A 43695-nucleotide genomic window follows, 5' to 3' on the forward strand; every position below is an offset into this window, starting at 1 on the left:
GGGGGGGGGATCGGTGCAGAGAGCTTGGTGCGGCGGTGAAGCCCCACCCACCAGCTTCGCTGGTCCCCCCTCCCCATGAAGGGGAGGGAAGAACGGTTGTTGCCGGCGGCGTCGGGGTCAGAGATTCAGCAGCGCCGGATCGCCGCCCTGGGCCGTGATGTTGACGCTCAGCGCCCGCTCGACCGCGTAGCGCAGCAGGGCGTGGGGGCCGCCGGCCTTGGGGCCGGTGCCCGACAGGCCCTCGCCGCCGAACGGCTGGACGCCGACCACGGCGCCGGTCATCGAGCGGTTGACGTAACAGTTGCCGGCCGGGACCAGGCGCTGGACGTCGGCCGCGAAGCTCTCGATCCGCGAATGAACGCCCAGGGTCAGGCCGTAGCGGCGGGCCGCCAGGGCGCCGGCCACCAGTTCCAGGTCCTCGGGCCGGTAGCGCACCACGTGCAGCACGGGGCCGAACACCTCGCGCTCCAGGAAGTCGGCGGCCGGGATCTCGGCCAGCACCGGGGCGAAGAACGTGCCAGCCTCCGGGGCCTGCAGGACGTGCAGGATCTTGGCCTCCTGGCCCAGGCGGACCAGGTGCTTGTCCAGCGCGTCCTTGGCGTCGGCGTCGATCACCGGGCCGACGTCGGTGACGGCCAGGGCCGGGTCGCCGATCACCAGGGCGTCCATCGCGCCCTTCAGGCCGTCGATCACGCCGTCGGCGGTGTCTTCCGGCAGGAACAGCAGGCGCAGGGCCGAGCAGCGCTGGCCGGCCGAGCCGAAGGCCGACAGGATGACGTCGTCGATCACCTGTTCGCGCTGGGCGGTGGTGTCGACGAACATGCCGTTCAGGCCGCCGGTCTCGGCGATGAACGGGACGATCGGGCCCTGCCTTTGGGCCAGCGTCTGGTTGATCCGCCAGGCGGTGTCGGTGCCGCCGGTGAAGGCCACGCCGTCCAGGCCCTCGTGGGCGGTCAGGGCCGCGCCGACCGTCTCGCCGCGCCCCGGCAGCAGGGCCAGCAGGCGGTGGTCCAGGCCGGCGGCGTGGTACAGCTTCACGGCCTCCATGGCGATCAGCGGGGTCTGCTCGGCCGGCTTGGCCAGCACGGCGTTGCCGGACGCCAGGGCGGCGGCGATCTGGCCGGTGAAGATGGCCAGCGGGAAGTTCCACGGGCTGATGCAGACGAACACCCCGCGCCCGGCCAGGCGCAGGCTGTTGGTCTCGCCGACCGGCCCGGTCAGGACCTCGCCGGCCAGGTCGAACTGTTCCTCGGCCAGCTTGGCGTAGTAGCGGCAGAAGTCGACGGCCTCGCGCACTTCGGCCACCGCGTCGGGCAGGGTCTTGCCGGCCTCGCGCGACAGGACGGCGCACAGGCGCTCGAGATTGGCTTCCAGGGCGTCGCCCATGGCGCGCAAGACGCCGGCGCGCACGGGGCCGCCGGCCTGGTCCCAGGCCGGCTGGGCGGCGCGGGCCAGCTTGAAGGCCTGGTCGATCTGCGGCGGCTGGGCCTCGGAGACCACGCCCACCACGCGCTGCGGATCGGCGGGGCTGACGACGGGCAGGGGCGGCGCGCCGGCCGTCAGCTTGCCGCCGACCAGCGGACCGGCCGACAGGGTCAGCTTGTCCAGTTCGGCGACATGGGCGGCCAGGCGGTCGCGCGCGGCCTTGACCGAGAGATCGACGCCGGCGCTGTTGCGGCGGCGCGGGCCGTAGATGCCGGTCGGGACCGGGATCTTGGCGTGGCGGTCGGGGTGGGCCTCGACCGCGGTGATCGGATCGACCACCACCTTCTCGACCGGCACCCGCTCGTCGAGCAGGGCGTGGACGAACGATGTGTTGGCGCCGTTCTCCAGCAGGCGGCGGACCAGGTAGGGCAGCAGGTCCTCGTGGCCGCCCACCGGGGCGTAGGCCCGCAGGGTGACGCCGTCATAGAGGTCGTCGGCGGCCTTGTAGAGCGCCTCGCCCATGCCGTGCAGGCGCTGGTGCTCGATCTTGACGCCGGCGTTCTTGGCCATGCGCACCACGGCGGCCAGGGTGTGGGCGTTGTGGGTGGCGAACTGGGCGTAGAGGTGCGGCGCGGCGGCCACCAGGGCCTTGGCGCAGACCAGGTACGACAGGTCGGTGGCGGGCTTGGTCGTGTAGACCGGATAGTCGGGCCGGCCGGCCACCTGGGCGCGCTTCACTTCGCTGTCCCAATAGGCGCCCTTGACCAGGCGGACCATCAGGCGGCGGCCGGTTTCCTTCGACAGGGCCGTCAGCCGGGCGATCACCTCGGGGCAGCGCTTCTGGTAGGCCTGGACGGCCAGGCCCAGGCCGGTCCATTCGCCGAGGCCGGGCTCGCGGCACAGCCGGTCCAGCAGCTTCAGCGACAGCGCAAGTCTGTCCGCCTCTTCGGCGTCGATGGTGAAGTTGATGTCGTACTTGGCCGCGATCAGGGCCAGGCGCAGGATGCGCGGATAGAGCTCGTCCCAGACGCGGGCTTCCTGCGTCGCCTCATAGCGCGGCGTCAGGGCCGACAGCTTGACCGACACGCCGTGGCCGGCTTCTGGGCCGGCCTTGCCCGACAGCTTGCCGACCGTTTCGATGGCGTCGGCATAGGCCTTCTCGTAGCGGGCGGCGTCGGCGGCGGTGCGGGCGCCTTCGCCCAGCATGTCGAAGCTGCAGATGTCGCCGTCGCCGGCGGCGCGCTTGATGGCCGCCTCGATCGTCCGTCCAAGGACGAACTGCTCGCCCATGATGCGGATGGCCTGGCCGACGGCGGCGCGGATCACCGGCTCGCCCAGGCGGCCGGCGATCTTCTTGATGAAGCCGGGCAGGTCCTTCTGCGCCTGGTCGTCGGGCTCGACGATCTTGCCGGTCAGCATCAGGCCCCAGGTCGAGGCGTTGACGAACAGGCTGTCGGAGCCGCCCAGGTGGCTGGCCCAGTCGGCCGAGCCGATCTTCTCGGCGATCAGCTTGTCGCGGGTGTCGTCGTCGGGGGTGCGCAGCAGGGCCTCGGCCAGGCACATCAGGGCTAGGCCCTCGCGGGTGCCCAGGCTGAACTCCTGCAGGAAGCTTTCGACCACGCCCTGCTTGCGGACGCTGCGGCGGGCGCCGCGCACCAGGGCTTCGGCCTCGGCGCGCACGGCGGCGCGGTCTTCCGAACTCAGGGGCTGGGCGGCCAGCAGGTCGGCGATCACCGCCGCCTCGTCGCGATACTTGCCGTCGTCCAGGGAGTCCCAATCGGTCATGGTCGCCTCGCTATTGGTATATCGTCGCTATATCGCCGCCTTGTTCGAAGGTGCTTCGTTTGTTTGGGGATCGGGCAGTACGATCTTCGGCAAAATCGCCGACGGACGCTGTTCGCTCCACGGGGCGCTCCTGGGCGCGCGACAGGACGTCGCGACGCGTGGCCGGGATGCAGAATGGGCGGGAAGGAGAGCGGTGGGAAGGGACACGATACGGGGGGAGGTCGCGTGTCCCTTCCGCTCTCGCGCGACGCTCTACGGGGGAGAAGCGCGTCGCGATGCCGCCGCTTGCGCGGGGCGGGTCCAGGCTGCCCGGGGAACGCCGAGGGGGGAGGTGGCGGGCCGGGCTGGCTAGGACGATCGAAGGTATAGCGCTGCCATGGGCGAATGTGCTTTGTTTGTGACAGTTATTTTCCGAAGTATCTTCGGCAAAACTGGGTAAAAGCCATGTCCACTTTGGATGACACTGATCGCCGACTTTTGCGGGTGCTGCAGGCCGACGGCCGCATCACCAACGCCGAGCTGGCCAAGCGCTGCAACCTGTCGCCGGCCGCCACCTTCGACCGCGTGCGACGGCTGCGCGAGCGGGGGTTCATCACCGGCTACGCGGCCCTGCTCGACCCGGCCAAGGTCGACCGCGCCCTGCTGATCTTCGTCGAGGTGGTGCTGGACCGCACCACCGGCGAGGTGTTCGAGGACTTCGCCGCCGCGGTGCGCCGCGCGCCCGAGATCCTGGAGTGCCACATGGTGGCCGGCGGCTTCGACTACCTGATCAAGGCCCGGGTGCGCGACATGGAGGCCTATCGCGGCTTCCTCGGCGATATCCTGGTGAAGATGCCGGGCGTGCGCGAGACGCGGACCTACGCGGTGCTGGAAGAGGTGAAGAGCACGGTGCAGCTGCCGCTGTGAGGCGGTTGGGGCTGTAGGTGGCCCACTCCCATTCGTCATCCCCCGACTTGTTCGGGGGACCCAAGCAGAGTCCGACGCTCTGTCCAGCGCTGCTTGGGTCCCCCGCATAAAGCGGGGGATGACGGAGCTTTTGAGTTGAGGGAGCGCTCGCAGCGCCTGGATCAGCCAACTGCCCAGACCCCCTAACGCCTCAGCCGCCCTTCTCCCGCTTCCGATATCCCGCCACCTTGGCCTTGTTCCCGCAGGCGCTCATCGAGCACCAGCGGCGGTCGCCCTTGCGCGAGGTGTCGACGAACAGCACTGCGCAGGGCGGGCCCTCGCACTGGCGGATGCGGTCCGAAAAATCGCCGCCCAGCAGCGACACGCCCTCGCGGGCCAGTTCCGCCAGCAGGCCGCGGACGTCGCCGGACAGCCGGGCGCGGCCTTCGGCGTCCAGCTGCAGCGGGGCGGCGGGCAGGGCGGCGTAGCCGTTGATCAGTTCGCGGTCGGCGTCGGGCAGGGCCACGCCCTGCGCCCGCGACAGGGCCAGGCGATAGAGCGCCTCGCGCAGCGACCGGGCCTGGACCAGGTTGCCCTCGGTCGAGCCCGGCGCGGCCTCGGCCAGCTGCGCCGCCACCAGCCAGCGGTCGAGGTCGGCGGGCGTGGCCAGCAGGTCGCGCGGCGCGGCGCCCAGCCGGCCGACGACCGTCGCCGCCAGGTCCAGGGCCGGACTGCCGCCGCGAAACTTGAAGCCGTCGCGGATCTCCGCCTTCGCCGTCATGCCTCACTCCGAACCGGATTGACAGGTTACGGTGTTTCGCGAAGGATCGGCAAGCTAACCTGATAAATAGGTTACATACTGGAGAGCGACATGAAGTTGATCCACGGGCGCCGCCTGGGCGCGGGCCTGGCGCTGGCGACAGCCCTGCTGGCCACGGCCGCGACGGCGGCCGAGCCCTCGCTGGCCGGGACCTGGACCCTGACGGCGGCCGACCGCCTCGCGCCGGACGGCTCGCGCTCGCGCGACTATGGTCAGCATCCGAAGGGACGGCTGATCATCGACGCCCAGGGCCGCTACAGCCTGCAGATCTTCAACGACGAGCGCCTGCGCGTCGCCTCGGGCGACAAGGCGACGTCCACGCCGGAGGAGTTCGCCAGCGCGGTGATGGGCTCGTCCACCCACTACGGAACCGTCGCCGTCGACCCGGCGGCCCATGTGCTGGTCTTCCGGATCGAGGGCGCGTCGTATCCCAACTGGGAGGGGACCGAGCAGCGTCGGAAGTACGCCCTGACCGATGACGGGCTCAGCTACCAGGTGCCCGTGCCGCGGCCGGATGGTTCGGTCCCGATCTCGGAGTGGCGGCGGGTGAGGTAGGGCGGCGTTCTTTACGCCCACCTACGTCCGTCATCCCCCGCTTTATGCGGGGGACCCAAGCTGAACATCAGAACAAGAACTGGCCAACGCGGCTTGGGTCCCCCGAACAAGTCGGGGGATGACGAACGTTGGGGGCTTGGTGAAGGTTGGGCAAGGTTGGAAGGGGCGCATGGGGGGATGCGCCCCTTCCGGCTTGGCGGCGTCGGGGGGGGATGACGCCGCTAGCGGCCCCCGCTAGGGACGGGGGATCTTCATCGCCGCCCTAGCTGGCCGGCGCGGCGGGGGCGCCGCCGCCGAGGGCCTTGTAGAGGGTGGCCAGGTTGGTGGCCCGCACCAGGCGGGTGCCGATCAGGCCCTTTTGCGAGGCGTAGAGCGTGCGCTGGGAGTCCAGCAGGTTCAGCGAGCTGTCGATGCCGGCGCCGTAGCGAGCCCGCGACAGGCGGACCGTGTCGTTGGCGGCGGCGACGAGGCGCTCCTGCGAGGCGACGCGGTCCTGGATGGTGGCCTGCACGGCCAGGGCGTCGGCCACCTCGCGGAAGGCGGTCTGCACGGTCTTCTCGTAGGTGGCCACGGCGATATCGCGGCTGGCCTTGGCGCTGTCGAGATTGGCGACATTGGCCCCGCCGGCGAAGATCGGCAGGCTGATGCGCGGCGCGAAGCTCCAGGTGCCATTGCCGCTGTCGAACAGGTTGCTCAACTCGCCGCTGGCCACGCCCGTCGCCGCCGTCAGGCTGATGCTCGGGAAGAACGCCGCGCGGGCCGCGCCGATATTGGCGTTGGCCCCGGCCAGGCCGTGCTCGGCGGCCAGCACGTCGGGACGACGGGTCAGGACGTCCGAGGGCAGGCCGGCCGGCAGGTCGGCCAGGATCTGGGCGGTGACCAGGCCGCCGGCCGGCAGCAGGTCGGCGGGGACGTTGGTCCCGACCACCAGCCGCAGGGCGTTCTTGTCCTGCTCGACCTGGGCGATGTAGGTGGCCACGTCGGAGCGGGCGGTCTCGACCAGGGTCTCGCCGTCGCGCACTTCCAGCTGCGAGACCGCGCCGGCCTCGAAGCGGCGGCGGATCAGCACCATCGACTCCTCGCGGGTCTCCAGGGTCTCCCGCGACAGGGCCAGCAGGTCCTGGTCGGCGGCCAGGTTCAGCCAGGCGTTGGCGGTTTCGGCGATCAGGCTGATCTGCACCGCGCGGCTGGTCTCGCGAGTGGACAGGTAGCTCTGCAAGGCGGCGTCCTTGAGGCTGCGCACGCGGCCGAAGATGTCCAGCTCATAGGCCGTGACGCCGACGCCGGCGGTGTAGGACTCGACGTCGCGGGAAACGCCCGGCTGGGTCTGGGCCGAGGAGTTCCGGCCCTTGGTCCCCGTCGCCGTGGCGTCGACGCCCGGCACGAGCGCCGCGCGCTGGACGCGGTACTGGGCGCGGGCCTTCTCGATGTTCAGCACCGCCACCCGCAGGTCGCGGTTGTTGTTCAGCGACAGGTCGATCACGCCTTGCAGGCGCGGGTCCTCGAACACCTCGCGCCAGCCCAGGTCGGCGGCGGAGACCGCCGACCCGGTATTGGTGGAAGCAATCGGCCAGGCGTTGTCCACCGCCAGGGCGGGACGCACGGTCTTCGGGGCCAGGGTGCAGGCGCTGAGCGCCGTGGCCGCCAGCAGGGTGAGGGTCAGGTTACGTAGCAGCATCTCAGTGGCCCTCGGCCGGGATAGCGGGCGCCTCGTCCTGGTGACGCGGCTTGGGTTTGAAGATCCGTTCGACCACCACGAAGAACAGCGGGACGAAGAAGATCGCCAGCACGGTGGCCGAGATCATGCCGCCGATCACGCCGGTGCCGATGGCGTGCTGGCTGCCGGAGCCGGCCCCGTTGGAGATCGCCAAGGGCAGCACGCCGAAGACGAAGGCCAGCGAGGTCATGATGATCGGCCGCAGACGGATGCGGACGGCCTCCAGGGTGGCTTCGACCAGGTTTCCGGTCCGCTCGTAGATGTCCTTGGCGAACTCCACGATCAGGATGGCGTTCTTGGACGCCAGGCCCATGGTCGTCAGCATGCCCACCTGGAAGTAGATGTCGTTGCTGAGGCCGCGCAGGGTAGTGGCCAGCAGGGCGCCGACGATGCCCAGCGGGATGACCATGATCACCGACAGCGGGATCGCCCAGCTCTCGTACAGGGCCGCCAGCAGCAGGAACACCACCAGGATCGAGATGGCGTACAGGGCCGGGGCCTGGTTGCCCGATTCCAGTTCCTGGGCCGACAGGCCGGTCCATTCGAAGCCGATGCCGGCCGGCAGCTTGGCGGCGATGGCCTCCATCGACTTGATGGCGTCGCCCGAGCTCTTGCCCGGGGCCGGAGCCCCCTGGATGTTCATCGACGACAGGCCGTTATAGCGCTCGAGACGCGGCGAGCCGTAGATCCAGTGGGTGGTGGCGAACGAACTGAACGGCGCCATCGTCCCGTTGCTGGTGCGGACGTACCAGTTGTCCAGGTCCTCGGGACGCATGCGGTAGGGCGCGTCGGCCTGGACATAGACCTTCTTGATCCGGCCGCGGTCGATGAAGTCGTTGACGTAGGAGCCGCCCCACGCGGCGCTGAGCGCGGCGTTGATGTCGGCCGTGGTCAGGCCCATCGCCCCGGCCTTGGCCTGGTCGATGTCGATCTTCAGCTGCGGGGTGTCGTCCTGGCCGTTGGGGCGCACGCCGACCAGGTTCGGGTCCTGGGCGGCCATGCCCAGCACCTGGTTGCGGGCGTTGGTCAGGGTTTCGTGGCCGACGCCGCCGATGTCCTGCAGCTGGAAGTCGAAGCCCGAGGAGGTCCCCAGTTCCGGCACCGCCGGCGGCACCACGGCGAAGACCATGGCGTCGCGGATCTGCATGAAGGCGCCCATGGCCCGGCCGGCGACGGCCGCGGCCTTCAGGTTGGCGGCCTTGCGCTCGTCGAAGTCCTTGAGGCGGACGAAGGCCAGGCCGGCGTTCTGGCCGGCGCCGCTGAAGCTGAAGCCCGAGACGGTGAACACCGACTTCACGGCTTCCTTCTCGCCCTCCAGGAAGTGGGTGCGCACCTGGTCGAGCACGCCCAGGGTGCGCTCCTCGGTGGCGCCCGGCGGCAGCTGGACGAGGGTGATCATGATCCCCTGGTCCTCTTCCGGCAGGAAGGCGGTGGGCAGGCGGATGAACAGGAAGCCCATCACCAGGATGACCACGCCATAGGCCAGCATCCAGCGGCCGGTCTTGCCCAGGATGCCGCGCACGGTGCCCTGGTAGCGCAGGCTGACGTCGCTGAAGTTGCGGTTGAACCAGTTGAAGAAGCGGTTGCCGAGGTTCACCACGGCGCCCAGCGGGCCCTGGTGATCCGTCCTGAGGACATGGCCCTGGCCATGGGTGACCGGCTTGAGCAGGGTGGCGCACAGGGCCGGGGTCAGGATCAGGGCGACCAGCACCGACAGGGCCATGGCCGAGACGATGGTGATCGAGAACTGCCGGTAGATCACGCCCTGCGACCCGCCGAAGAAGGCCATGGGCACGAACACCGCGGCCAGCACCAGCGCGATGCCGATCAGGGCGCCGGTGATCTCGTTCATCGACTTGCGGGTGGCCTCGATGGGCGACAGCCCCTCTTCGCTCATCACCCGTTCGACGTTCTCGACCACGACGATGGCGTCGTCGACCAGCAGGCCGATGGCCAGCACCAGGCCGAACATGGTCAGGGTGTTGATCGAGTAGCCGAAGGCCGCCAGCACCCCGAAGGTGCCCAGCAGGACGACCGGCACGGCGATGGTCGGGATCAGGGTGGCGCGCCAGTTCTGCAGGAACAGGAACATCACGATGAAGACCAGGACCACGGCCTCGATCAGGGTCTTGACCACTTCCTCGATCGACAGCTTCACGAACGGCGTGGAGTCGTAGGGGATGACGTACTTGTAGTTGGCCGGGAAGGTCTTCTCGAGCTCGGCCATCCGCGCCTTGACGGCGGCGGCGGTGTCCAGCGCGTTGGCGCCGGGGGCCAGCTTGATGGCCAGGCCGGCGGCCGGCTGGCCGTTGAACTTGGCGACCGAGCCGTAGCTTTCCGCGCCCAGCTCGACGCGGGCGACGTCGCGCAGGTGGACGATGGCCCCGCCGGGGCTGTTGCGGACGATGATGGCCTCGAACTCGGCCGGGGTGGTCAGGCGCGACTGGGCGGTGATCGTGGCGTTCAGGGCGGTGCCCGGCAGGTTGGGCGCGCCGCCCAGCTGGCCGGCCGAGACCTGGGCGTTCTGGGCCTTGATGGCCGCGATCACGTCGTTGGGGGTCAGGCTGTAGCTGGTCAGCTTGGTCGGATCCAGCCAGATGCGCATGGCGTACTGGGCGCCGAACAGCTGGACGTCGCCCACGCCGTCGACGCGGCTCAGCGGGTCCTGCAGGTTGCTGGCGATGTAGTCGGCCAGGTCGGTGCCGGTGGTGGCGTGGTCCTCGGAATAGAGGCCGACCACCATCATGAAGTTACGGGCCGACTTGGCGACCGTCAGGCCTTGCTGCTGCACTTCCTGCGGCAGCAGGGCCGTGGCGGTCTGCAGCTTGTTCTGGACCTGCACCTGGGCGATGTCGATGTTGGTGCCGGCCTTGAAAGTCAGGGTGGTGGTGGCCGCCCCGCTGCTGTCGCTGGTCGACGACATGTATTCCAGGCCGTCCAGGCCCTTCATCTTCTGTTCGATGACCTGGGTGACGCTGTCCTCGACGGTCTTGGCCGAGGCGCCGGGATAGAAGGCGCTGACCGAGACCTGGGGCAGGGCGATGTCGGGATACTGGGCGATCGGCAGCGTGCGGATGGCCAGGGCCCCCGCCAGCATGATCACGATGGCTATGACCCACGCGAAGATGGGCCGGTCGATGAAGAAACGGGAAAGCATGGCGGACCGGCCTTAGCGTTGAGCGGTAGCGGTGATGACGGCGGCCTTGACGGGCGCGCCGGGACGGACCTTCTGCAGGCCTTCGACGATGACCTGGTCGCCGGGCTTCAGGCCCGAGGTCACCAGCCACTTGTCGCCGATCGTCTGGCTGGTGGTGATGACCCGCGGTTCAGCCGCCCCCTTGGCGCCCACCACCATGACCGTCGCCGCGCCCTTGGGGTCGCGGCTGACGGCCGGTTGCGGGATCAGCATGCCGCCGTTGGCGACGCCCTTGCCCAGCACGGCGCGGACGTACATGCCCGGCAGCAGCACGCCGTTCGGGTTGTCGAAGGTGGCGCGCAGGCCGACCGAGCCGGTGGTCGGGTCGACCGTGACGTCCGAGAACTCCAGGCGGCCGGGGACAGGGTAGGTCGAGCCGTCTTCCAGCTTCAGGGTCACCTGGGCCGAGCCCGAGCGGCCCAGCTGGCCGGTGGCCAGGTCGCGCTGCAGCTTCAGCATCTCGGTCGAGGACTGGGTCAGGTCGACATAGATCTTCGAGAGGTCCTGCACCGTGGCCAGGGCGGTGGCCTGGCTGGCGGTGACCAGGGCGCCGGGGGTCACCGAGCTCTTGCCGATGCGGCCCGAGATCGGGGCCAGCACGCGGGTGTAGCCCAGGTTGATGCGGGCGCTGTCGACGGCGGCCTTCTGGGCGGCGACGTTGGCGTTGGCGGTCAGGGCGGCGGCCTGGGCGTCGTCGTTGTCCTGCTTGCTGACGGCGTTGATCTCGACCAGGCCCTTGTAGCGCTCGGCCTTCAGCCGGGCGGCGGTGGCGGTGGCCTGGGCCTGGGCGAGGCCGGCGGCGGCGCTGTTATAGGCGGCCTGATAGGTGGCCGGATCGATCTGGTACAGCGCCTGGCCGGCGCGCACGTAGGCGCCTTCCTGGAACAGGCGGGCCTTGACGATGCCGCCGACCTGCGGGCGCACTTCGGAGACCAGGTGGGCCGAGGTGCGGCCGGGCAGTTCCGAGGTCAGGGTGACCGACTCGGTCTTGGCGACGATCACCCCGACCGGGGTGGGGCCGCCTTGGCCCATGCCGCCGGCCGCGCCCTGGCCTTGGCCGCAGGCCGCCAGGGTGAGCGCGATGGCCGCCAGGGCGGTTGCCGAAAGGACGGCGCGAGAACGGTCGAAGGACATGCATAACCCCAAGAGCGACAGGGCGTCGCAGGCCCTAAGCCTTGACGACGCCCTGGTGGTAACCAACATGAGAATGAACGTTCATTCTCAATCGGGCTGGACATAGGCGCCGAGGTGTCGCAAGTCAACCTCGGGGGTTCCGTCCAGCTTGACGTGACGGAAATTTAATTGGGACGCGTAGCTTTAGATGGTGGATGAGGCTCACACGGCGAACCGGCCGACGCCGGAGTCGCGGCGACAGCAGATTCTGGACGCGGCGTGCGACTGCGTGCGCCAGGCGGGTTTCCATGGGGCCAGCATGGCCGAGATCGCCAAGGCCGCCGGCCTGAGCGTCGGCCAGATCTACCGGTATTTCGAGAACAAGGAGGCGATGATCGCCGCCATCGTCGCCCAGGATCTGGCCGAGATGCGCGAGAAGTTCGCCGAGATGGAGAGCCGGCCGGGCACCTTGCTCGACGCCATCACCGAGCAGTTGCCCGAGGCCGTCGACAAGTGCTTCGATCCCGGCCGCGCCGCCCTGGTGATGGAGGTGCTGGCCGAGGCCGCCCGCAATCCCAAGGTCGCCACCATCGTCCGCGCCGCCGACGAGCAGGAGCGGGCCTTCGCCACCACCATGATGGCCCGCAGCCGCAAGCCCGAATGGAGCGACGCCGAGTTCGAGGCCCGCTGCGAGGTGGTGGGGATGCTGTTCGACGGCATGATGATGCGGGCGGTCAACCACCCCGACACGGACCGCGAGGCGCTGGCGCGCGTCCTGGACGGCGCGATCCGGCAATTGCTGGGCTAGGGCCAGGTCCGTTTCGCGCAATTGCTGTTTCCAAGACGCAGGCCGGGAGCGGGACTGACTCGTAAACCGCCAAGGGGGTGGATCGTTCCGCTAGGGCAACGCGCGCGGGGCGATCGGTCCTATTCGAACCACGCGGAGCGCGAGGTTCAAGAAAAATCGCTCGCCGATGTCGGAACCGGCCGCGCTCCCACGTCCTCTGCATCGAAACCAGGCCGCGGCTCGACCTCTGGCGCGCGGTTGGTCAATATCGGCCCAACAACCATGCAGGGATGACGCCATGATCCGTTCGAACTCTCGCCCGCGTTCCGCCTACGCCGCTGCGCTGATGCTGGCCGGGGCCCTGTCGGCGCTCGCCGCCTGCTCGCCGCCGGCCGCCAAGAAGACCGAGGCTCCGGCCGCGCCCGTCGCCGCCGCGCCCGCCGCGCCCGCGACGCCGCAGGTTCCGGCCGGCGACTACAAGCTGGACAAGGCCCACGCCAGCCTGGTGTTCAAGGTCAACCACCTGGGCTTCTCGCACTACACCGCCCGGTTCGCCGACTTCGACGCCAGCCTGAAGTTCGACCCGGCCAACCCCGCCGCCTCGAGCATCGAGGCCACCATCGACCCGCGCTCGCTGGAACTGCCCGCCCCGCCGGCCGGCTTCAAGACCGAGCTGACCGGACCGCAATGGCTGGACGCGGCCAAGTATCCGGCCATCACCTTCCGCTCGACCAAGGTCGAGGTTACCGGCGCCAACACCGCCAGGATCACCGGCGACTTCACCCTGCACGGGGTGACCAGGCCGGTGACGCTGGAGGCTGCGTTCAACGGCGGCTATGCCGGCCATCCGATGGATCCGCACGCCCGCATCGGCTTCTCGGCCCACGGGGTGTTCAAGCGCTCGGAGTTCGGCATCGGCTTCGGCGTGCCGGCCGCCGGCTCGACCATGGGCGTCAGCGACGAGGTCGACGTGGCGATCGAAACCGAGTTCAGCGGCCCGCCGCTGGCGACGGCCCCGGCGGCTCCGGAGAAGCCGGAATAGGACGCAAAGAAAAACGCCCGGGAAGCCAAGCTCCCCGGGCGTTCGTTTTTCTGGCGACTGTCGGGGACAGGCGCATGCGCCTGTCCCCAGCCTTGCAACCGTATCAGCCCACCATGTCTTCCAGTTCCTGCCCGCGGGTCTCGCGGACCATCTTCTGGACGAAGAAGAACGAGATCAGCGCGGCGGCGCCGTAGAAGCCGTAGGTGATCGGCAGACCCAGGCCCGCGGCCATGGCCGGGAAGCTGACCGAGATGCCGAAGTTGGCGATCCACTGGGCGAAGCCGGCGACGGCCAGGCCCGAGCCGCGGATCTGGTTGGGGAACATCTCGCCCAGCATCACCCACATCACCGGGCCCCAGCTGAGGTTGAAGAACACCACATAGGCGTTGGCCGCGATCAGGGCCACCAGCCCGACCTGGTCGGACAGGTGCAGCGAGCCGCCCGTCAGGCTGCCGGTCGAGAAGCAGACGGCGACGATCCCCAGGGTCACGGCCATGCCGGCCGAGCCGATCAGCAGCAGCGGCTTGCGGCCGATGCGGTCGATCAGGGCGATGGCGGCCAGGCAGGCCAGGATCGACAGCGACCCCGACAGGATGTTGATCTTCAGCGCGTCGTCTTCCGAGAAGCCGACCGACTGCCACAGCACCGCGCCGTAGTAGAAGACGATGTTGATGCCGACCAGCTGCTGGAACACCGCCAGGCCGATGCCGGTCCAGACGATCGGCCGGATCTTGTTGGTGGCCTTGTCGATCAGGTCGCTCATCTTCGGCTTGTGGTGGTCGGCGGCCAGCGAGTCGCGGATTTCCTCGACCTTGCGGGGGGCGACGGCGGCCCCGAACAGGCGGGCCAGAACGGCCTCGGCCTGGTCTTCCTTGCCCTTGGCCACCAGGTAGCGCGGGCTTTCCGGGATGCCGAGCAGGGCCAGCAGGAAGATGCCGGCCGGGATGGTCTGCATCCAGAACATCCAGCGCCAGGCCGGATAGCCCATCCAGAACGGGGCGGTCGAGCTGCCGGCGGTGTGGGCCAGGACGTAGTTGGCCACGAACGCCCCGGTCAGGCCGGTGATGATCATGATCTGCTGCACCGACGACAGCCGGCCGCGGATGTTGGCCGGCGTGACCTCGGAGATATAGACCGGGCACAGCACGCTGGCCGCGCCGACGCCCAGGCCGCCGATCAGGCGGAAGATGATGAACTCGACCGACGACGACGACATGCCGCTGCCGATCGCGCTGACGATGAACAGGGCGGCGGCGATCATCATCACCGTGCGGCGGCCGATGACGTCGGCCAGGCGGGCCGCGCCGAACGCGCCGAACGCGCAGCCGATCAGGATGGCCCCGACATTGAGGCCGGTGCCCAGCTTGCTGAGCTTGAAGGCGCTTTCCAGGCCTTCCTGCGTGCCGTTGATGACGCCGCTGTCGTAGCCGAACATGAAGCCGCCGATGGTGGCGACGGCGACGATCGCGGCGATGAAGGCCATGTTGACCTTCGCCCCGTCGGCGCTCATGCCGGGGCTCGGGCCGGCGCTGGAGACTGATGCCACTGGTGTCTTCCCCGATGGGCCCGAAGGCCGGTTTCATCCCTAGGCGGTCCTTGTCGGACCTCTGGTTGGCGGCGACCTTAGTGTTACCGGTATCAGCACGCAAGTAGTGGCTTGGCGCGCTGCCGATCGGCCGACGCGCGGCGATAGTGTCATGTCGCGCCGCGCCCGCAACCGGCTCCGGCGACAAACATTGCCGAAAAGACATTTGCTCCCGGTGTCCGGCCGCGCTTTACGCTCGCCGGCCGGAACCGCACCGTCGGGGGGCGGTCGCCGGCCTGTGTTCCGGGGACCGTCCTTGCGTCTGAAAGTTTCTCTGCTCGCCGCCGCCGCGGTGCTCCTGCCGTCGACCTTGGCGCTCGCCGAGGCGCCTGTCGCCAAGCCGGCGCCCAAGCCGGGCGAGTCCGCCACCGCCGTCGAATCGGTGACGGTGACCAGCGACGCCAACGCCCTGCGCACCTCGATCGACCGCCGCAGCTACAGCGTCGGCAACGACCTGATGGCCAAGACCGGCTCGATCAGCGACGCTCTGCGCAACATCCCCTCGGTCGAGGTCGACGTGCAGGGCAATGTCAGCCTGCGCGGCGATCCCAACGTCACCATCCTGATCGACGGCAAGCCGTCGGGCATGTTCGCCGGCGAGGGCCGGGGCGACGCCCTGCAGCAGATGCCGGCCGACCAGATCGACCGGGTCGAGGTGATGACCAATCCCTCGGCCGCCTATCGCCCCGACGGCTCGGCCGGGATCATCAACCTGATCACCAAGAAGACCCACAAGCCGGGCGCGACCGGCTCGGTGAAGCTGAACGTCGGGCCGGACGGCCGCTACAACACCGGCGTCACCGGCAACCTCGTCAAGGGCAAGGCCACGGTCTCGGGCGAGGCGAGCTACCGCTTCGACCGCCAGGCGATGCGCCTGCTGGACGAGCGCGCGAGCGTCTCGCCCAGCATCGGCGGCAGTCAGGTCCGCCAGGACTCGCGGTTCGAGAACGAGGGCGGCGCGGTGAACCTGCGCGGCGGGATCGACTACGACCTGACCAAGACCGACCGCATCAGCGGCGAGGTCCGCTATCGCGGCATGGACTACGACATCGGCGGCGACGAGCTTTACGAGGAGTTTGGCTTCCCCCCGGGAATCCAGGGCCCCAGCCACCGGCGCGCCTCGACCGCGAAGATGGACCGCGACAACGGCGCCGTCAGCGCCGACTGGCGCCACCAGTTCAAGGGCGCCGAACACGAACTGACCGCCCACCTGGAATACGAGGTCACCGACTTCAAGCGCGGCGTCGACGCCCTGGTCGTCTCGGAGCCCGGCGGCGGCCGGCGCGACGAGCATTCGTTCTTCGGCGCCGACCAGGATCGCACGAACCTCAAGGTCGACTACAGCCGTCCTCTCGGGGAGGCCAAGCTCAAGACCGGCCTGGATCTGGAGCGCTCCAGCACCGACTACGACACGCGCTCGGGCCTGCTGTCCGATACGGCCAGCTCGGCGGGGCTGTTCGTCTACGACCAGGACGTCTATGCCGGCTACGTCACCTACGAGCGCCCGTTCGGCGACTTCACCGCCCAGGCCGGCTTGCGCCTGGAGCAGGTGAACATCACCACCAACCCCGTCTGGACCCGCTACAACGCCGGCGGCGGCCTTGTCCTCACGCAGACGGGAACGCCGCACCGGAACGACTATTTCCGGGCCTATCCGACCCTGCATCTGGGCTACGCCCTGAGCGACACCCAGACCCTGACGGCCAACTACAGCCGTCGGGTGCAGCGCCCGCAGGTCCAGGACCTCAATCCGAACCTGGTCTATATCGACCAGTACAACCTGCGGGCCGGCAATCCCGACCTGAAGCCGCAGGTGACCGACGCCTACGAGCTGGGTTGGCAGTACCGCAAGGGCCCGACCTCGTACCTGGCCACCGCCTATTTCCGCGACAGCGCCGACGTCGTCACCGACGTGGTCGAGGACTGGGGCGGCGGCGTCCTGCTGACCACGCGCGAGAACCTGGGCAAGAGCCGCAACGGCGGGCTGGAGCTGGTGACCAACGGCAAGCTGACGCCCAAGCTGTCCTACAACCTCAGCGCCAACGCCTTCTGGAACCAGATCGACGCGGGCAACCTGGGCTTCGTCGGCAAGCGCTCGGGGACCACCCTGTCAGGCCGCGCCAACCTCAGCTGGCAGGCCACGCCGAAGGACTTCTTCCAGCTCAACGGCTTCACCTCGGGCAAGCGGCTGACGCCGCAGGGCCACCGCGAGCCGATCTCGCTGGTCAATCTCGGCTACCGCCGCAAGGTCACCGACCGGCTGAACGTCGTGGTCACCGTCAACGACGTGGCCGACTCGTTCCGCGACGTGGCCGTCATCGACACCCCGCTCCTGCGCGAGCGCGCCAAGCGGACGGCCAAGGTGCGGGCCGCGTTCTTCGGCTTCACCTACGCGCTCGGCGGCGGCAAGCCCCGGCCGGAACAGTTCGACTTCGGGGGCGGAAACGTAGGGGGGTAGGCGCTTCCGCATCCTTCTCCCCTTGCGGGAGAAGGTGTCAGCCGTAGGCTGACGGATGAGGGGTCTCTCAAAAGCCAACGCCGCGACCGGCCCTTCGGCTGGTCGCGGCGTTGCTGTCCTTCGACCCCTCACCCGACCTCCTGCGGAGGCCACCCTCTCCCGCAAGGGGAGAGGGAAGAGCGCTAGTGGTTATGCCGCGGCAGCTTGGCCGCCAGGTCCTGATACTTGACCGCGAACTCCAGCACCCCGCCGGTTTCCAGCTGGCCGGTGTGGGCGCGATAGATCTCCTGCCAGGGGGTCATGGTCTCCGGCACGGGGGGCAGGCCTTCCAGCTTGCGCGCGGCGATCGTCGCCTCGTCCACCAGCGCGTCGCAGCGGCCGGTGTTGAGGTCGATGCGGATCACGTCGCCGGTGCGCAGCCACGACAGCCCGCCGCCGACCGCGCTCTCGGGCGAGGCGTTGAGGATCGAGGGGCTGTCGGCGGTGCCCGACTGGCGGCCGTCGCCCAGGGTCGGCAGGCTCATGATCCCCTTCTTCAGCAGGGCGTCCGGCGGCTGCATGTTGACCACCTCGGCCGAGCCGGGCCAGCCGATCGGGCCGGCCCCGCGGATCACCAGGATGGTGCGTTCGTCGATGCCCAGCGACGGGTCGTTGATGCGGGCGTGGTAGTCGCCGGAGCCGTCGAACACCACGGCCCGGGCCTCGAACGCGCCTTCCTGGCCGGGCTCCGACAGGTAGCGGTCGCGGAACTCCTGGCTGATGACGCTGGTCTTCATGATCGCGAAGTCGAACAGGTTGCCCTTCAGCACCAGGAACCCGGCCCGCTCGCTCATCGGCGCCGCATAGGGGAACACCACCTCGCGGTCGCGGGTCTCGCGGCCTTCCAGGTTCTCCGCCATGGTCTTGCCGGTGACGGTCATGGCGTCGCCGTGCAGGCGTCCGGCCTGCAGCAGCTCCCACAGCACGGCCGGCGCGCCGCCGGCCCGGTGGAAGCGCTCGCCCAGATACTTGCCGGCCGGCTGCATGTTGAGGATCAGCGGGATGTCGTAGGCCGCGCGCCAGTCGTCGGCGGTGACGTCCAGGCCGGCGTGGCGGGCCATGGCGACGATGTGCGGCTGGGCGTTGGTCGAGCCGCCGGCCGCCGCCACCAGGGCGATGGCGTTCTCGAAGGCCTGCTTGGTCAGGATGTCCTTGGGCTTGATGTCCTCATAGGCCAGGTCGACGATCCGCTGGCCGGTGCGATAGGCCATCTGGCCGCGCTCGCGATAGGGGGCGGGGATCGCCGCGCAGCCGGTCAGCGACAGGCCCAGGGCCTCGGCCACGGCGTTCATGGTCGAGGCGGTGCCCATGGTGTTGCAGTGGCCGGCCGAGGGCGCGCTGTCGGAGGCGCGCTGGATGAACTCCTCCTCGGTGATCTCGCCCGCCGCCAGCTTGCGCCGCGAGCGCCAGATCACCGTGCCCGAGCCGACCAGCTCGCCGTCGTGCCAGCCGTCCAGCATCGGCCCGCCCGACAGCACGATGGCCGGGATGTTGACGGTGGTGGCGGCCATGATCCCGGCCGGGGTGGTCTTGTCGCAGCCGGTGGTCAGCACCACGGCGTCGATCGGATAGCCGTGCAGGGTCTCGACCAGGCCCAGATACGACAGGTTGCGGTCCAGGGCCGCGGTCGGGCGCCGGCAGTTCTCGAAGATCGGGTGGACCGGGAACTCCATCGGGATGCCGCCGGCGTCGCGGATGCCGTCGCGGATCCGGGTCACCAGGTCCAGGTGGATGCGGTTGCACGGCGAGATGTCGCTGCCGGTCTGGGCGATGCCGATGATCGGCTTGCCGCTGCGCAGTTCCTCCGGGGTGATCCCGTAGTTCATGAACCGCTCCAGATAGAGGGCGGTCATGTCGATGTGGTCGGGATTGTCGAACCAGTCGCGCGAGCGGAACCGGCGGGGCGTTCTGTTAGGGGAGGTCAAGACGCACCTCATATTGGGGCTGGCCGGCGACGGCGACGGGCAGGGCGAAGACGCCGCCGCACAGCGGATAGGCGGCCAGCTGCTCGTCGCCGAGGCCCTTGCGGGCCGTGGTGAAATAGAGGGTCTTCAGGTCGGGGCCGCCGAAGCACGGCTTGGTGACATTGATGGCCGGCAGGGTGACGCGGTCGACCAGTTCGCCGGCCGGCGAGATGCGGATCGCGCCATGGCCGCCCCACAGGGCCGCCCAGACATAGCCCTCGGCGTCGACCACCGAGCCATCGGGCCAGGCGTCGTCGATCTCGAGGCGGAAGAATTGGCGCTTGTTGGAGAGCTCGCCGTCCGCGCCCAGGTCATAGGCCCAGATCACCTTTTCCAGGGTGTCGGTGTGGTAGAAGGTCTTGCCGTCCGGGCTGACGCACGGGCCGTTGGTGATGCAGACGCCCTGGTCCTGCTGGACCGGCTGGCCGTCGGCGCCCAGGCGGTAGAGCGCGCCCGTCGGGGTTTCCTCGCCGTCGTGCATGGTGCCGAACCACAGGCGGCCCTCGGCGTCGACCGTGGCGTCGTTGGGGCGGTTGTTCAGGTCCGCCGGCTCGATCTCGCCCAGATAGGCGAAACCCGTCTCGGGATGGAAGTGGTGCAGGCCGCTCTTGAGGCCGGCCACGAAGCCGCCGCCGGCGCGGGGGGCCAGGAACGTCACCTGGTCGGGCGCGTCGAAGCTCTTCGTCTCGCCGCTCTCGGGGTGGAAGCGGTGGACCTTGTGGCTCTTGATGTCCACGAACCACAGGGCCTGTTCGGCGGCTATCCAGATCGGGCCCTCGCCGAGGGTGGCCTTCAGGTCCCAGACGCAGATGGGTTCGGGCATTCGCGATATCCTTCACTATCCATCGCGGTATACCCCCTCCGGCCCTCTGGGCCACCTCCCCCAGAGGGGGAGGATCTACGCCGTGCGAGCTGCTCCCCCTCTGGGGGAGCTGTCGCGGAGCGACTGAGGGGGCTCTTCGCCGCGGCTCAGCGCCAGCCGGCGTCGATCCAGTATTCGTGCCCCGTGCACAGGGCCGCGTCGTCCGAGGCCAGGAACAGCACCAGCGAGGCGACGTGGTCGGGGACCAGCCGGCCCTTCAGGGCCTGGGCCGCCACGATCTCGGCCTCGCCCTCGGGCGTGTACCACTTCTCCTGGCGCTTGGTCTTGACGTTGCCGGGCACCACGCAGGTGACGCGGATGTCGTCGGGGCCCAGCTCGCGGGCCAGGGCCCGGGTCATGCCCTCGATGCCGGCCTTGGCGGTCTCGTACAGCACCAGGTCGGGCAGGCCCAGGTGCCAGGAGATCGAGCCGAAATTGATGACCGCCCCGCCGCCGCGCGCCTTCATGCCCGGGGCCACGGCCTGGGTGGCGAACAGCATGTGGCGCAGGTTCACCGCCATGCGCTGGTCCCAATAGGCCGGGGTGATCTCGGCCAGGCCATGGCGGTCGTCGTTGCCGGCGTTGTTGACCAGCACGTCGATCGGTCCGATCCGCGCGAAGGTCTCGGCCATCGCCTCCAGATCGGTCAGGTCGCAGCGCATGTAGGTGGGCGCGATGGGCGAGTCCGACAGCTTGGCGGCCAGGGCCTCGGAATCCGCGTCGACCACGTCGAGGAAGATCACCTCGGCGCCCTGGCGCGCGAAGGCCGCGACGATGCCGGCCCCGATGCCGGAGCCACCGCCGGTGACGACGACGCGCTTGCCCTGGAGGCTGGGATAGATGGCTGAGGACATACGCTTCACTTCGGGAGAGGTAACGTCGGGAGGGGGCAGGTCAAGACGGGTCACAGCAGACCGCGGCCGGCCAGGTTGCGGATCAGGGCCGAGACGCCGAACGTCCAGGGCGGGGCCACGTCGCAGGTGGTGACCTCGTTCTCCAGCACGCCCAGCTTCGGCGTGGCCACGCGCACCCGGTCGCCGACCTTGTGGGTGAAGCCCTGGCCGGCCGTGTCGCGGTCCTGGATCGGGGCGAACATCGTGCCCAGGAACAGCACGAAGCCGTCCGGGTACTGGTGCTGCTTGCCGAACGCCTGCCCCGCGAGGACGGCGGGATCTCGGCTGATCAGGCTCATGTTGCTGTGGCCGTCGAGCACGAAATTGTCGCGGCCGGTGATCTTCAGGGTGACCTCGGCCGAGCGGACGTCGTCCAGGCCGAAGCCGTCGTCGAACAGCCGGAAGAACGGGCCGATGGCGCAGGAGGCGTTGTTGTCCTTGGCCTTGCTGAGCAGCAGGGCCGAGCGGCCCTCGAAGTCGCGCAGGTTGACGTCGTTGCCCAGCGAGGCGCCGCGGATCCGGCCCGACCCGTCGCACAGCAGCACGACCTCCGGCTCGGGGTTGTTCCAGTGGCTGTCGCTGCGCACGCCGACCTGGTCGCCCCAGCCCATCGACGACAGGGTGGGGCCCTTGGTGAAGATCTCGGCGTCGGGGCCGATGGCCACTTCCAGATATTGCGACCACAGGCCGCCCTTGATCAGGGTTTCCTTCAGGCGCGCCGCGCCCTCGGAGCCGGGGTTCACGCCGCGCAGGTCGCCGCCCATGCTGTCGGCCAGCTGGGCGCGGATCTTCAGGGCCTCGGCGGCGTCGCCGCGCGCTCGCTCCTCGATCACCCGCTCCAGGGTCGAGACGGCGAAGGTGACGCCGGCCGCCTTCAGCACCTGCAGGTCGACGGGGGCCAGCAGCTTGGCGGCCGCGCCGTCGGGGTTTTCCCACACCGGGCGCACGTCCAGCGCCTCCAGCGGGCCCAGGTCGGCGCCGGCCGGAATGGCCGCGCCCGGGGCGAAGGCGTTCATTAGGTCCGACGTGGTCGGCGCGATCCGGCTGACGTCCTCGATCCGGCCGCCGCGCACCAGCACCGGCGTCGGGCCGTCGCCGAAATCGACCCGGCCCAGCAGGGTCGCGTCACGCCAGTCGTCGGGAAGGAAATCGCTGAGGGCCACCGGTCGTCTCTCTCCCAGGCTGGCGCGGTCTTGTTCGCCGCCCGCGCCTGTCGAATGTTGATGCTCTTGTTAGCGCTAACACAACAGTCGGCGCAAGCCCCGTGCTGGCGGCGGCCAAATCCTCGCCGGCCGCCCTGGCGAACCGGCGGGCCAGGGGCCACCTGCTGAGTCCAGCCTTAGCAGGCCAATCCTTGTCAGGGATGACATCATGAGCGAGCGCCCGATCAAGATCCCCGGACCCGACCACCCCATCACCATCGCGACGAACCCCAAGCGGGTGGTGGTCACGCTCGGCGGCCAGGTGGTGGCCGACACCCGCCAGGCCCTGACCCTGCGCGAGGCCAGCTATCCGGCCGTGCAGTACATCCCGCGCCAGGACGTCGACATGGCGTTGCTGCAACGCACCGACCACGCCAGCTACTGCCCCTACAAGGGCGAGGCCAGCTATTACAGCCTGCCGTCCGGCGGCGAACGCTCGGTCAACGCGGTGTGGACCTACGAGGCGGCCTATCCGTCGGTGGCGGCGATCCAGGACCACGTGGCGTTCTATCCGGACCGGGTGGACGGGATCGAGGAGCGGGATTAGGGGGGCGCTTCCTTCGTCATTTCAACACCCACCTATAACCACCGTCATCCCGGGCCTTGTGCCCGGACCCCTCGTTCAGCCCGCACGTGAAGTGCTTTGGCGCGCCGGCGCGCCACCCATCCGCACCTGCGGCGGAAAAAGGGGTCCCGGGCACAAGGCCCGGGATGACGGCGCTAAGTGGGAAAATTGGGAGGAGCAGCGGAAGCGGCTAACCTCTCACCCCTCCGGAACCGGCCCCGTCGAATCCCGGACGATCAGCGTATGCGGGTGCATCAGCTGGCGCGGTTCGCCGGTCTTGGCGCGCTTGCGGCGGATCTCTTCCAGCACCAGGTCGACGGCGGCGCGGGCCATGGCGGCGATCGGCTGGTGGACGGTGGTCAGGGCCGGCCAGATGTTGGCGGCGATCGAGGTGTCGTCGAAGCCGACGATCGACAGGTCGCCCGGCACGTCCAGGCCCAGGCGGTGGGCGACGCCGGCCGTGGCGGCGGCCATGTCGTCGTTGCAGGCGAAGATGGCGGTGGGGCGATCGTCGGCGGCCAGCAGCCGCTCGGCCGCCTCCAGGCCCGAGCGGTAGGTGAAATAGCCCTGCTCGATGGCCACCGTCTCCGGCGCCACGCCGGCCGCCTTCAGCGCGGTCAGGAAGCCGTCCAGTCGCTGCTGGCTGACCGTCTGGTTGGGGTGGCCCTTGATGAAGCCGAAGCGCGTGTGGCCCAGGGCCAGCAGGTGCTCGGTCAGCTCGCGGGCGGCGGCCTCGTTGTCGATGCGGATGGTGGCCATGTCGGCGCTGACCATGCCCGGCGCCACGGCCACGGCGGCGGCCCCGGCGGCGCGGACCTCGGCCAGGACCTGCGGCGACTCGCACAGCGGCGGCGGCAGGATCAGGCCGTCGACCCCGGTCTTCAGCAGCCGGGTCAGGGTGGCGCCGGCCAGTTCCGGCTCGGCGCACTTTTCGATCACCACCTGGGCGCCGGTGCGGCTGCTCTCGTCCAGCGCCCCGACCAGGAACTCCGACAGATAGCCGGTCGAGGGGTTGTCGTAGAGCAGGCCGATGCGGGCCGGGGCCGACCCGGCCAGGCTGCGGGCGGCCGGGTTGGGGGCGTAGTTGAGGTCGCGGATCGCCGCGTCGACCAGGGCCTTGGTCTCGGACTTGACCGTCGTCTCGCGGTTGATCACCCGCGACACCGTCATCGGCGACACGCCCGCCAGGGCGGCGACGTCGCGGATGGTGGCGCTTTGGGTGGTGCGCCGCCGTTGGCGCTCGTTCCGTTCACTCATCGATGGCCGTCCCTATATCGCGGCGGACACTAGACCGGTTCGGGCGCAACTTGAAAGGTGGCTGCAAGTGTTTGGCGAGGCGAGCCAACTGACAGCGCGATCAATAGGCTAGGCCCAGGCGCGCCTTTCGAGTTTTGTCCGCGGGCGGCCGGTTTGAAAATGCTCTAGGCTGGGGCCATGACCCCATTCGGCGCGATCATCCTGACCGGCGGCGCCTCGCGCCGCATGGGGGCCGACAAGGCCTCGCTCGACTGGGACGGCCAGCGGGCCGTCGACCGGGTCGCGGCCCTGGCGACGGCGGTCGGCGCGACGCGGGTGCTGACCGCGGGCCGCGCCTTCGGGCTGGAGCATGTCGAGGACCCCGCGCCCGGCGCCGGCCCGGTGGCCGGGGTGCTGGGCGGGGCGCGGGCCCTGGCGGCGCATGGCCTGGCCCGGGCCCTGGTCCTGGCGGTCGACGCCCCGACCGTAACCGCCGACGACCTGGCGCCGCTGCTGGCCGCGCCGGGGCCGGGGGCGGTCTACGAGGGCTTGCCGGTTCCGATGGTGGTCGCGTTGGCGGCGCTGCCCGCCGACGCCGAGCCCGGCTGGCCGCTGCGGCGACTGGTCGAACGGGCCGGGCTGGCGGCGCTGCCGTGCGACGAGGCGGTGCGGCTGCGGCTGCGCGGCGCCAACACGCCGGAGGAGCGGGCGCGGCTCTCTCAAGGCTAGCGGTTGGGGACCGGTTGGGGACACACACTCACTCCACGGTTTGAGAAAGTCTGGCGAGGTCTTCGCGGTGAGTGTGTGTCCCCGGCCTCATCCCCGGCGTCGCGCGCGACCCTCAGTACACGTCCCGCCGATACCGCCCCTCGTCGGCCAGCCGTTCCACCGCCTCGGCGCCCAGCACCGACACCAGCGCCGCGTGCACGTCGCCCGACATGCCCTCCAGCGAGCCGCAGACATAGATCGCCGCGCCGTCGGCGACCCAGGCGCGCAGGGTGTCGGCGGCCTGGATCAGGCGGTGCTGGACATAGACCTTGCGGGCCTGGTCGCGGGAGAAGGCCAGGTCCAGGCGCTCCAGTACGCCGCTGGCCCGCCAGGCTTCGATCTCGCCCTGGTGGAAGTAGTCGTGGGCCTGGGCGCGCTCGCCGAACACCAGCCAGTTGCGGTGGTGGCCGAGGGCGGCGCGGGCCTTGAGATGCGCCCGCAGGCCGGCCAGGCCGGTGCCGTTGCCGACCAGGATCAGCGGCCGGTCGTCGGCCGGGCCGTGGAAGCCGCGGTTGGTCCGCACCCGCGCGGCGATCTCGCCGTCCGGCGTGGCGTGGGCGGTCAGCCAGCCCGAGCCGAGGCCTGGCCGGCCGTCGGCCCGCCGCATCGCCCGCACCAGCAGCTCGACCCCGCCATCGGCCGGCAGCGAGGCGATCGAATATTCGCGGTGCGGCAGGGGCGGCAGGGCGTCGACCAGGGCCTGGGCCGAGGCGGCGGGCGCGCCGTCCGGGGGCAGGCGTCGCCAGGACAGCACCTCGGCCAGGGTCGCGGCTTCGTCGGCGACCACCGGGGCGGCGGGGTTCAGGCCCTGGCGCGCCAGCAGCAACGCGACCTCGGCCGGATCGTTGCGCGGCCCGACCTCCAGGATGTCGCCGGCCGCCCAGGCCGCCGCGCCGTCCAGCGGCTCCAGCCGGATGTGGAACGCCGCGTCGCCGGGGCTGCCGGGGTTCAGCCGCCGCCGCTCGGCCAGCCGCCAGCGGCCGTAGCGCGGGCGGGTCCAGTCGGGGGCGTCGGTGACGCCGGCCAGCAGGCCGACCTGACCCTGCCAGTGGCGCAGGGCGGCGTCGTCGCCGTCGTCGACCTCGACCCGGTCGAACAGCGGCGCGGCCCCGTGGTGGGTCAGCCAGGCGTCGAGCGTCCGGCCGAAGGCGCAGAACCGGGCATATTCGCTGTCGCCCAGGGCCAGGACGCCGAAGCTCAGGCCGTCCAGATGCGGGGTCGCGCCCATCACGTCTCGGATGAAGCGGCGGGCGGTGTCGGGGGCGTCGCCCTCGCCGGTGGTGCTGACCACGAACAGCGCCCGGCCGGCCCTCGCGAGGTCGGCGGCGGTGACCTCGGCCAGGCTCTTCAGCGTGACCCGCGCGCCGCCGTCGCCCAGCAGCCTGGCGGTGGCCGTGGCCAGCTCCTCGGCGAAGCCGGTCTGGCTGGCGTGGGCCACCAGGATCGGCGCGCCGGTCCCGGCCGCCAGGGCCTGGGCCGCGCGGAGGACGACGCGGCGGCGGCCAGCCTCGCGCAGGACGATGACCAGGCAGAACAGCAGATAGACGCCGACCACCAGGCCGGCGACCGCCAGGCGGCGGGTTTCGGGCGCCAAGATCTCGAACAGGCTCATGCGTCGAGCATCGCCGCCAGGGCCGGCGACAGCCGCTCCTCCAGGCCGCGCGGACCCGCCGCGAGGATCAGGGCGGCCAGGCCGCGCCGGGCGGCGAAGGCCAGGGCGGCGTCGGGGGCCATCACCGTCAGGGCGGTGGCGTAGGCGTCGGCCCGCATGCAGCTCTCGTGCAGCACGGTGACGCTGACCGCGCCGCTGGCGCTGGGGGCGGCGGTGGCCGGGTCCAGGGTGTGGGCGTAGCGGCGGCCGTCGTGCTCGAAGAACCGGCGGTAGTCGCCCGAGGTGGCGACGGCCAGGCCGTGCAGGGCGACCACGGTGCGCAGGCCCTCGTTGGCCACCGGCGGCCGCTCCAGCTCGACCCACCAGGGCTGGCCGTCGGGCTTGGCGCCGGTCCCGCGCAGCTCGCCGCCGACCTCGACGAGGTAGGCGCGCGCCCCGGCCCGGTCGAGCGCGGCGACCACCTGGTCGACCGCGAAGCCCTTGGCGATCCCGTTGAGGTCCAGGCGCAGGCCGCCGGGCTGGAACAGGGCGTCGCCGTCGAGCACCAGGCGGCGCCAGCCGGCGGCCTCGCGAACCCGGGCGACGTCGGCGGCCTGGGGCGGCGCGCCGGAGAACGGGCGGGGGCCAAAGCCCCACAGGTCGACCAGGGCGCCCAGGGTCGGGTCGAAGGCCCCGCCGGTCTGGTCGGCGATCTCGACGGCGCAGCGCAGCACCTGGGCGAAGGCCGGGGGCAGGGCGGTCCAGGTGCCGGCGGCGGACCGGTTGTAGCGGCTGAGGTCGGAGAGGGGCTCCCAGGGGCTCATCTCGCGCACCACGCCGTCCAGCGCACGCTGGGCCATGGCCGTCAGGGCGTCGGCGCTGGCGGTGGGCGGGGCGACCAGCTTGACCGACCAGGTCGTGCCCATGGTCTGGCCGGCGAGCGCCAGCACCGCGCCGCCGATCGGGCGGGCGGGGGGCTGGGCCAGTTGGGGGACGAGGACGCGGGTCATTCAGAGGTTCCAGCTCCCTCCACCGTCGTCATCCCCCGACTTGTTCGGGGGACCCAAGCGGCGTTTCCAGGGTGGGCTGGGCCGGCTCGGCTTGGGTCCCCCGCATGAAGCGGGGGATGACGACCGTGGGGTGCGTTGGCGTTAGCCGTCTAAGGCCGCAGCGCTTCGAGCGTGGCGGTGTAGCTGGCGCTCATGCCGTTCCCGGCCAGCGCGACGGGGGCCGCCGGTGGCGCGCCAGGAGCGCCCATGCCGGGCATGCCGCCCATGCCGCCGCCGCCCGGGCCCCGGCCGGTCTCGCCCGAGCGCACCGTGGCGTTCAGCCAGTACATGCCCGCTTCCGGGAAGGTGACCTTGAACGTCCCGTCGGGCCCGGTCTTGACCTTGAAGTCACCGGGCGTGGCGCGGTAGCGCGAATTGCCGGGAGCCAGGGTCACCTCCAGGTCGGCGGCCGGCTGGCCGTCGAGCAGGAACCTGAAGGTCGCGGCCTCGCCGGCCACCAGGTCGTTGGGGTGGGTCACCGGGACCAGCTCCAGGCCCTTGCCGGTCGGCTTCAGCACCGTGTCGGTCGGGGCGTCGCGGGTGACGAAGGTCTCGTTGCGGTTGGAACCCTTGATGGTCTTCAGGTCGGCGGCGCCGGCCGGGACCTGCTTGGCGAAGTCGTCGGCCGACCCGCGGAAGCGCTTGACCTGGCCGTCCTGTGTCCAGCTGGCCGTGACGCTGCTGGTGACCGAGGCGATCTTCCAGGTGCCGGGCTTGGACAGCTGGACGTCGAAGGTCGAGCGGTACTTGCCGGTCAGGGCGTTCTGCGTCCGGTCGACCGAACCGTCCGGCGCGTAGACCACCACGCCGTCCAGCCGCATCGGGTTGTGGTCGGCGTAGAACAGCTCGTTGGAAATGGCCGCGTCGACCGTCACCCAGACGTCGCCCGACAGCACGGTGAACGACGGCACCATCCAGGCGCGGTGGGCGTTGGCGGCGAGCGGCAGGGCCAGGGCCAGGGTCCCGGCGAGGCCGGCGGCGGCGACGGCGAGAAGGCGCTTGCGGAAGGTCATGGCGTTTCTCTCTATTTGACGGCGACGGTGACGGCGCCCAGTTCGGCCGTCCCCTTGGCGGTGGCGGGCTTGCCGGGCTTACCCCAGATGAAGGGGACGCGGACGGCCTCGTGGCCGCCGACCTCGCGGGCCGCCTCGGCCACCAGGGTGTACTGGCCGGGCGCGAGCTTGGAGAGCGGGCCCTTGGCGCCGCTGAACACCAGCTTCTGCGGACCGGGGGCGCGGGTCGCGCCGCTGATCCCGTCGGCGGGGAAGCTCATCGAACGGCCGGCCTTGCGCCACCACTGGCGCATGTCCTTCAGCCACTTGGTGCCTTTGTCCTCCTTGGAGTCGGCGTCGTACCAGACGGCCAGGGTGGCGGCGGCCGAGGCGTCGGGGGCCTCCACCCAGATGGCCACATAGGGCTTGTGGTACTCGGCCACGGTCAGGCGCGGCACCTCGACGGTGACGGCGAGGTCGGCGGCCATGGTCGGCGTGGCGACGGCGGCGCCGGCAAAGGTCAGCAGGGTCAGGGAACGCTTCATGGCGGGGCGCCTCACAGGTGGACGAACAGGATGACGAGCAGCAGCGGGATCACCAGCCCGCCGGCCACCAGCGGCCAGGTCAGCGGCCGGGCGCGGGCGTGGAACTGCAGCAGGATCAGGCCGGTGACCGCGAAGATCGCGCAGGCCCCGGCGAAGATGTCGATGAACCAGCCCCAGGCCTTGCCGGCGTTGCGGCCCTTGTGCAGGTCGTTGAGCAAGGAAACCGCGCCGCGCGTGGTCTTCTCGTGCTCGACGGCCCCGGTCTCGCGGTCGATGCTGATCCAGGCGTCGCCGCCGGGGCGGGCCAGGGCGACATAGACCTCGGCGTCGGACCACTCGCCCTCGCGGCGGGCGATGTCGGCGTCGACGGCCCGGTCCAGCCAGGTCTCGACCCGGATCGGCAGCGGATGCTTGCCCTCGGCCGGGCCCTTGGCCAGCAGGGCCAGCAGGTCGGCGGGCAGGGCCGCCTTGCGGCTGACCACCTGGGGCTTGGCCTCGATCTGGCCGGCGTGGTTGAGGGTGAAGCCGGTGACCGCGAACAGCAGCATGCCGACCAGGCTCAGCGCGGCGCTGATCCAGTGCCACTGGTGCAGCTGCTTGAGCCAGAACGAACGGCGATGCGGGTCGGGAGCGGTCTTCACGGAATCCGGGGCGGCGCGAGGCAAGGGCGCAGCTTCATGCCCACACTTGAGAACGACTTGCAAGAGCAAGCCTCGCGACGCCAGGCGCATCGCCCGCCCGGGCCCGCCTCTGGGCGATTAAGGGATTGGCAGGGCATGGCCTGCGACGATAGCGCACGGCGACGAGCCTCGCCCGAGAAGGCTAAATCCGTTCACCACTTGTTAAGCATGTCGGGGGCGCGCCGTTGCGGAAAATACTGGTCGCGGAGGATGATATCCTCCTGGCGCATATCCATGAAATCACCCTGCGCGAGGCCGGTTTCGACGTGCTGGTCTGCCGGGACGGCCAGCAGGCGCTGGACGCCCTGGACGCCTTCGATCCTGACCTGCTGATCACCGACTTCACGATGCCGCGGATGAACGGCGGCGACCTGATCCGGGCCGTGCGCGGTCGCCGGGGCCGGCGGACGGCCGTGCTGCTGGCCTCGGGCCGCGACGAACACCTGCTGCGCGACGACGAGCGCGGCGACGCCCGCCTCGAAAAGCCGATCTCGCCGGCCCGCCTGCTGGGCGCGGTGCGGGCGCTGGAAGCACGGCGCCCGGTGCGGCCGGCGGCCTAGGGCGGAAGTCGGGGACACGCACTCACGGCAAGCACTGTACGCGTGCGGCTGAGGCTCTGGAGTGAGAGCATGTCCCCGGCCGCTGGCGTTAGTGGATTCCATCGACGCCGGAACTGAAGCACGATGAGTTGTTTCAAGCCGCAGCAGGTCGACGACCATGGTCCAAAGACACACGAGCCGGCGATCCTCGCACCTCTGGATCGACACGGTTTGGCAGTCGGTTTGCCTCAGTGACGGGCTGTATTCGGCGACGCCCGACGGCTCGTGGGACTTGATCCGCAGCATCGCGCCGGACGGCGGATCCATGGTGTTTCTGAGTGGCCAGGCCACCGAGCCCGTCGAGGTGCCGTACAAGGACGGGGAGAGCTCGGTCGTCATCTCCTTCTCCGCCCATGTCTATCTCGCGTGGGACAGGGAGCCGCGGGTCGGCCCCGAGATCCGAATCCTGCCGGTGCGGGACGAGATGTTCGTGCTGGACGGCGTGGACCTGCCGTTGCCGACCTTCGAGAACGTCGAACCGCTGGTCGACGCCATGATCGCGGCCGGCCTGCTGCTCTCCAACGACTTGGTCGCCAGGGCCTTCAGCGAGACCCCGAAGGCCGCCTCCTCGCGCTCGGTGCAGCAGCATTTCAAGCAGACCACGGGAATCACCCAGAAGAGTTTTCAGATGATCCGCCGCGCGCAGGAAGCCGTGCGACGGCTGAAGGCCGGCGAAGTTCCGGCCGGGGTGGCGGTCGATCTGGGCTATACGGACCAGCCGCACATGATCAAATCCATCAAGAAGATCATGGGCGCTCTGCCCTCGAATCTCGACGCGGTTCACAAGATCTGACCGCCGAGCGAGGTCGCGCTCGGCGGTCGTGATGTGAACCTTCGTCCTACCTGGTCAGCAAGGCGGCGAAGGCCTTGATGTCCTGGGTGTAGAAATCGGGGTCTTCCCAGGCCGCGAAGTGGCCCGCCTTTTCCATGTCGTGGAACTGCACGACATTGCCGGCGGTCTGCCGGTTCGCCCATTCGCGGGGCAGGCGCACTCCGCCGGGGATCGGCGCCTCGGTCGCCACCGCGACCGGAACCTTGGTGTTCCGACCCTTGATCGTCGGCGCGCTCATGGCGTTCTGATTGTAGAGGCGGAAGGACGACGCGACCGTCTCCGTCAGCCAGTAGATCATGATGTTGGTCAGAAGGTCGTCGCGGCCGAACCGTGCGTCCGCCTCGTCGCCGACCCCCATGCCGGCCATGAAGCTCATGATCCAGGCGGCCAGCCCGACCGGCGAGTCGTTCATGGCGAAGGCCAGGCTTTGCGGCTTCGTCGCCTGCACCAGGTTGAAGGCGCCGTGGGCGAAGAACCATTGCTGGATGGCGCCGGCATAGGCCTGCTCGGGGCCGCTGAGGACGGTGAAGTCGGTGGTCTGGTCGGGATAGCCGACGTCGGTGAGGTGGACGCCCAGCAGCTTGTCGGGATGGCGCTGCGTCAGCGACATGGCGATGACTCCACCCAGATCGCCGCCCGCCACGATGAAGCGCTCGTGCCCCAGCACCTTGCCCATCAGCTCGACGAAGATGTCGGCGGTCTGGTCCGCCGGCAGCGCCGTCCGACCCGAAAAGCCCGTGCCGGGGATGGACGGCACGACGACGTGGAAGTCCTCGGCCAGCGCGTCGATGACCTTGTGATAGCGATAGAAGCTGTCCGGCCAGCCATGCAGCAGAAGCAGCGCGGGGGCGTCCTTCTTCTTCGAGGGCTTGTGGACGAAGTGCAGGTCGACCTGGTCGATCCTGACCTTGTAGTTGGGCATTGCGTTCAGCCGCGCCTCGGCCTTGCGCCAGTCGTACTGGTTCAGCCAGTAGTCGGTCAGCGACTTCATGTAGCCGAGATTGGTTCCGAACGTCCAAGCCGCGTCGGCGGGCTCGTCGGGCCAGCGCGTGTGCTGAAGGCGCGATTTCAGATCGGCCAGTTGCGTGTCCGAAAAGGCGATCTTGAAGGGCGTCGGCTGTTCCATGGTGTGGCTTTCCTTCGATCGTGCGGGTTGGGTGACAAGGCCGCTCAGGAGGCTCGCCGCGAGGATGTTCTTGCCAAATTCGCGCCGGTTCATGGCCCTGCTTCCTTGTCTTGATTGACTGGGATCAGGCTATCGGCGCGCCCCCGGCGCGAATTGTAAGAAAGCGCAAATCGCTCCCGGCGGCGGCGACCCGGAGGAGCAAGCCGAGCGGCCAGTTTCGCGCCGACCCGGCGCTATCGATAGAGGACGCGGCCCGCGCTGAAAGCCGATGGACCGGCAAGCTGCGCGAAATGCGATCAACCCATCCCTCTCCGCGACGGATGACCTCGACAAGCACGGCTTTAGAGGAGAAGTTCCCCTCCTTTTCGTCGCGGGAGCATGCCCGCACGTCGCATTGGGGTCGTTTCTTGAAAACGCTGTTCTTTACCGCCTCCGTCGTCGCCCTGTCCTTCAACCTCGGCGGCGCGTTCGCGCAAGACCGCGTCCCCGTGCAGGCCCCGCCGACCCCGGCCATCGAAGCCGCCAAGGACGTCCCCTATCCGGGCCTGCTGAAGCTGTCGGTCGACGCCACCGACCTGGACCGCAAGATCTTCCAGGTGCGCGAGACGATCCCGGTGGCCAAGCCCGGCCCGATGACCATCCTCTATCCGCAGTGGGTGCCCGGCGGCCACTCGCCGCGCAATGACCTGGACAAGCTTGCTGGTCTGGTCGTCACCGCCAACGGCCAGACCCTGCCCTGGACCCGCGACCCGGTCGCCGTCCACGCCTTCCACTTCGACGTGCCGGCCGGCGCCACCGAGGTCCAGCTCAGCTACCAGTTCCTGACCCCGGTGAAGCCGGACGTCGGCCGCGTGCTGGTGACGCCCGACATGCTGAACGTGCAGTGGCTGCAGCTGGGCTTCTACCCGGCCGGCTACTACATGCGCGGCATCCAGATCGAGCCCAGCGTCAAGTTGCCGGAAGGCTGGGGCTTCGGCACCGCCCTGGAGAAGGCCGGGACCGCCGGCCAGGTCACGACCTTCAAGCCGACCACCTTCGAGACCCTGGTCGACTCGCCGATGTTCGCCGGCCGCTACTACAAGCAGGTCGAGCTGGATCCGGGCGGCCCCGCGCCGGTGCGCCTGAACATGGTGGCCGACAAGCCGGAATATCTGGAGTTCAAGCCCGAGCAGCTGCAGGCCCACAAGAACCTGGTCCAGCAGGCCTACAAGCTCTACGGCGCGCACCACTACGACCACTACGACTTCCTGATGGCGCTGTCGGACACCCTCGGCGGCATCGGCCTGGAGCACCATCGCTCCAGCGAGAACCGCGTCGCGCCCAAGTACTTCACCGAATGGGACAAGAACTTCGCCGGCCGCGACCTGCTGCCCCACGAATTCACCCACTCGTGGAACGGCAAGTTCCGTCGCGGCTCGGACCTCTACACCCCGACCCTGAACGAGCCGATGCGCGACAGCCTGATGTGGGTCTACGAAGGCCAGACCCAGTACTGGGGCTATGTGCTGTCGTCGCGCTCGGGGCTGATGACCAAGCAGCAGACCCTGGACGCCATCGCCGCCACCGCCGCCCTCTACGACACCCGGGCCGGCCGCAACTGGCGCAACGTGCTGGACACCACCAACGACCCGATCATCGCCAACCGCAAGCCGGCCTCGTGGACCAGCTGGCAGCGCAGCGAGGACTACTATTCGGAAGGCCAGCTGGTCTGGCTGGACGCCGACACCCTGATCCGCGAGAAGACCGGCGGCAAGAAGTCGCTGGACGACTTCGCCAAGGCGTTCTTCGGCGTCGACAACGGCTCCTACGTGCCGCTGACCTACGACTTCGACACCGTGGTCCAGACGCTGAACGGCGTGGTGGCCAACGACTGGGCCACCTTCCTGAAGACCCGCATCGAGGGCCTGTCGGCCCGCGCGCCGCTGGATGGCCTGACCCGCGGCGGCTACAAGCTGGTCTATACCGACACCCCCACCGAGTACTTCAAGGGCTCGGAGACGCGCGGCAAGACCATCAACCTCAGCTACTCGCTGGGGATCACGGTCGGCGCGGCCGGCGTGCTGTCGGCGGTCAACTGGGACACCCCGGCCTTCAAGGCGGGCCTGACGGCCGGCGAGACCCTGGTCGCCGTCAACGGCGTGGCCTATTCCGACGACCTGCTGAAGGACGCGGTCAAGGCCACGGCCAAGGCCGGCGCCGCGCCGGTCGAACTGCTGATCAAGGACGGCGACCGCTATCGCACGGTGAAGATCGACTACACCGGCGGCGCGCGCTATCCGCGCCTGGAGCGCATCGAAGGCACGCCCGCGCGCCTCGACGACATCCTGGCGGCGCGCAAATAGGCCTGGTCGCCGGACGAGCTAGGGGGCCGGCGGCGGAAACGTCGCCGGCTCTTTTCGTTTGGGGACCGTCCCCTACAGGTGCTCCATCGCCCAGAACCGCGCGACGCCCAGCGCCAGGGCGCCGATCACGAACCACCCGCCATAGAGGCCAATCCAGGGGTGGCGCTGCCACCAGTGCGGCAGGCCGAGCGACGGGCCAGGATGGCCGGCCATGGTCTCCTCCCTTTCGACGACCCGGCGGTCTTGAAGCCGCCGAGGTTCCGTGGAAAACAACCTAGGCTTCAGGCTTGGCTTTCAGGTTAACGGAGCAATGGCTGTTTCCTCTCCTCAAGGTAGCGTGAGTCTCCGATGAACCGTATCGCTGGTCTGGTCCTGGGCCTTTGCCTGTTGTCGAGCCCCGTCCTGGCCCAGGAGGTGACGCCGCCTCCGCAATTGTCGGCCGCCGTCGACCCGGCCAAGACCCTGGCCGAGGGCCAGGCCTTCCTGGCCAAGAACGCCAAGGCGCCGGGCGTGGTCACCACCGCCTCGGGCCTGCAGTACAAGGTGGTCACGTCCGGTCCCAAGACCGGGCCGTCGCCCAAGGTCGGCGACATCATCAAGGTCCATTACGAGGGCAAGCTGCTGGACGGCACGGTGTTCGACAGCTCGTTCGAACGCGGCCAGGCGGCGATCATGCCGGCCGACGGCCTGGTGCCGGGCTGGATGGAGGCCCTGCCGATGATGCATGTCGGCGACGAGTGGACGCTCTACCTGCCGGCTTCGCTGGGCTACGGCGACCGCGCCGCCGGCCCGATCCCGCCGGGCAGCGTGATGGTGTTCCGGCTGCAGCTGATCGGCATGCTGGCGGCGGATTGATTGGGGCGCGCGGAGCGGGCGAACACTTGCCCCCTCCGCGCCTTCGGCGCTCCTCCCCCATAGGGGGAAGAACTCCGCCCCCTATGGGGGCGGACAGACCGCGAAGCGGTCAGGTGGGGGCAAGTGTTCGCCCCCTAGACCCCCGCCCGCGACGCCATCAGCGGCTGAATCCTCGCGCCGAAGTTCTCCACCCCCGCCACGAAGTCGTCGAACACCAGCAGCACCCCGGCCGTGCCCTCGACGGCGGCCACCTCGTCCAGCATCCGGGCCACGCTCTCATACGACCCCACCAGGGTGCCCATGTTGAGGTTCACCGCCGATTCCGGGGCGGCCAGCTGGGCGGTGTTGGTGGTCGAGCCCGCCGCGGCGTTGGGGGCGGCCTGGTTGGTCAGCCAGGCCAGGGCCTCCTGGTCGGCGCCGGCGCGATAGGCCTGCCACTTGGCCATCGCCTTCTCGTCGGTCTCGTCGGCGATGACCATGAACAGGATGTAGGAGGCCACGTCGCGGCCGGTCTTGTCGGCGGCGGCCTTCAGGCGGTCGTTGACCGAGCCGAAGGCGGTGGGGGTGTTGGTCCCCTTCCCAAGGGCGAAGCTGTAGTCGGCGTGCTGGGCCGTGAAGGCCAGGCCCTCGTTGGACGAGCCGGCGCAGATCAGCTTGGTCTCCTTGGGGTGCGGGCTGACCCGGCAGTCGGTCATCTGGAAGTACTGGCCCTTGAAGTCCGACACCCCGGTGTCGAGCAGCTCGCGCAGCACGGTCGCGTATTCGGCCAGGTAGTTGTAGCGGTCGGTATAGTGGCCCTCGCCCGGCCACAGGCCCATCTGGTCGTACTCGGCCTTCTGCCAGCCGGTGACCAGGTTGATCCCGAAGCGGCCGGGGGCGATGGAGTCGATGGTCGAGGCCATGCGCGCCACGATGGCCGGCGGGATGGTCAGGGTGGCGGCGGTGGCGAAGATCTTGATCTTGCTGGTCACGGCCGCCAGGCCGGCCATCAGGGTGAAGCTCTCGAGATTATGCTCCCAGAACTGGGTCTTGCCGCCGAACCCGCGCAGCTTGATCATCGAGAGGGCGAAGTCGAAGCCGTATTTCTCGGCCTTCTGGACGATCTCCTTGTTGAGCTCGAAGCTCGGCATGTACTGCGGAGCCGCCTCGGAGATCAGCCAGCCGTTGTTGCCGATCGGAATGAAGACGCCGATTTCCATGGAATTAGTCCCTCCGACTAAGTCTGATTTCTAAAGCTCGTCATCCCCCGCTTTATGCGGGGGACCCAAGCGGGCTTGGCGGGCGTGGCTTGGGTCCCCCGAACAAGTCGGGGGATGACGGATTGGGTGGGGCGGCGGGAGCGCGTCACGCTCCCCCCAGAAAGTTCACGACGCTGGCATTGAACGCCTCGGGCGCCGTCACCGTGAAGCCGTGGCCGCCCCAGGGCGCGATCTCCAGCGTGGCGTTGGGTAGCCGCTCGGCCAGGCGGCGCGAGCAGGCCAGCGGCACCAGCATGTCGTCGGCGCTGGCGCTGACCAGCACCGGGCAGGCGATGCGCGGCAGGTCGGCGTCGATGTCGAAGGCCAGCAGGGCCTGGATGCGGGCTCGCATGACGTCGAGCGGCGGGAAGCCGGCGATGTGGTGCGGCTCCTCGGCCTCCAGCCGGGCGTGGTGGGCGCTGATCCAGTCGGCCGGATAGAGGAACAGCGGCTGGGCGTGGACATAGGCCGCGACGCCGGTGTCGTTCAGCAGGGCCAGGCGAGTGTCGAAACAGCGCTGGATGTGCGGGTCGGGCCGCGACCAGCCGTTGACCACCACCAGCTTGCCGATGCGGCCGGGATGATCCAGCGCCATGGCCAGGCCGGCGTTGCCGCCGGCCGCGTGGCCGACCACGTGGGCGCGGTCCAGGCCCAGGGCGTCCAGGACCTTGACGATGTCGTCGCCCATCGCCGCCACGGTGTGCGGCTGGGTCAGGGTCCGGACGCTGCGCCCCGTGCCGCGATGGTCGTAGAGCACCACCCGGAAGCGCGCGAGCAGGGCGTCCATCTGCGGGGCCCAGAAGGCTCCGGAACCGCCCAGCCCGGCCGACAGGATCACCGTCTCGCGATCGGCGGCCGGCCCGCCATGGACCTCGTAATGCAGGCCGTCGACGGTCCCGGAATTCATCTACTTGCCGATGTGGGCGATGGTGGCGATCTCGACCAGGAAGTCGGGACGGACCAGGCCGCACTGGATGCAGAACCGGGCCGGCTTCTCGCCCGGGAAGTACTCGGCATAGACCTTGTTGATGGCGGCGTAGTCGGCCCAGTCCTTGAGGAAGATGTGGTTCATGGTCACATCCTCCATCGTCCCGCCGGCCGTCTCGATGACGCCCTTGATGGTCTCCAGCACCTGCCGGGTCTGGGCCGAGGCGTCGCCGACATGGGCGACGTTGTTGTCCTTGTCGAAGGCCAGGGTGCCCGAGACGTAGACCACGCCGTCGGCCAGGGTTCCGGGCGAGAACGGGGCGATCGGGACGCCGGTCCCGGGCGGGGTGATGACGGTCTTGGGCATGGTGTTTCCTTCTTCTGTTCTGATTTCGTCTACCGCCGCAGACCCCCTCCGGCCCTCTGGGCCACCTCCCCCTGAGGGGGAGGATTATCGCGGCGCAAGCTGCTCCCCCTTTGGGGGAGCTGTCGCGGAGCGACTGAGGGGGTCAGCTGGGCGCGATCTGCCCCACCGCCCCCTTGAAGTCGGCGGTGGTCGACACCCAGCCGAAGAAGGTCTCGATGTTGTAGAGCGCCGCCTTCTGCACGAAGTCGGGACCCGCCTGGTGGGTGGCGTCCTCCAGCACCGTGCCGAAATATTCCAGGAAGAAGCCGTCGCGCAGCGTCGACTCCACGCAGACATTGGTGGCGATGCCGACGAACACCAGGTGGCGGATGCCGCGCGAGCGCAGCACGCTGTCGAGCTGGGAATTGAAGAAGCCGCTGTAGCGGGTCTTGTGCAGCTGGATGTCGCCCGGCTGGGGCTTCAGGGCGTCGACCAGCTCGTAGTCCCAGCCGCCCCGGGCCAGCAGCTTGCCCTGCAGCTCGGGCCGGGCGCGCATGGTCTTCAGGGCGTTGGACTTGTGCCAGTTGGGCGAGCCGGGGCCGCCGGCCTCGACATAGTCGGCGTCCCAGCCGTTCTGGAAATAGATCACCGGCATGCCCGCGCCGCGCGCCACGTCCAGCACGCCGGCGATCTTGTCGATCACCGCGGCCGCGCCGCTGATGTCGAAGCCGGCCAGGTCGAGATAGCCGCCGGGGGAGGCGTAGGCGTTCTGCATGTCGATGACGATCACCGCGGTCTTGTCGACCGGCAGGGCCAGCGGCTCTGGCCGGGCCGGCAGCATCAGGGTGTCGGGTGTCGTCATAGGCTCTGGCCCCCAAGGGTGAGCGACGCAGGTAAGACCATCGCGAGGCGAGGCGCAATCGATCGATGGTCGCCGAACCGCAATTGCCTAGGTCTTGGGCTAATTCAGAAACGACTTACTAGGGGGGCGCCGTCGCGCAGTTGATTTGTCGTTTGCGCCCACCCCCATTCGTCATCCCCCGACTTGTTCGGGGGACCCAAGCCGAGTCCGACGCCATGTCCAGCGCCGCTTGGGTCCCCCGCATAAAGCGGGGGATGACGGAATTTTTGAGTTGAAGAAGCGCAGCCCGGCTGCCTAGGCGCCGGCGCCTTACGAAGGTCCCGCGTCGGTGCGCGGCCCGTCCTTCTCCGAAGCCCCCGGCAGCGACAGGGTCAGCACGCAGACCAGGCCCGACGGGCGGTAGTCGAAGCGCGCCTGGCCGCCGAGGTCGGACTTCAGGCTGGCGGCGATCAGGCGCGAGCCGAAGCCCGCGCGGCTGGGCGAGGCGACGGTCGGGCCGCCGCGCTCCTCCCAGTGCAGGGTGACGCGGTGCAGGGCGGTGGGGTCGGCGTGCCAGACCACGGCCACCGTGCCTTCCGATGTCGACAGGGCCCCGTATTTGAGCGCGTTGGTCGCCAGCTCGTGGAACACCATCGACAGGGCCAGGGCGGCGTTGGGCGACAGGGCGATCGGCGGCCCGGCCAGGACGGTCCGGTCGATATAGGGCTCCAGCGTCTGGCGCAGGATGGCCTGCATCTCGGCGCCCTGCCAGACGCTCTGGGTCAGCAGGTCGTGGGCCCGGGCCAGGGCCATCAGCCGCTCGTTGAAAGCCGGCAGGCCGGGCGTGTCGGTCGGGCGTCCCAGGCTCTGGCGGGCCAGGGACTGCACGGTGGACAGGGTGTTCTTCACCCGGTGGTTCAGCTCGTTGATCATCAGCTGCTGGCGCTGGTGGGCCCGCTCCTCCTCGGCCTCGCGGGCCCGCAGCTGGGCGGCGGCGTCGTGCAGGGCGGCCCGCACCTCGGCGATCTCGCTCAGGCCGCCGGGCGTCGGGGCGATCTCCTCGCCGGCCACCACCGCCCGGGCGTCGATCGCCAGGCCGCGCACGGCGACCGAGATGTCGCGCGAGAACACCAGGGCCACGGCCGCGCCGATGGCCAGCAGCACGACGCTGGCCAGGGTCAGGAGGCCGACCGACATCCAGTTGGCCCGGTTCAGCTCGGCCCGCGGCACGCCGACGATGAACGCCCAGCCGCTGGTCGGCGAACGGCTGAAGGCCGACAGGGTGGGGGTGCCGTCCAGGGTCTGGCTCACCACCACCCCCTCGTTGCTGCGGGTCATGGCCTCGCGCATGTCGATGCTGGCCTTGCGGCCCAGGAAGCGGTCCTGGTCGCGCGACCGCGCCACCAGCGAGAAGTCGCGGTCGATGATGCTGGCCGTCCAGCTCGACGGCACGTTCTGAGCGGCGAACAGCGAGGCGAAGGCCTTGGGCGTCTGGATATAGGCCAGGTCGTGCAGTTCGCCGTCGACGATGACCGGCATGTCGATGGCGACGATCGGCTGGCCGCCCGTCGTGCCGAAGGTGAGGTTGGAAACCGTGGTGCGGCCCGAGCGCACCGCCTCCCAGCGGCTCGACGGCAGCGGGCTTCGCGGCGTCGGCGCGCCGGGCGGCAGCCGGGTGTTGACCACCTGTCCCCGGCGGTCGAGCAGCACGATCCAGCCGTCGCCGCCCTGCACGGCCGCCCGGGCCTGGCGCTCGAAGGCGGGGATGTCGCCGGAGATCAGGGCGGGCGACACGGCCAGGGTCTGCAGGATGCTCTGTCCCTGGCCGATCTGGCGGTCGGTGGCCAGGGCCAGGGCGCGGGTGGTGACGACCAGCTGCTGTTCGTAGCGGGCGCGGCTTTCGCTGAACTCGGCGCGCGCCAGCAGGGCCATGAAGATCATGGCCGGGAGCACCAGGCTCAGGGCCATCAGCAGCAGGCGCCGTCGCACGGTGGCGGCTTGCGGCGGCCCAGCCTTTGCGGTGGGAGCGGTTTGGACCATGTCTTCCGCCAACCGGACGCGCTCACCCTTGCGTGGACCGCGCCAACAGAGAATGGCCGCCGCGCCGGGTCAAGCGGTTAGGCTTGGCGGGGGGCCGCGGGGGGCGTCAAGCCCTCCCACGGTTGTCATCCCGGAAGCCTCGCAGAGGCTGTCCGGGACCCAGGGGACTGGGCCAATGCGGTGCGACCGCCCCTGGGTCCCGGCTCTACGCTTCGCTTCGGCCGGGATGACAACCATGGGAGATCCCGCCCCGCATCCGCCCCCAAACCGTGTTTTCCGCTGGCCCCGCACCGGAAATGGCCATCATCCTGGGGTCAGTGAACCGAAGGCGGCGCCAAGATCGTCTCGACCCCCGCGCGAGGAGAGGCGTCAGCATGTCCGGACCCGCCGTCGATTTCGATCGCATGACGACCCTGGGCGACGTCGCCCGCTACCACCACGCGGCGCGGCCCGAGGCGACCGCCCTGGTGTTCGAGGGACGCCAGACCAGCTTCGCCGACTTCGACCGCCACACCGACCAGGTCGCCAACGCCCTGTTGGCCGAGGGCCTGATCGCGGGCGACCGCATCGCCTATGTCGGCAAGAACAGCGACCACTATTTCGAGCTGCTGTTCGGCGCGGCCAAGGCCGGGGTGGTGCTGGCCCCGATCGGCTGGCGCCTGGCCCCGCGCGAGATCGCCTACATCCTGGGCGACGCCGAGGCCCGCATGGTGTTCGTCGGCCCCGAGCTGATCGCCCATGTCCGCGACGTGGCCGAACTGATCCTCGACCAGCCCAGGCTGATCGCCATGGAGGACAACGAGTACGGCCACCCGGAATTCGTCGCCTGGCGCGACGCGTCGCCGTGCGTCACGCCGGACGTCCGGGTCACCAGCGCCGACATCGCCATCCAGCTCTACACCTCGGGCACCACCGGCCGGCCCAAGGGCGCGATGCTGACCCACAACAACATCCTGGCCCCGCGCCGGCTGGCCGCCGTGGCCGACCTGGACTGGAACCGCTGGGGCCCCGACGACGTCAGCCTGGTGGCCATGCCGGTGGCCCATATCGGCGGCACGGGCTGGGGCGTGGTCGGGCTGGTCAACGGCGCCAAGGGCGTGGTGGCCCGCGAGTTCGACCCGACCCGGGTGCTGGACTTCATCGAACGCGACCGGGTGTCCAAGATGTTCATGGTGCCGGCCGCCCTGCAGATCGTCGTGCGCCTGCCGCGCGCCCGCCAGGTCGACTACAGCCGCCTGACCTACATCCTCTACGGGGCCGCGCCGATCCCGCTGGACCTGCTGCGCGAGTGCCTGGAGGTGTTCGGCTGCGGCTTCGTCCAGCAGTACGGCATGACCGAGACCACCGGCACCGTGGTCTATCTGCCACCCCAGGACCACGACCCGGCCGGCAACGCCCGCATGCGTTCGGCCGGCCTGCCGATGCCCGGCGTCGAGCTGAAGGTGCTGGGCCCGGACGGCGAGAGCCTGCCGGCCGGCGAGGTCGGCGAGGTGGCGATCCGCTCACCCGCCAACATGGCCGGCTACTGGAAGCTGCCCGAGGCCACGGCCGAAACCATCGCCGAGGACGGCTGGCTGCGTACCGGCGACGCCGGCTACCTCGACGCCGACGGCTATCTGTTCATCCACGACCGGGTGAAGGACATGATCATCAGCGGCGGCGAGAACATCTATCCGGCCGAGGTCGAGAGCGCCGTCTACGGCCATCCGCATGTCGCCGAGGTGGCGGTGATCGGCGTGCCCGACGACACCTGGGGCGAGGCGGTCAAGGCGGTGGTGGCGCTGAAGCCGGGCGCGCCGGTCGACCCGGCCGACATCATCGCCTTCGCCCGCACCCGCATCGCCGCCTTCAAGGCCCCCAAGACCATCGACTTCGTCGAGGCCCTGCCGCGCAACGCCTCGGGCAAGATCCTGCGCCGCGAACTGCGCGACCCCTATTGGGCGGGGATGACCCGCCGGGTGAACTGAGGTGACGGACGGCGGCGGCGGCCTGACGGGGCTGGTCCCCCATCTCGTCCAAAGCCTGATCCAGCCGGACGGTCGCCACTTCGATTTCCGCGTTCCGGCCGGCGAGCCGGCCCTGGCCGCGCCGGACTCGGTGTCGTGGCGGGTGTTCAAGAACCCGGTGTCGCTGTTCGTCGGCGGGGTGACGGCGGTGATCCTGGAGCTGGCCGAGCCGCGGGTGCGGACCGGCGTCTGGGAGCACAGCAGCTTTCGCCGCGACCCGCTGCCGCGCCTCAAGCGCACCGGCCTGGCGGCGATGGTCACGGTCTATGGCGCGCGCTCGGCGGCCCAGACGATGATCGCCGGGGTGCGGCGGCTGCACGACCAGGTCACCGGCCACACTCCGGCCGGCGCGGCCTACCGGGCCAACGACGTCGCGCTGCTGGACTGGGTGCAGGCCACCGCCAGCTTCGGTTTCCTGGAGGCCTACCACGCCTATGCGGCCCCGCTGAGCGCCGCCGACCGCGACCGGTTCTACGCCGAGGCGGGGCCGGCGGCGGCCCTGTACGGGGCGACCGGCGCGCCGGCTTCGGTGGCGCAGTGGGAGGCGCAACTGGCGGACATGCTGCCGGGGCTGGAGCGCTCGGAGATCGTCTTCGAGTTCCTGGCGCTGATGCGCGAGACGGCGATCCTGCCGGCCCTGCTGCGCGGCCTGCAGGGGGCGCTGATCCGGGCGGCGGTGGCGATCGTCCCGCCGGAGGTCCGCGCGGTGGTGGGCCTGGGGCGCGCCTGGGACCTGGGACCGCTCGAGGGCCGCCTGGTCCGCTGGGCCGGGGCGGCCGCCGACCGCCT

The 43695-nt window shown here is 70.0% G+C and carries 36 protein-coding genes; 13 read left to right on the plus strand and 23 right to left on the minus strand.

The window, feature by feature from the left end; translation table 11 throughout:
* Positions 1 to 117: 117 nt before the first annotated feature.
* Positions 118 to 3210 carry a bifunctional proline dehydrogenase/L-glutamate gamma-semialdehyde dehydrogenase PutA gene (gene putA / locus PMI01_RS17105; protein ID WP_007671654.1) on the minus strand — a complete coding sequence of 1031 codons (3093 nt, stop codon included), beginning with the start codon at positions 3208 to 3210 and terminating at the stop codon, positions 118 to 120.
* A gap of 384 nt (positions 3211 to 3594) precedes the next feature.
* Here putA and PMI01_RS17110 point away from each other — a divergent pair, with 384 nt between their 5' ends.
* Positions 3595 to 4116: an Lrp/AsnC ligand binding domain-containing protein gene (locus tag PMI01_RS17110; RefSeq protein WP_193352454.1), complete on the plus strand. Its 522-nt coding sequence runs from the start codon at positions 3595 to 3597 to the stop codon at positions 4114 to 4116.
* Between the two features lie 190 nt (positions 4117 to 4306).
* Here the strand turns inward: PMI01_RS17110 and PMI01_RS17115 are convergent, their stop codons facing one another.
* Entirely contained in the window at positions 4307 to 4876 is a 570-nt protein-coding gene (locus PMI01_RS17115; protein ID WP_007671658.1) for a CGNR zinc finger domain-containing protein, read from the minus strand.
* 90 nt (positions 4877 to 4966) lie between these two features.
* Here PMI01_RS17115 and PMI01_RS17120 point away from each other — a divergent pair, with 90 nt between their 5' ends.
* Positions 4967 to 5470 carry a lipocalin-like domain-containing protein gene (locus tag PMI01_RS17120; RefSeq protein ID WP_007671659.1) on the plus strand — a complete coding sequence of 168 codons (504 nt, stop codon included), beginning with the start codon at positions 4967 to 4969 and terminating at the stop codon, positions 5468 to 5470.
* 262 nt (positions 5471 to 5732) lie between these two features.
* Here the strand turns inward: PMI01_RS17120 and PMI01_RS17125 are convergent, their stop codons facing one another.
* The 3 genes from PMI01_RS17125 to PMI01_RS17135 are packed head-to-tail and all read right to left on the minus strand — an operon-like array spanning position 5733 to position 11517.
* Complete coding sequence (locus PMI01_RS17125) at positions 5733 to 7148, minus strand: efflux transporter outer membrane subunit (protein WP_007671660.1); 1416 nt, start codon at positions 7146 to 7148, stop codon at positions 5733 to 5735.
* 1 nt (position 7149) lies between these two features.
* Complete coding sequence (locus tag PMI01_RS17130; RefSeq protein ID WP_007671661.1) at positions 7150 to 10344, minus strand: efflux RND transporter permease subunit; 3195 nt, start codon at positions 10342 to 10344, stop codon at positions 7150 to 7152.
* Positions 10345 to 10356: 12 nt separating this feature from the next.
* Positions 10357 to 11517, minus strand: a complete 1161-nt coding sequence (locus tag PMI01_RS17135; protein WP_007671663.1) for an efflux RND transporter periplasmic adaptor subunit — start codon at positions 11515 to 11517, stop codon at positions 10357 to 10359.
* 187 nt (positions 11518 to 11704) lie between these two features.
* Between PMI01_RS17135 and PMI01_RS17140 the strand changes: the two genes are divergently transcribed.
* Both PMI01_RS17140 and PMI01_RS17145 read left to right on the plus strand, forming a co-directional pair.
* On the plus strand, positions 11705 to 12304 hold the full coding sequence (locus tag PMI01_RS17140) for a TetR/AcrR family transcriptional regulator (RefSeq protein ID WP_007671665.1): 600 nt from the start codon (positions 11705 to 11707) through the stop codon (positions 12302 to 12304).
* Between the two features lie 277 nt (positions 12305 to 12581).
* On the plus strand, positions 12582 to 13325 hold the full coding sequence (locus PMI01_RS17145) for a YceI family protein (protein WP_007671667.1): 744 nt from the start codon (positions 12582 to 12584) through the stop codon (positions 13323 to 13325).
* 103 nt (positions 13326 to 13428) lie between these two features.
* Here the strand turns inward: PMI01_RS17145 and PMI01_RS17150 are convergent, their stop codons facing one another.
* Positions 13429 to 14871, minus strand: a complete 1443-nt coding sequence (locus tag PMI01_RS17150) for a sugar porter family MFS transporter (protein ID WP_035036853.1) — start codon at positions 14869 to 14871, stop codon at positions 13429 to 13431.
* 295 nt (positions 14872 to 15166) lie between these two features.
* Between PMI01_RS17150 and PMI01_RS17155 the strand changes: the two genes are divergently transcribed.
* Positions 15167 to 17368 (plus strand): outer membrane beta-barrel family protein, encoded by a 2202-nt coding sequence (locus PMI01_RS17155; protein ID WP_007671672.1) that lies wholly within the window; start codon positions 15167 to 15169, stop codon positions 17366 to 17368.
* 182 nt (positions 17369 to 17550) lie between these two features.
* Here the strand turns inward: PMI01_RS17155 and xylD are convergent, their stop codons facing one another.
* The 4 genes from xylD to PMI01_RS17175 form a co-directional block, all read right to left on the minus strand.
* Positions 17551 to 19332, minus strand: coding sequence for a xylonate dehydratase XylD (xylD, locus tag PMI01_RS17160; protein WP_007671674.1), 1782 nt, complete (start codon positions 19330 to 19332; stop codon positions 17551 to 17553).
* Positions 19319 to 20194 (minus strand): D-xylonolactone lactonase, encoded by an 876-nt coding sequence (locus tag PMI01_RS17165; RefSeq protein ID WP_007671676.1) that lies wholly within the window; start codon positions 20192 to 20194, stop codon positions 19319 to 19321. The genes xylD and PMI01_RS17165 overlap by 14 nt, the downstream gene beginning before the upstream one ends.
* Before the next feature lie 146 nt (positions 20195 to 20340).
* Positions 20341 to 21087, minus strand: a complete 747-nt coding sequence (gene xylB, locus PMI01_RS17170; RefSeq protein ID WP_007671678.1) for a D-xylose 1-dehydrogenase — start codon at positions 21085 to 21087, stop codon at positions 20341 to 20343.
* Between the two features lie 50 nt (positions 21088 to 21137).
* The gene (locus PMI01_RS17175; RefSeq protein ID WP_007671680.1) at positions 21138 to 22289 is read right to left on the minus strand and encodes a fumarylacetoacetate hydrolase family protein; all 1152 of its coding nucleotides are present in this window, start codon (positions 22287 to 22289) and stop codon (positions 21138 to 21140) included.
* A 208-nt stretch (positions 22290 to 22497) separates the two neighbouring features.
* Between PMI01_RS17175 and PMI01_RS17180 the strand changes: the two genes are divergently transcribed.
* Positions 22498 to 22875: a DUF427 domain-containing protein gene (locus PMI01_RS17180; RefSeq protein ID WP_007671682.1), complete on the plus strand. Its 378-nt coding sequence runs from the start codon at positions 22498 to 22500 to the stop codon at positions 22873 to 22875.
* 216 nt (positions 22876 to 23091) lie between these two features.
* Here the strand turns inward: PMI01_RS17180 and PMI01_RS17185 are convergent, their stop codons facing one another.
* Positions 23092 to 24150 carry a LacI family DNA-binding transcriptional regulator gene (locus tag PMI01_RS17185; RefSeq protein ID WP_007671684.1) on the minus strand — a complete coding sequence of 353 codons (1059 nt, stop codon included), beginning with the start codon at positions 24148 to 24150 and terminating at the stop codon, positions 23092 to 23094.
* Positions 24151 to 24327: 177 nt separating this feature from the next.
* Between PMI01_RS17185 and PMI01_RS17190 the strand changes: the two genes are divergently transcribed.
* Positions 24328 to 24858 (plus strand): molybdenum cofactor guanylyltransferase, encoded by a 531-nt coding sequence (locus PMI01_RS17190; protein WP_007671685.1) that lies wholly within the window; start codon positions 24328 to 24330, stop codon positions 24856 to 24858.
* Positions 24859 to 24970: 112 nt separating this feature from the next.
* Here the strand turns inward: PMI01_RS17190 and PMI01_RS17195 are convergent, their stop codons facing one another.
* From PMI01_RS17195 to PMI01_RS17215, 5 genes are all read right to left on the minus strand, one after another.
* On the minus strand, positions 24971 to 26509 hold the full coding sequence (locus PMI01_RS17195; RefSeq protein ID WP_007671686.1) for a flavodoxin domain-containing protein: 1539 nt from the start codon (positions 26507 to 26509) through the stop codon (positions 24971 to 24973).
* Positions 26506 to 27498: an FAD:protein FMN transferase gene (locus PMI01_RS17200; protein ID WP_007671687.1), complete on the minus strand. Its 993-nt coding sequence runs from the start codon at positions 27496 to 27498 to the stop codon at positions 26506 to 26508. The genes PMI01_RS17195 and PMI01_RS17200 overlap by 4 nt, the downstream gene beginning before the upstream one ends.
* A 149-nt stretch (positions 27499 to 27647) precedes the next feature.
* Positions 27648 to 28550, minus strand: coding sequence for a DUF4198 domain-containing protein (locus PMI01_RS17205; protein WP_007671690.1), 903 nt, complete (start codon positions 28548 to 28550; stop codon positions 27648 to 27650).
* An 11-nt stretch (positions 28551 to 28561) separates the two neighbouring features.
* A complete protein-coding gene (locus tag PMI01_RS17210) occupies positions 28562 to 29074 on the minus strand; it encodes a DUF2271 domain-containing protein (RefSeq protein WP_007671693.1) in 513 nt (170 codons plus the stop codon).
* Positions 29075 to 29085: 11 nt separating this feature from the next.
* Positions 29086 to 29715: a PepSY-associated TM helix domain-containing protein gene (locus tag PMI01_RS17215; RefSeq protein WP_035036860.1), complete on the minus strand. Its 630-nt coding sequence runs from the start codon at positions 29713 to 29715 to the stop codon at positions 29086 to 29088.
* 224 nt (positions 29716 to 29939) lie between these two features.
* Between PMI01_RS17215 and PMI01_RS17220 the strand changes: the two genes are divergently transcribed.
* Entirely contained in the window at positions 29940 to 30314 is a 375-nt protein-coding gene (locus PMI01_RS17220) for a response regulator (protein WP_007671697.1), read from the plus strand.
* Between the two features lie 304 nt (positions 30315 to 30618).
* The gene (locus tag PMI01_RS17225) at positions 30619 to 31146 is read left to right on the plus strand and encodes a helix-turn-helix domain-containing protein (RefSeq protein ID WP_238537077.1); all 528 of its coding nucleotides are present in this window, start codon (positions 30619 to 30621) and stop codon (positions 31144 to 31146) included.
* A 46-nt stretch (positions 31147 to 31192) separates the two neighbouring features.
* Here the strand turns inward: PMI01_RS17225 and PMI01_RS17230 are convergent, their stop codons facing one another.
* On the minus strand, positions 31193 to 32311 hold the full coding sequence (locus tag PMI01_RS17230) for an epoxide hydrolase family protein (protein ID WP_238537078.1): 1119 nt from the start codon (positions 32309 to 32311) through the stop codon (positions 31193 to 31195).
* A 407-nt stretch (positions 32312 to 32718) separates the two neighbouring features.
* Between PMI01_RS17230 and PMI01_RS17235 the strand changes: the two genes are divergently transcribed.
* Entirely contained in the window at positions 32719 to 34653 is a 1935-nt protein-coding gene (locus tag PMI01_RS17235; RefSeq protein WP_035036863.1) for a M61 family metallopeptidase, read from the plus strand.
* A 72-nt stretch (positions 34654 to 34725) separates the two neighbouring features.
* On the opposite strand, the gene PMI01_RS27195 is transcribed toward PMI01_RS17235, so the two are convergent.
* A complete protein-coding gene (locus tag PMI01_RS27195; protein ID WP_007671711.1) occupies positions 34726 to 34866 on the minus strand; it encodes a hypothetical protein in 141 nt (46 codons plus the stop codon).
* Between the two features lie 135 nt (positions 34867 to 35001).
* On the opposite strand from PMI01_RS27195, the gene PMI01_RS17240 reads away from it, so the two are divergent.
* Positions 35002 to 35508, plus strand: a complete 507-nt coding sequence (locus PMI01_RS17240; protein WP_007671712.1) for an FKBP-type peptidyl-prolyl cis-trans isomerase — start codon at positions 35002 to 35004, stop codon at positions 35506 to 35508.
* A 134-nt stretch (positions 35509 to 35642) separates the two neighbouring features.
* Here the strand turns inward: PMI01_RS17240 and rutA are convergent, their stop codons facing one another.
* The 5 genes from rutA to PMI01_RS17265 form a co-directional block, all read right to left on the minus strand.
* Positions 35643 to 36707 carry a pyrimidine utilization protein A gene (rutA, locus tag PMI01_RS17245; RefSeq protein ID WP_007671715.1) on the minus strand — a complete coding sequence of 355 codons (1065 nt, stop codon included), beginning with the start codon at positions 36705 to 36707 and terminating at the stop codon, positions 35643 to 35645.
* 145 nt (positions 36708 to 36852) lie between these two features.
* A complete protein-coding gene (gene rutD, locus PMI01_RS17250) occupies positions 36853 to 37653 on the minus strand; it encodes a pyrimidine utilization protein D (protein WP_007671717.1) in 801 nt (266 codons plus the stop codon).
* Positions 37654 to 38040, minus strand: a complete 387-nt coding sequence (rutC, locus tag PMI01_RS17255) for a pyrimidine utilization protein C (RefSeq protein ID WP_007671719.1) — start codon at positions 38038 to 38040, stop codon at positions 37654 to 37656.
* A gap of 142 nt (positions 38041 to 38182) precedes the next feature.
* Positions 38183 to 38881: a pyrimidine utilization protein B gene (rutB, locus tag PMI01_RS17260; protein WP_007671721.1), complete on the minus strand. Its 699-nt coding sequence runs from the start codon at positions 38879 to 38881 to the stop codon at positions 38183 to 38185.
* 309 nt (positions 38882 to 39190) lie between these two features.
* Positions 39191 to 40900 carry a sensor histidine kinase gene (locus PMI01_RS17265; protein WP_007671723.1) on the minus strand — a complete coding sequence of 570 codons (1710 nt, stop codon included), beginning with the start codon at positions 40898 to 40900 and terminating at the stop codon, positions 39191 to 39193.
* A 374-nt stretch (positions 40901 to 41274) separates the two neighbouring features.
* On the opposite strand from PMI01_RS17265, the gene PMI01_RS17270 reads away from it, so the two are divergent.
* Positions 41275 to 42867 (plus strand): fatty acid--CoA ligase, encoded by a 1593-nt coding sequence (locus tag PMI01_RS17270; RefSeq protein ID WP_007671725.1) that lies wholly within the window; start codon positions 41275 to 41277, stop codon positions 42865 to 42867.
* Position 42868: 1 nt separating this feature from the next.
* A partial coding sequence (locus PMI01_RS17275) for an oxygenase MpaB family protein (protein ID WP_007671729.1) occupies positions 42869 to 43695 on the plus strand: 827 nt, incomplete at its 3' end.

Origin of the sequence: Caulobacter sp. AP07, assembly GCF_000281955.1 — a bacterium.
Taxonomy (GTDB): Bacteria; Pseudomonadota; Alphaproteobacteria; order Caulobacterales; family Caulobacteraceae; genus Caulobacter.

What these genes read in the sequence shown, in the direction of transcription:
- putA (WP_007671654.1), bottom strand. Translation starts at nt 3,210, where the DNA reads ATGACCGATTGGGACTCCCTGGACGACGGCAAGTATCGCGACGAGGCG.
- PMI01_RS17110 (WP_193352454.1), top strand. Translation starts at nt 3,595, where the DNA reads ATGTGCTTTGTTTGTGACAGTTATTTTCCGAAGTATCTTCGGCAAAAC.
- PMI01_RS17115 (WP_007671658.1), bottom strand. Translation starts at nt 4,876, where the DNA reads ATGACGGCGAAGGCGGAGATCCGCGACGGCTTCAAGTTTCGCGGCGGC.
- PMI01_RS17120 (WP_007671659.1), top strand. Translation starts at nt 4,967, where the DNA reads ATGAAGTTGATCCACGGGCGCCGCCTGGGCGCGGGCCTGGCGCTGGCG.
- PMI01_RS17125 (WP_007671660.1), bottom strand. Translation starts at nt 7,148, where the DNA reads ATGCTGCTACGTAACCTGACCCTCACCCTGCTGGCGGCCACGGCGCTC.
- PMI01_RS17130 (WP_007671661.1), bottom strand. Translation starts at nt 10,344, where the DNA reads ATGCTTTCCCGTTTCTTCATCGACCGGCCCATCTTCGCGTGGGTCATA.
- PMI01_RS17135 (WP_007671663.1), bottom strand. Translation starts at nt 11,517, where the DNA reads ATGTCCTTCGACCGTTCTCGCGCCGTCCTTTCGGCAACCGCCCTGGCG.
- PMI01_RS17140 (WP_007671665.1), top strand. Translation starts at nt 11,705, where the DNA reads ATGGTGGATGAGGCTCACACGGCGAACCGGCCGACGCCGGAGTCGCGG.
- PMI01_RS17145 (WP_007671667.1), top strand. Translation starts at nt 12,582, where the DNA reads ATGATCCGTTCGAACTCTCGCCCGCGTTCCGCCTACGCCGCTGCGCTG.
- PMI01_RS17165 (WP_007671676.1), bottom strand. Translation starts at nt 20,194, where the DNA reads ATGCCCGAACCCATCTGCGTCTGGGACCTGAAGGCCACCCTCGGCGAG.
- xylB (WP_007671678.1), bottom strand. Translation starts at nt 21,087, where the DNA reads ATGTCCTCAGCCATCTATCCCAGCCTCCAGGGCAAGCGCGTCGTCGTC.
- PMI01_RS17180 (WP_007671682.1), top strand. Translation starts at nt 22,498, where the DNA reads ATGAGCGAGCGCCCGATCAAGATCCCCGGACCCGACCACCCCATCACC.
- PMI01_RS17185 (WP_007671684.1), bottom strand. Translation starts at nt 24,150, where the DNA reads ATGAGTGAACGGAACGAGCGCCAACGGCGGCGCACCACCCAAAGCGCC.
- PMI01_RS17190 (WP_007671685.1), top strand. Translation starts at nt 24,328, where the DNA reads ATGACCCCATTCGGCGCGATCATCCTGACCGGCGGCGCCTCGCGCCGC.
- PMI01_RS17195 (WP_007671686.1), bottom strand. Translation starts at nt 26,509, where the DNA reads ATGAGCCTGTTCGAGATCTTGGCGCCCGAAACCCGCCGCCTGGCGGTC.
- PMI01_RS17200 (WP_007671687.1), bottom strand. Translation starts at nt 27,498, where the DNA reads ATGACCCGCGTCCTCGTCCCCCAACTGGCCCAGCCCCCCGCCCGCCCG.
- PMI01_RS17205 (WP_007671690.1), bottom strand. Translation starts at nt 28,550, where the DNA reads ATGACCTTCCGCAAGCGCCTTCTCGCCGTCGCCGCCGCCGGCCTCGCC.
- PMI01_RS17210 (WP_007671693.1), bottom strand. Translation starts at nt 29,074, where the DNA reads ATGAAGCGTTCCCTGACCCTGCTGACCTTTGCCGGCGCCGCCGTCGCC.
- PMI01_RS17225 (WP_238537077.1), top strand. Translation starts at nt 30,619, where the DNA reads ATGGTGTTTCTGAGTGGCCAGGCCACCGAGCCCGTCGAGGTGCCGTAC.
- PMI01_RS17230 (WP_238537078.1), bottom strand. Translation starts at nt 32,311, where the DNA reads ATGGAACAGCCGACGCCCTTCAAGATCGCCTTTTCGGACACGCAACTG.
- PMI01_RS27195 (WP_007671711.1), bottom strand. Translation starts at nt 34,866, where the DNA reads ATGGCCGGCCATCCTGGCCCGTCGCTCGGCCTGCCGCACTGGTGGCAG.
- PMI01_RS17240 (WP_007671712.1), top strand. Translation starts at nt 35,002, where the DNA reads ATGAACCGTATCGCTGGTCTGGTCCTGGGCCTTTGCCTGTTGTCGAGC.
- rutA (WP_007671715.1), bottom strand. Translation starts at nt 36,707, where the DNA reads ATGGAAATCGGCGTCTTCATTCCGATCGGCAACAACGGCTGGCTGATC.
- rutD (WP_007671717.1), bottom strand. Translation starts at nt 37,653, where the DNA reads ATGAATTCCGGGACCGTCGACGGCCTGCATTACGAGGTCCATGGCGGG.
- rutC (WP_007671719.1), bottom strand. Translation starts at nt 38,040, where the DNA reads ATGCCCAAGACCGTCATCACCCCGCCCGGGACCGGCGTCCCGATCGCC.
- rutB (WP_007671721.1), bottom strand. Translation starts at nt 38,881, where the DNA reads ATGACGACACCCGACACCCTGATGCTGCCGGCCCGGCCAGAGCCGCTG.
- PMI01_RS17265 (WP_007671723.1), bottom strand. Translation starts at nt 40,900, where the DNA reads ATGGTCCAAACCGCTCCCACCGCAAAGGCTGGGCCGCCGCAAGCCGCC.
- PMI01_RS17270 (WP_007671725.1), top strand. Translation starts at nt 41,275, where the DNA reads ATGTCCGGACCCGCCGTCGATTTCGATCGCATGACGACCCTGGGCGAC.